Annotated in this window: 58 protein-coding genes, 1 tRNA gene and 1 pseudogene (2 of these 60 running past the window's edge); 39 read left to right on the forward strand and 21 right to left on the reverse strand. The window is 71.3% G+C overall.

Annotation, left to right across the window (positions count from 1 at the left end; translation table 11 throughout):
- Both JNK12_16390 and JNK12_16395 read right to left on the reverse strand, forming a co-directional pair.
- Positions 1-73, reverse strand: the beginning of a protein-coding gene (locus JNK12_16390; protein MBL8777523.1) for a PD40 domain-containing protein. The gene continues 1,139 nt to the left of window position 1, outside the view; the window shows 73 of its 1,212 coding nt (coding positions 1-73); the start codon lies at positions 71-73; its stop codon lies beyond the left edge, outside the window.
- Positions 74-155: 82 nt separating this feature from the next.
- A complete protein-coding gene (locus tag JNK12_16395; protein MBL8777524.1) occupies positions 156-569 on the reverse strand; it encodes an ester cyclase in 414 nt (137 codons plus the stop codon).
- Between the two features lie 131 nt (positions 570-700).
- Here JNK12_16395 and JNK12_16400 point away from each other — a divergent pair, with 131 nt between their 5' ends.
- From JNK12_16400 to JNK12_16450, 11 genes are all read left to right on the forward strand, one after another.
- Positions 701-1,336: a fasciclin domain-containing protein gene (locus JNK12_16400; protein ID MBL8777525.1), complete on the forward strand. Its 636-nt coding sequence runs from the start codon at positions 701-703 to the stop codon at positions 1,334-1,336.
- A gap of 168 nt (positions 1,337-1,504) precedes the next feature.
- Positions 1,505-2,098 (forward strand): RNA polymerase sigma factor, encoded by a 594-nt coding sequence (locus JNK12_16405; GenBank protein ID MBL8777526.1) that lies wholly within the window; start codon positions 1,505-1,507, stop codon positions 2,096-2,098.
- Positions 2,088-2,960: an anti-sigma factor gene (locus tag JNK12_16410; protein MBL8777527.1), complete on the forward strand. Its 873-nt coding sequence runs from the start codon at positions 2,088-2,090 to the stop codon at positions 2,958-2,960. The genes JNK12_16405 and JNK12_16410 overlap by 11 nt, the downstream gene beginning before the upstream one ends.
- 176 nt (positions 2,961-3,136) lie before the next feature.
- Positions 3,137-3,430, forward strand: a complete 294-nt coding sequence (locus JNK12_16415) for a 2TM domain-containing protein (GenBank protein ID MBL8777528.1) — start codon at positions 3,137-3,139, stop codon at positions 3,428-3,430.
- 100 nt (positions 3,431-3,530) lie between these two features.
- A complete protein-coding gene (locus JNK12_16420) occupies positions 3,531-3,869 on the forward strand; it encodes a DUF2510 domain-containing protein (protein ID MBL8777529.1) in 339 nt (112 codons plus the stop codon).
- Between the two features lie 52 nt (positions 3,870-3,921).
- Complete coding sequence (locus tag JNK12_16425) at positions 3,922-4,296, forward strand: hypothetical protein (GenBank protein ID MBL8777530.1); 375 nt, start codon at positions 3,922-3,924, stop codon at positions 4,294-4,296.
- Positions 4,297-4,328: 32 nt separating this feature from the next.
- Entirely contained in the window at positions 4,329-4,754 is a 426-nt protein-coding gene (locus JNK12_16430; GenBank protein MBL8777531.1) for a type II toxin-antitoxin system PemK/MazF family toxin, read from the forward strand.
- A gap of 104 nt (positions 4,755-4,858) precedes the next feature.
- Positions 4,859-5,830 carry an AEC family transporter gene (locus JNK12_16435; protein MBL8777532.1) on the forward strand — a complete coding sequence of 324 codons (972 nt, stop codon included), beginning with the start codon at positions 4,859-4,861 and terminating at the stop codon, positions 5,828-5,830.
- Between the two features lie 51 nt (positions 5,831-5,881).
- Positions 5,882-5,955 (forward strand) — tRNA-Arg (locus tag JNK12_16440).
- Positions 5,956-6,062: 107 nt separating this feature from the next.
- A complete protein-coding gene (locus tag JNK12_16445) occupies positions 6,063-7,217 on the forward strand; it encodes a tyrosine-type recombinase/integrase (protein MBL8777533.1) in 1,155 nt (384 codons plus the stop codon).
- A 162-nt stretch (positions 7,218-7,379) separates the two neighbouring features.
- Complete coding sequence (locus JNK12_16450) at positions 7,380-7,685, forward strand: helix-turn-helix domain-containing protein (protein MBL8777534.1); 306 nt, start codon at positions 7,380-7,382, stop codon at positions 7,683-7,685.
- 122 nt (positions 7,686-7,807) lie between these two features.
- On the opposite strand, the gene JNK12_16455 is transcribed toward JNK12_16450, so the two are convergent.
- Positions 7,808-8,191, reverse strand: coding sequence for a hypothetical protein (locus tag JNK12_16455; GenBank protein MBL8777535.1), 384 nt, complete (start codon positions 8,189-8,191; stop codon positions 7,808-7,810).
- 292 nt (positions 8,192-8,483) lie between these two features.
- Here JNK12_16455 and JNK12_16460 point away from each other — a divergent pair, with 292 nt between their 5' ends.
- The 4 genes from JNK12_16460 (at position 8,484) to JNK12_16475 (ending at position 10,931) form a co-directional block, all read left to right on the forward strand.
- Positions 8,484-8,780 (forward strand): hypothetical protein, encoded by a 297-nt coding sequence (locus tag JNK12_16460; GenBank protein ID MBL8777536.1) that lies wholly within the window; start codon positions 8,484-8,486, stop codon positions 8,778-8,780.
- A 10-nt stretch (positions 8,781-8,790) separates the two neighbouring features.
- Positions 8,791-9,042 carry a hypothetical protein gene (locus tag JNK12_16465; GenBank protein MBL8777537.1) on the forward strand — a complete coding sequence of 84 codons (252 nt, stop codon included), beginning with the start codon at positions 8,791-8,793 and terminating at the stop codon, positions 9,040-9,042.
- A gap of 12 nt (positions 9,043-9,054) precedes the next feature.
- Entirely contained in the window at positions 9,055-9,462 is a 408-nt protein-coding gene (locus tag JNK12_16470) for a PIN domain-containing protein (GenBank protein ID MBL8777538.1), read from the forward strand.
- A gap of 299 nt (positions 9,463-9,761) precedes the next feature.
- The gene (locus tag JNK12_16475) at positions 9,762-10,931 is read left to right on the forward strand and encodes a site-specific integrase (GenBank protein MBL8777539.1); all 1,170 of its coding nucleotides are present in this window, start codon (positions 9,762-9,764) and stop codon (positions 10,929-10,931) included.
- Positions 10,932-10,955: 24 nt separating this feature from the next.
- On the opposite strand, the gene JNK12_16480 is transcribed toward JNK12_16475, so the two are convergent.
- A complete protein-coding gene (locus JNK12_16480) occupies positions 10,956-11,204 on the reverse strand; it encodes a helix-turn-helix domain-containing protein (protein ID MBL8777540.1) in 249 nt (82 codons plus the stop codon).
- 380 nt (positions 11,205-11,584) lie between these two features.
- On the opposite strand from JNK12_16480, the gene JNK12_16485 reads away from it, so the two are divergent.
- On the forward strand, positions 11,585-11,974 hold the full coding sequence (locus tag JNK12_16485) for a type II toxin-antitoxin system PemK/MazF family toxin (GenBank protein ID MBL8777541.1): 390 nt from the start codon (positions 11,585-11,587) through the stop codon (positions 11,972-11,974).
- Positions 11,975-12,090: 116 nt separating this feature from the next.
- Here JNK12_16485 and JNK12_16490 read toward each other — a convergent pair whose 3' ends face one another.
- Positions 12,091-13,236: a hypothetical protein gene (locus JNK12_16490; protein ID MBL8777542.1), complete on the reverse strand. Its 1,146-nt coding sequence runs from the start codon at positions 13,234-13,236 to the stop codon at positions 12,091-12,093.
- Positions 13,237-13,390: 154 nt separating this feature from the next.
- Positions 13,391-16,057 carry a relaxase domain-containing protein gene (locus JNK12_16495; GenBank protein ID MBL8777543.1) on the reverse strand — a complete coding sequence of 889 codons (2,667 nt, stop codon included), beginning with the start codon at positions 16,055-16,057 and terminating at the stop codon, positions 13,391-13,393.
- A 196-nt stretch (positions 16,058-16,253) separates the two neighbouring features.
- Between JNK12_16495 and JNK12_16500 the strand changes: the two genes are divergently transcribed.
- From JNK12_16500 to JNK12_16515, 4 genes are all read left to right on the forward strand, one after another.
- Positions 16,254-18,188 carry a site-specific DNA-methyltransferase gene (locus JNK12_16500; protein ID MBL8777544.1) on the forward strand — a complete coding sequence of 645 codons (1,935 nt, stop codon included), beginning with the start codon at positions 16,254-16,256 and terminating at the stop codon, positions 18,186-18,188.
- Positions 18,185-20,647, forward strand: a complete 2,463-nt coding sequence (locus tag JNK12_16505; GenBank protein MBL8777545.1) for a DEAD/DEAH box helicase family protein — start codon at positions 18,185-18,187, stop codon at positions 20,645-20,647. Before JNK12_16500 ends, JNK12_16505 begins: the two co-directional genes overlap by 4 nt.
- Before the next feature lie 3 nt (positions 20,648-20,650).
- Positions 20,651-22,051, forward strand: a complete 1,401-nt coding sequence (locus tag JNK12_16510; protein MBL8777546.1) for an ATP-binding protein — start codon at positions 20,651-20,653, stop codon at positions 22,049-22,051.
- A 113-nt stretch (positions 22,052-22,164) separates the two neighbouring features.
- Positions 22,165-22,878, forward strand: coding sequence for a TIGR02391 family protein (locus JNK12_16515; protein ID MBL8777547.1), 714 nt, complete (start codon positions 22,165-22,167; stop codon positions 22,876-22,878).
- A 67-nt stretch (positions 22,879-22,945) separates the two neighbouring features.
- On the opposite strand, the gene JNK12_16520 is transcribed toward JNK12_16515, so the two are convergent.
- Both JNK12_16520 and JNK12_16525 read right to left on the reverse strand, forming a co-directional pair.
- A complete protein-coding gene (locus tag JNK12_16520; GenBank protein ID MBL8777548.1) occupies positions 22,946-24,178 on the reverse strand; it encodes a hypothetical protein in 1,233 nt (410 codons plus the stop codon).
- A gap of 91 nt (positions 24,179-24,269) precedes the next feature.
- On the reverse strand, positions 24,270-25,463 hold the full coding sequence (locus tag JNK12_16525; protein ID MBL8777549.1) for a hypothetical protein: 1,194 nt from the start codon (positions 25,461-25,463) through the stop codon (positions 24,270-24,272).
- Between the two features lie 80 nt (positions 25,464-25,543).
- On the opposite strand from JNK12_16525, the gene JNK12_16530 reads away from it, so the two are divergent.
- Positions 25,544-25,879, forward strand: coding sequence for a DUF2384 domain-containing protein (locus tag JNK12_16530; GenBank protein ID MBL8777550.1), 336 nt, complete (start codon positions 25,544-25,546; stop codon positions 25,877-25,879).
- A 1-nt stretch (position 25,880) separates the two neighbouring features.
- Positions 25,881-26,417: an RES family NAD+ phosphorylase gene (locus JNK12_16535; protein ID MBL8777551.1), complete on the forward strand. Its 537-nt coding sequence runs from the start codon at positions 25,881-25,883 to the stop codon at positions 26,415-26,417.
- Positions 26,418-26,703: 286 nt separating this feature from the next.
- Here JNK12_16535 and JNK12_16540 read toward each other — a convergent pair whose 3' ends face one another.
- The 3 genes and pseudogenes from JNK12_16540 to JNK12_16550 all read right to left on the reverse strand — a co-directional run bounded on the left by JNK12_16540 (position 26,704) and on the right by JNK12_16550 (position 29,526).
- Positions 26,704-27,135: a hypothetical protein gene (locus JNK12_16540; GenBank protein MBL8777552.1), complete on the reverse strand. Its 432-nt coding sequence runs from the start codon at positions 27,133-27,135 to the stop codon at positions 26,704-26,706.
- 99 nt (positions 27,136-27,234) lie between these two features.
- A pseudogene (locus JNK12_16545) lies at positions 27,235-28,505 on the reverse strand (cytochrome P450).
- 61 nt (positions 28,506-28,566) lie between these two features.
- A complete protein-coding gene (locus JNK12_16550; protein ID MBL8777553.1) occupies positions 28,567-29,526 on the reverse strand; it encodes a hypothetical protein in 960 nt (319 codons plus the stop codon).
- Positions 29,527-29,900: 374 nt separating this feature from the next.
- Between JNK12_16550 and JNK12_16555 the strand changes: the two genes are divergently transcribed.
- Positions 29,901-30,470 (forward strand): TIGR03086 family protein, encoded by a 570-nt coding sequence (locus tag JNK12_16555; GenBank protein MBL8777554.1) that lies wholly within the window; start codon positions 29,901-29,903, stop codon positions 30,468-30,470.
- A 60-nt stretch (positions 30,471-30,530) separates the two neighbouring features.
- On the opposite strand, the gene JNK12_16560 is transcribed toward JNK12_16555, so the two are convergent.
- The 6 genes from JNK12_16560 to JNK12_16585 form a co-directional block, all read right to left on the reverse strand.
- Complete coding sequence (locus tag JNK12_16560; GenBank protein ID MBL8777555.1) at positions 30,531-32,399, reverse strand: hypothetical protein; 1,869 nt, start codon at positions 32,397-32,399, stop codon at positions 30,531-30,533.
- Between the two features lie 55 nt (positions 32,400-32,454).
- The gene (locus JNK12_16565) at positions 32,455-33,012 is read right to left on the reverse strand and encodes a dihydrofolate reductase family protein (protein ID MBL8777556.1); all 558 of its coding nucleotides are present in this window, start codon (positions 33,010-33,012) and stop codon (positions 32,455-32,457) included.
- 144 nt (positions 33,013-33,156) lie between these two features.
- On the reverse strand, positions 33,157-33,579 hold the full coding sequence (locus JNK12_16570) for a DUF1801 domain-containing protein (GenBank protein MBL8777557.1): 423 nt from the start codon (positions 33,577-33,579) through the stop codon (positions 33,157-33,159).
- The gene (locus JNK12_16575; GenBank protein ID MBL8777558.1) at positions 33,576-34,085 is read right to left on the reverse strand and encodes an SRPBCC domain-containing protein; all 510 of its coding nucleotides are present in this window, start codon (positions 34,083-34,085) and stop codon (positions 33,576-33,578) included. Before JNK12_16575 ends, JNK12_16570 begins: the two co-directional genes overlap by 4 nt.
- Positions 34,082-34,408 (reverse strand): winged helix-turn-helix transcriptional regulator, encoded by a 327-nt coding sequence (locus tag JNK12_16580; GenBank protein ID MBL8777559.1) that lies wholly within the window; start codon positions 34,406-34,408, stop codon positions 34,082-34,084. The genes JNK12_16575 and JNK12_16580 overlap by 4 nt, the downstream gene beginning before the upstream one ends.
- A 22-nt stretch (positions 34,409-34,430) precedes the next feature.
- Positions 34,431-34,640, reverse strand: a complete 210-nt coding sequence (locus JNK12_16585) for a hypothetical protein (protein MBL8777560.1) — start codon at positions 34,638-34,640, stop codon at positions 34,431-34,433.
- A 65-nt stretch (positions 34,641-34,705) separates the two neighbouring features.
- Here JNK12_16585 and JNK12_16590 point away from each other — a divergent pair, with 65 nt between their 5' ends.
- From JNK12_16590 to JNK12_16600, 3 genes are all read left to right on the forward strand, one after another.
- On the forward strand, positions 34,706-35,668 hold the full coding sequence (locus tag JNK12_16590; GenBank protein ID MBL8777561.1) for a GNAT family N-acetyltransferase: 963 nt from the start codon (positions 34,706-34,708) through the stop codon (positions 35,666-35,668).
- Between the two features lie 67 nt (positions 35,669-35,735).
- Positions 35,736-36,194, forward strand: a complete 459-nt coding sequence (locus tag JNK12_16595) for a helix-turn-helix transcriptional regulator (GenBank protein MBL8777562.1) — start codon at positions 35,736-35,738, stop codon at positions 36,192-36,194.
- A gap of 33 nt (positions 36,195-36,227) precedes the next feature.
- On the forward strand, positions 36,228-36,659 hold the full coding sequence (locus JNK12_16600) for a VOC family protein (protein MBL8777563.1): 432 nt from the start codon (positions 36,228-36,230) through the stop codon (positions 36,657-36,659).
- A gap of 112 nt (positions 36,660-36,771) precedes the next feature.
- Here JNK12_16600 and JNK12_16605 read toward each other — a convergent pair whose 3' ends face one another.
- Complete coding sequence (locus tag JNK12_16605) at positions 36,772-37,374, reverse strand: helix-turn-helix transcriptional regulator (protein MBL8777564.1); 603 nt, start codon at positions 37,372-37,374, stop codon at positions 36,772-36,774.
- Between the two features lie 75 nt (positions 37,375-37,449).
- Between JNK12_16605 and JNK12_16610 the strand changes: the two genes are divergently transcribed.
- From JNK12_16610 to JNK12_16630, 5 genes are all read left to right on the forward strand, one after another.
- Positions 37,450-38,145 carry a class I SAM-dependent methyltransferase gene (locus tag JNK12_16610; protein ID MBL8777565.1) on the forward strand — a complete coding sequence of 232 codons (696 nt, stop codon included), beginning with the start codon at positions 37,450-37,452 and terminating at the stop codon, positions 38,143-38,145.
- A gap of 146 nt (positions 38,146-38,291) precedes the next feature.
- Positions 38,292-39,239 carry a patatin-like phospholipase family protein gene (locus JNK12_16615; GenBank protein MBL8777566.1) on the forward strand — a complete coding sequence of 316 codons (948 nt, stop codon included), beginning with the start codon at positions 38,292-38,294 and terminating at the stop codon, positions 39,237-39,239.
- A 40-nt stretch (positions 39,240-39,279) separates the two neighbouring features.
- Positions 39,280-40,374, forward strand: a complete 1,095-nt coding sequence (locus tag JNK12_16620) for a DUF2332 domain-containing protein (protein ID MBL8777567.1) — start codon at positions 39,280-39,282, stop codon at positions 40,372-40,374.
- 141 nt (positions 40,375-40,515) lie between these two features.
- Positions 40,516-42,258, forward strand: a complete 1,743-nt coding sequence (locus JNK12_16625; GenBank protein ID MBL8777568.1) for a molybdopterin-dependent oxidoreductase — start codon at positions 40,516-40,518, stop codon at positions 42,256-42,258.
- 146 nt (positions 42,259-42,404) lie between these two features.
- The gene (locus tag JNK12_16630) at positions 42,405-43,103 is read left to right on the forward strand and encodes a fasciclin domain-containing protein (protein MBL8777569.1); all 699 of its coding nucleotides are present in this window, start codon (positions 42,405-42,407) and stop codon (positions 43,101-43,103) included.
- A gap of 70 nt (positions 43,104-43,173) precedes the next feature.
- Here JNK12_16630 and JNK12_16635 read toward each other — a convergent pair whose 3' ends face one another.
- On the reverse strand, positions 43,174-44,694 hold the full coding sequence (locus JNK12_16635; GenBank protein MBL8777570.1) for a PspC domain-containing protein: 1,521 nt from the start codon (positions 44,692-44,694) through the stop codon (positions 43,174-43,176).
- A 277-nt stretch (positions 44,695-44,971) separates the two neighbouring features.
- Between JNK12_16635 and JNK12_16640 the strand changes: the two genes are divergently transcribed.
- Both JNK12_16640 and JNK12_16645 read left to right on the forward strand, forming a co-directional pair.
- Positions 44,972-46,126 (forward strand): PspC domain-containing protein, encoded by a 1,155-nt coding sequence (locus JNK12_16640; GenBank protein ID MBL8777571.1) that lies wholly within the window; start codon positions 44,972-44,974, stop codon positions 46,124-46,126.
- Positions 46,123-46,791: a response regulator transcription factor gene (locus JNK12_16645; protein MBL8777572.1), complete on the forward strand. Its 669-nt coding sequence runs from the start codon at positions 46,123-46,125 to the stop codon at positions 46,789-46,791. Before JNK12_16640 ends, JNK12_16645 begins: the two co-directional genes overlap by 4 nt.
- A gap of 25 nt (positions 46,792-46,816) precedes the next feature.
- Here JNK12_16645 and JNK12_16650 read toward each other — a convergent pair whose 3' ends face one another.
- Together JNK12_16650 and JNK12_16655 are read right to left on the reverse strand one after the other, a co-directional pair.
- Positions 46,817-47,716: a VOC family protein gene (locus tag JNK12_16650; protein MBL8777573.1), complete on the reverse strand. Its 900-nt coding sequence runs from the start codon at positions 47,714-47,716 to the stop codon at positions 46,817-46,819.
- A complete protein-coding gene (locus JNK12_16655; GenBank protein MBL8777574.1) occupies positions 47,713-48,558 on the reverse strand; it encodes a fumarylacetoacetate hydrolase family protein in 846 nt (281 codons plus the stop codon). Before JNK12_16655 ends, JNK12_16650 begins: the two co-directional genes overlap by 4 nt.
- 126 nt (positions 48,559-48,684) lie before the next feature.
- Here JNK12_16655 and JNK12_16660 point away from each other — a divergent pair, with 126 nt between their 5' ends.
- The 6 genes in view from JNK12_16660 to JNK12_16685 are tightly spaced (at most 13 nt apart) and all read left to right on the forward strand, a layout consistent with a single transcriptional unit that may run on beyond the window.
- Positions 48,685-49,998, forward strand: a complete 1,314-nt coding sequence (locus JNK12_16660) for an ABC transporter substrate-binding protein (GenBank protein ID MBL8777575.1) — start codon at positions 48,685-48,687, stop codon at positions 49,996-49,998.
- Positions 49,999-50,011: 13 nt separating this feature from the next.
- Positions 50,012-52,021: an ABC transporter permease gene (locus JNK12_16665; GenBank protein MBL8777576.1), complete on the forward strand. Its 2,010-nt coding sequence runs from the start codon at positions 50,012-50,014 to the stop codon at positions 52,019-52,021.
- Positions 52,018-52,815 (forward strand): ABC transporter ATP-binding protein, encoded by a 798-nt coding sequence (locus tag JNK12_16670; GenBank protein ID MBL8777577.1) that lies wholly within the window; start codon positions 52,018-52,020, stop codon positions 52,813-52,815. Before JNK12_16665 ends, JNK12_16670 begins: the two co-directional genes overlap by 4 nt.
- Complete coding sequence (locus tag JNK12_16675; protein ID MBL8777578.1) at positions 52,812-53,594, forward strand: ABC transporter ATP-binding protein; 783 nt, start codon at positions 52,812-52,814, stop codon at positions 53,592-53,594. Before JNK12_16670 ends, JNK12_16675 begins: the two co-directional genes overlap by 4 nt.
- Positions 53,594-55,228 (forward strand): long-chain fatty acid--CoA ligase, encoded by a 1,635-nt coding sequence (locus tag JNK12_16680; protein MBL8777579.1) that lies wholly within the window; start codon positions 53,594-53,596, stop codon positions 55,226-55,228. The genes JNK12_16675 and JNK12_16680 overlap by 1 nt, the downstream gene beginning before the upstream one ends.
- Positions 55,225-55,801 carry the 5' end (the start) of a bifunctional 3-(3-hydroxy-phenyl)propionate/3-hydroxycinnamic acid hydroxylase gene (locus tag JNK12_16685; protein ID MBL8777580.1) on the forward strand. Its footprint extends 1,037 nt past the window's final position, so only the first 577 of its 1,614 coding nucleotides appear in the window; the start codon lies at positions 55,225-55,227; its stop codon lies off the right edge, out of view. The genes JNK12_16680 and JNK12_16685 overlap by 4 nt, the downstream gene beginning before the upstream one ends.

Below are 55,801 nucleotides of genomic sequence, written 5' to 3' on the forward strand. Positions count from 1 at the left end.
CGGTGGCGACGAGGAAGGTGCCGGCGGCGACCGTCGCGGCGGCCATGAGTCGTCGTGCTCGCATCTCCGGCATGGCCGCTCCCTCCACCTGACGTCCCGATCCCCGCTCGACCGCCTCGTGGGTCGCTGACGGTACGTGAAGGTAGCGGGGCGGATCAGACGATGTAGCCGAGGCCCTTCTGGCAGTGGGGGCCGCCCCAGTGCTCGACCACCTTGCCGTCGCGGATGCGCAGGACGGCGGTGCCGTTGATCTCGACGCGATCGCCCGACGGGGGGACGTCGTAGAAGGGGGCGCCGGTGTGGGTGCCCTTCACCGTCCAGTTCGACACGACGAGGTCGTCCTTCTCGATCAGCAGGTTCACGTCGAAGGTGAAGTCGGGCATGGCCTGGCGCACCTGGTCCCACCAGACCACCTCGTGGCTGCGGACGTCGTCGTTGGCGATGTCGGGGTTGACCCGGTCGGTGACGTGGCTGCGGAACTCGGGCGCCCAGAACTCGTAGACCGCCTCCGCGTCACCGCGGAACATCGCGTCGCTGTACTCGCCCAGCATCTTCAGGTTCTCCGACATGGCTGCATTCTTGCGCTGTCACCGCCGGTGGGGAGGAGCCGCCAAGAATTCTTCGTCCGTCTGCATCCAGGAGAGGAGGTCGAACCGATTTACCACTAACCAACCACCCCCCCGTCCAGGAGGACTTCCCCATGAACTTCAAGCGCATCAGCGCCGGCGTCGCCGCCGCAGTGGCGACCGTCTCCCTCGCCGCGACGAGCTTCGCCGGCCCCGCCGTCGCCGCCTCGGCCCAGTCCGAGGGCCTCCCCGGCACGATCACCGACATCGTCGCCGCGAGCGGCGAGGGCTTCGACACCAACGGCCGCGACTACGACGTCCTGTTGGCTGCGGTGACCGCCGCCGGCCTGGGCGAGACCCTCGCCACCCCCGGCCTCGACGTGACCGTCTGGGCCCCCAAGGACCGGGCCTTCGTCCGCACGGCCCAGGACCTCGGCTTCACCGGGGCCGACTCCGACGAGGCCGGCGCGTGGGCCTTCCTGGTCGATGCGCTCACGACGATCGGCGGCGGCGACCCGATCCCGACCCTCACCACGATCCTGCAGTACCACGTGACCCCGGACGCCCGTGGCCCGGGCCGGGTGCTGGCCGCGACCCGCTTCCCGACCCTCGCCGGGATCGGCATCCGCCACGTCCCCGGCACCCTCGCCCTGATCGACAAGGACCCGCAGATCGCCAACCCCCGCCTGGTGCCCAGCGCCCTGAACATCAAGGCCAGCAACGGCAAGATCCACACCATCAGCCGGGTGCTCCTGCCCGTCAACCTGTAGATCCGATCCCCCGGACCGGAGCGGGGCACGGCCTTCGGGCCGTGCCCCGCTTCGCGTTCTCCGGGCCCAACGGTGTGTTGGCCGCCGGCACGGCAGGAACGCACGGGGAGATCAGTTGCCGGTGCATCCGCGGTCGCCCATCGGACCGAACTCATTAGCGTGCTGGTGATGACCGAAGCTCGAGAGTCGGCGCTCGCCGACGAGGAGGCCGAGGCCCTGTCGACCCTTCCTTTGCGCTTCGCCGCCGGCGACGCGGGCGCCCTCGAGGAGGTGTACGCCGAGCACGGCACCCTGGTCCACTCGTTCTGCCGACGCTCGCTCGATCCCGCCCGCGCCGCCGACGCCACCCAGGACGTGTTCCTCGCCGCGTGGCGTTCACGCGAGCGCTACCGCCCAGAGGCGGGAACGCTCGCCGGCTGGCTGCTCGGCATCGCCCGCTTCAAGGTGATCGACATCCTCCGAGTGGACGGGCGCCAGCCCGCGCTGGTCGCCGACCCGCAGAACGGCGGCGACCAGGTCTTCGACCGCACCGTCGACGAGGCGGCGGTCACCAACGTCGCCGAGCGCATGCTCGTGGCGGAAGCGCTCGACGGGCTCTCCGACCGGGCCCGCGAGATCGTGCGCCTCTCGTTCTTCGAGGACCTCACCCACGCGCAGATCGCCGAGCGCACCGACGTGCCCCTCGGCACCGTGAAGAGCGACATCCGCCGGGGGCTGGAGCAGATGCGCCGCCACCTCGGAGGTCTCGACGATGTCGGGTGACCGCGACGGGCTCGGCGTGAGCCTGACCGACGTCGAACGGCTGCACGCCATCGCCGCCCGGCTCGACGACGAGGACTTCGCCCGGGTGGACCCGCCCGCCGACCTCTGGCGGCGCATCTCCGCCCGCCTCGACGACGAGGTGTCGGCCGGCGGGAGCGCAGGCCCCGGGAACGGGGCGCCCGCGGCCGACCCGACAGCGACCGCCTCGGCCTCGGACGACACCGCCCGCCTGCGGACGCTCGTGGTCCAGGTCGACGACGAGGACCACGCCAGGGTCGATCCTCCCGCCGACCTGTGGGGCCGCATCGCCGCATCCGTCGAGGCCGACCCGGTCCCGGCCGCCGTCACCGTCGCCGTGGCGCCGACATCCTCCCCGCCGCCCGTCTCCGCGCCGGTCGTCCCCCTCGACGCCCACCGCCGCCGGCGCCACCGCCGGGTCCTCGCCGCCGTGGCCGCCGTTGTCGTGGTGGTGGCTGTGACCGGGGCGGTCCTCCTCCAGGGCGGCTCGTCCACCGACGACGAGCCGCAGCTGGTGGCCAGCACCGAGCTCGAGCCCCTCGAGCCCGTCGGCGGCGCCACCGCCGAGGTGCGCCTGGTCCGCCAGGACGACCACCTCCAGCTCGAGCTCGACGCCCGTGACATGGCGGCCGCCCCCGACGGCCAGCACTACGAGCTGTGGCTGCTCGATCCCGACTCCGAGTCGGCCGAGCCCGTGTCGCTCGGCGCCATGACCGGCAGCACCAGCGTGCCCGTGCCCGCCGGCGTCGACCCCGACCACTACGCCGTGGTCGACGTCTCCCTCCAGGAGCAGGGTCAGACCGAGCACTCCGGCCACAGCCTCCTCCGCGGCACCCTCGCCTGACGCCTGGCGATCCGCCAGGCCACCGAGGGCAGACATCCCGGCGGGCCACAGCCTCCTCCGCGGCACCCTCGCCTGAGGATCCGGGCCTCGCCGTCCCGGGACCTCCGCCCCTACCGAGGGGGTGCGGGCCGGCGCACGCTCGGGGTGCAGGACCGGACGAGCAGAGGAGGTCGGTGATGTCCGACGAGATCAGGGTGGAGAGCGATGACCCCCGCGAGGAGGCCATCAAGCGCTTGAAGGCCCGCCGGGAGTTCCTGACCCACGTCGTCACCTACGTCGTGGTCAACGCGTTCCTGATCGGGGTCTGGTTCGTCACCGGTGCCGGCTACTTCTGGCCGGTCTGGGTGCTGGGCGGCTGGGGGATCGGCCTCGTGCTGCACGCCTGGACCACCTTCGCCCAGAAGCCCATCACCGAGGCCGAGATCGAGCGCGAGATGCACCGCCACGGTCCGCCGGCGGCGCCGGCCTGAGTCGAAGCCGCGACGTCATCATCGAAGGCCCTGACGACCGGCGCCGCCGTAGGCTGGGCGGGTTCCGGGCGGGTGTCCCGGTGAGGAGGACGCACGCCCCATGGACATGGTGATCGGCCTGGTGATCGCCGGCGCGGTGGGCTGGTTCGTGCGGGTCGACGCCAAGCGCTTCGAGGCCGATGGGCGCAAGGTCGGCCCCTTCGGGCCCGACGGATGGTTCTTCGGCGTCTTCCTGCTGATGATCGTGTTCCTGCCCTGGTACCTGATCCAGCGATCCCGGGCCTCCACCCAGCCCCTCGGCCAGCCCGGCCCGATGTGGATGCCCGACCCCAACGACGAGAGCCGCTACCGCTGGTGGGACGGTGAACGCTGGACGTCGGACACCGCCCCCCGCCACGCCCCGTCGTCCGACGAGCCGAGCGCCGACACCGGCGCCTGAGCGCCGGCACGCCCCCAGCGGGGGCGCGCTCGCCGGCCCTAGCCTCGGCGGGATGGTGACGCTCGACCAGGTGGACGACTGGGCCCGGGCCCTCCCGGAGGTCACCGAGGGCCGCCGCTATGGCAACCGCACGTGGGAGGTGGCGGGAAAGGTGTTCGCCTGGGAGCGGGCCTTCTCGAAGGCCGACCTCCGCCGCTTCGGCGACGAGCCCGTGCCCGAGGGACCGATCCTCGCGCTGGCCACCGCCGATCTCGAGGAGAAGGAGATCCTCCTCGGCGCCGATCTTCGGGGCTTCTTCACCATCCCTCACTTCGACGGGTACGCAGCGGTGCTCGTGCAGCTGCGGGTGGCGGGTGCCCGCGCCGTGCGAGAGGTGCTGGCCGACGCCTGGTCGGCCAAGGCCCCCGCCCGCCTCCTGGACACCTGAGCCCTCCGGGCTCGTCGCCTACGGTTCGGTCCATGAGCTTCGACGATGGCAGGCCCTCCGACGCGGTGCCCGTCGCCGCCGCCGACGTCGTGATCACCTTCGCCCCCGAGCGCGACGGCGACCCGGACCCCGGCGAGGTGGTCTGGACCTGGATCCCCTACGAGGACGACCCCAACCAGGGCAAGGACCGCCCGGCCGTGGTCGTCGGCGTCACCGGGCCCGACCTCGTGGTGGTGCCCCTCTCGAGCCAGGACCACGACGGCCGGTGGGACGAGGAGGAGTGGGTCGAGCTCGGTCGCGGCGAATGGGACCGCGACGGCCGGGTCAGCTTCGCCAACGTCGACCGCCTCCTCCGGGTGGCGCCCGCCGTGGTCCGCCGCGAGGGGGCGCTGCTCGACCGCGGTGCCTTCGACCGGGTGGTCGCCGGCGTGCGGGGCCGCCACCCCGACGTCCGCTGAACGGCGTGCCCGATCGGCCAATGGCCGTCCACTAGCGTGCCCCGGCGGTACGCGGCCTGTCGGAAGCGGTGGGCCCGACGGCGGGAGTGGTCCGGAGTCGTGACGTGAGCCTGTACGAGATCTTCACTCTGGTGCTGCCGCTGGTGCTTCCCGTCGTGGTCGGGTGGGCCCTCGTACAGGGCCGCCTCGCCAAGCCGGCCGACGCCAAGGTCCTCACCACGGTCTTCCTGTGGGTGTGTGCCCCAGCCGAGCTCATCCACACCCTGGCCGCGGAGGACCTCTCCGAGCTGTTCGACCCGCGGCTCGTTCTCGCCACGGTCATCGGATTCGCCGTCGTCTACCTGGCCGTGTTCGTCGTCTACGCCACGGTGCTGCACCGCGACCGACCCGTCGCCGCCTACGCAGCGTTCTCGGCCAGCGGCATCAACGCCCTGGCCATCGGCCTGCCCGTGATGCTGGGCCTGTTCGGCTCGGTGGGCGCGGTGCCGTCGGTGGTGGCCACCGTGGTGTTCCTGTGCGCAGTGGTCCCGGTCACGCTGGCGCTCGCCGCCACGCCGAGCGGTGACGACGGGGTCCCGGCGAGCCGGGGGGCGGCGTTCGGCGCAGCCATCGTCGCCACCATCAAGAACCCCATCGTGGCCGCCACCGTGGTCGGCTTGGTGCTGGCCGCCCTCGACGTGAACCTGCCGACCGTGGTCAACCGCTCGCTCGCCGGCCTCGGCGCCGCCACCGTCGTGACCGCCCTGGTGGCGCTCGGCATGACCGTGGACCTCGACGACCTGCGCCACGCCAGCGCCGACGTCGTGTGGCTCTCGGTCGTGCGCATGCTCGTGGCGCCGGCGTTCGCCCTGGGCCTGGCTCTCGTCCTCGGCATGGACGACGTGTTCTCGGCCGCCTTCGTGATCATCTTCGCCCAACCCACGGCCAAGACCGTGTTCGTCCTCTCCGAGGACTCCGGCATCTTCACCAAGCCCGTCTCGGCCATCGTCACCCTCACGACGGTCTCGACCCTGGTGCTGCTGCCCGTGTGGATCCTGATCTGCGACCGGGTCTGGCCGTCGGCCTTCACCGGCTGACCGTTCCACTGGTGGCTCGGCGGCGACGGTCGCCTAGACTGGCCGCTCCCTGCGCTCGTAGCTCAATTGGATAGAGCATCTGACTACGGATCAGAAGGTTGGGGGTTCGAGTCCCTCCGAGCGCGCTGGAGTCCCAGGTCACGGTCCTGTGGACTGATCTCTCCGGGGCTTCTTCCTCGACTTGGCAATCCCTTGGCAATCCGACGGGCCTACGTGTCCGAGGAGGATTGCCATGCGAGGCCACATCCAGCAGCGAGGGAAGACGAGTTGGCGGGTCAAGGTCTTCATCGGCCGTGATGCCTCGGGTGTCCGGCGCTACGTCGAGCGCACGGTTCGGGGGACACGCCGGGAGGCGGAGCGGGAGCTGAGCCGCTTGCTCGTGGAGGTCGACGAGGGCCGCCACGCCGCAGCGGCACCGATCACTTTCGGCGAGCTGCTCGACCGCTGGCTCGACGTGAAGCGCCGGCTGGTCGAGCCCAAGACGATCGAGTCCTACGAGTGGGTGGCGCGGAAGTATGTCCGTCCGGCGCTGGGTGAGCGCAAGGTGGCGTCGCTGCGCCCGATCGACCTCGACGAGCTCTACAGCGAGCTGCACGGCCGAGGCCTGTCGGCTCGGACGGTGAGGATCTGCCACACGGTGATCCGCCAGGCGCTCGAGCAGGCACGACGCTGGGGGTTGATCGCCCGGAACCCAGCCGTCGATGCGACGCCTCCGACGCAGCGCCGGAGAGAGATCGTGCCGCCTACGGTCGAGCAGGTCCAGACGCTCCTGGAGGCGGCGGAAGCCGAGGATCAGGACTTCGCGGCGTACCTGTGGGTGCTGGCCGCGACGGGGTGCCGACGAGGCGAGGCATGCGCCCTGCGGTGGACCGATGTCGATCTCGAGCGTGCGGAGGTGGCGATCCGCCGGTCGATCTCCCAGGTGAAGGGCGAGCTGCGGGAGAAGGACACCAAGACCCACCAGTCCCGCCGGGTAGCGATCGACGAGCAGACCGTCGCCGTCCTCCGAGCGGTTCGCCTGCGAGCGAGGGGGCGGTTCCTGGCGCTCGGTGAGCGCTTGGCGGACGACGCGGTGCTGTTCAGCGACGCCGAGGGTCGCCCGTGGCGCCCGGACGTCTGCACCAATCGCTTCGCCCGCCTGCGGGCGGGGGTGGGGCTGGAGAAGGTGCGCCTACACGACCTGCGCCACTTCGTGGCGACGGTCCTGGGTGGTGCCGGGGTCCCGATCGCGACGATAAGCGGGCGCCTGGGCCACAGCGAGAACGCCACGACCCTGAACCTGTACACCCACGTGATGCCAGCCACTGATCAGGCAGCAGCGGTGTACCTCGGCAGCATCCTCAGCGAAATCCGTCGCACCACTGGCACCAGCGGTCCGCCACGCTGAGCGAACGCCTAAGCAAGAGGTCCGGCGCGCACACATTGACAGGTTCCCCTACGGGAAACCTGCCGCCTCCCGCGCGACCTCCCGGACGCCGCCGAGCGTGGTGGACGAGACGGACTGACGATCGCCCGCGCATTCCTGGCCGTCCACGAGGCCTACGAGGGCATGAGCACCAACCAACCCCTGACCCTCACTGTCGAACAAGCCGCCGAGGTCCTCGGCGTCGGCCGCTCAACCGCCTACGAGCTCGTCCGCAGCGGCGACCTCAAGTGCATCCGTCTCCGCCGCCGCATCGTCGTCCCGGTCGCCCACCTCGCCGATTCCCTCGGTGTCGACCGATCTGCAGTGTGGACGGCGCTGAGCGAGGGGACGGACGTGCTGGCGAGTCCGGCATGTGACACGCCGTCCGAGACGGCCCCGCCCCGCCGGAAGCCGAGGTTCGCGGTCGAGACTCCGACGCTGTTCGGATGACACTCGATCCGGCGACTCGGTCCTCGCACCTTCAGCGAGAGGTCGGTCAGGCCCCCACGCAGATACAAGCGTGCCACAAGGACAATCCACTGCGCGCGATCGGCACCGCTATCCGGGTCTCGTCAGGTGTCTGCCGACCCGGAGAGGTGCTGCCGGGCAGCGGTCCAGGCTCGCTCGAACTCATCGGAGCTGACCTGTTGACCGGGGTAGTCAGGACCCCACTCGTGGAGACTTCCCTCGGCGAGTCCACCAAACCTCTGCTCGTACGCGATCGTCGCTGGAGTCGCTGCCTGTCGGACCCAGCCCTGAGCCTCCCACCACTCGGCCGCGCTCGCCGCTGCTATTGGCGTCTGGTCCGGTCCGGCCAACTCGACCTGACGGAGCACGTTCCCCTCAACGTTCATCTCGAATAGGAAGACCATTGGTGCGCCCTCGACGTCGCCCTCCTCCCAGACCGCGCGGTCCCATCGAACAGGACGAAGGTCGAGTTCCACTCGGTCAGCCATCGCCCGAGATTGCCGGATCGCGAGCAAGTCTGCATGCCGCCTGTCGCTCCGGTCGGGGAAGACCGCACCCCAGTTTCACCGGTGGCGACGGTCGTCGGGTGGCACCCGGACCCCGCCACACCCGACATCTCGCCGCGGCTGCCGATGCGATAAGCGCTCTCGGGACGGTCGCCGCATGTGCGATCGCCATCTCGGAGCGGGTCGGCCCTTCGGATCGGGCACGCTGTAGGGGTGGGTCGCTACGAACTATGGGTCAGCCAGGAGGGTGACGGGTGGCGGGCCATGTGGCAGCGTGACTGACGACGAGGCCTTGGCTGGCATCGAGGAGGTCGTCCGCAGGTCCGCCGCGCTCTACGAGCGACTTGGGCCGCTCGTGTGGAGTGAGGATGCTGACCCGGAAAAGGTCGCACAGCTGCGGAGCGAGATCGAAGGTGCGGCGGCCGACTGGTACGTCGTGCACGAGGGTGCTCCAAGGGTGTGGGACTTGACGAGGCGAGGCGAGTGGCCGGCGATGTTGGCGACGCTCAGCTCGGAAGACCGAGCCAGGCTCGAGGCCTTCCTCGGTGGCCTACGAGAAGGGTCCTCGTAGACTGGCCGCCATGCCGATGACCGTCGATCTGCCGCCCGATGTGGTGCGCCGGCTCGAAGCCGAGGCCGCGCGGCGTGGCGTCGTGGTGGACCAGGTCATCGCTGAGCTGGCCGCAGGGCTGCCGGAGGATGGAGCGGACGCACCGACGCGGTCTCAGCGATTGAGCTTCATCGGGATCGGTGCCTCCGGTGACACCCGGCCGTTCGACAGTCGTCGCGAGCGGGACGAGCTCGCCAGCCGCAAGCTCGCCGACGGCATCTGATCGACGCGGCCCATGCTGCTGGTCGACACGAACATCCTCGTCGCCGCAGCAGACATCTCGACTCCCGAGCACGCTGCGTGCGCCGCGGTGCTCGACGAGCACGCTGACCTCCTCGTGCCGACGCCGGTGGCCGTCGAGACCGCGTGGATGATCGAGTCCCGCCTTGGTGCCGAGGCGGAAGCAACGTTCGTCGATGCGATCGCGACCGGTGAGATCGAGGTCGTCGACCTCACCGCGGACGACTGGGCCCGCTGCCGGGACCTGATCGTCCAGTACGCCGACCTACGCCTGGGGCTGGTCGACGCGTCGGTCGTGGCCGTGGCCGAGCGTCTGAAGGTCACGACGGTCGCCACGCTCAATCGCCGGGACTTTGCCGTCGTGCGCCCAGCGCACTGCGACGCCCTCACACTGGTCCCGTGACCTGACGCCTCCAAGAGTCGGCAATCCCTGTGGCAATCCACGCGGCGTCACGGACCCGGATTCCGTAGCACCCGCCGGACCCGAACCCCCGCCAGACCGGGTAGAACGGGACTCACAACAGCAGACGGACCCGTCGGGACCGCCTACGGATCAGAAGGTTGGGGGTTCGAGTCCCTCCGAGCGCGCTGCATACTTCCAGGTCAGAGCTACATTTGCCCGGGCAGCACCACGGATCGCCCTCGCCGTGAGAACCAAATGAGAACCGGGGGCCGCACAAACCGGTTCTCACGGAGGTTCTCATGCCCAAGCTCCAGGGCGTCTACCGGGCCGACAACGGCTCGTGGTACTTCAAGGCCACCCTCGGTCGCGACCCGCTGAGCGGCAAGCGGCTCCAGGTCACCAAGCGGGGATTCCCCACCGCCACCGACGCATCCCGCGCCCGCCGCGATCTGCTCGAGCAAGCCGACGACCGTGGCCTGCCGACGGTGGAGGGGTCGATGACCGTGGACGAGTTGCTCGACCTGTACCTCGATGGGATCGATGCCGACGGCCGCCTCTCGCCCAAGACCCGCTACGACTACCGCCGCAACGCGGACGCGTACGTGCGGCCGTGGCTCGGCCGGCACCGGGTCCGCGCGCTGACTCCGGAGGTGGTTCTCGCGTGGCAGCGCCAGTTGAGCGCAGGGACTGGCACCAAGCGCGGCAAGCCGCTTGCCCCGAACACGGTCCGTCTGGCGAGGGCCTCACTGGCCGGCGCGGTCGGTCTGGCGGTGAAGCTCGGGCTGCTGCGTACGAACCCGCTGACCTCGGTGCCTCGCCCCAAGGCTCGGCGGTCGACCCCGTGGCACTGGTCCCCCGAGCAGGCCCGAGCATTCTTGGCGTCCCAGGCCGGCGACCGGCTGTATCCGCTGTGGGCGTTCCTGCTCTGCTCCGGGCTCCGTATCGGTGAGCTGGTCTGGCTGCGTTGGCCCAACGTCGACCTCGATCGCCGCCGGGTCCGCATCGTCGAGTTCGCCACCTCACTGGGCTGGGACCTCGTCGCCTCCGACGGCAAGAGCGTCACCTCGAGACGCATCATCGACCTCGACGACAGCCTGGTCCAGGTCCTGCGCGCGCAGGCGCACCAGCAGCGCTTCGAGGCCCGAGCGCCGGGCTACGAGGCCACCGAGTACGTGTTCACCAAGCCCGCCGGTGGCTCGTACCACCCCCAGCACCTGTCCAAGACCCTCGCCGACCTGTCAGTGGCCGCTGGGCTCCCTCGCCTCACCGCCCACGGGCTGCGCCACACCAGCGCCACCCTCATGCTCGACCAGGGCGTCGCCCCCAAGGTGGCCGCCGAGCGCCTCGGTCACGCTGATCCGACCTTGTTCGTGAACCTCTACAGCCACGTCACCCCGACGATGCAGCGAGACGCCGCCGACGCCATCGGCGCCGCCCTCTTCGGCGACGAGGACGCCGCGGCGGGATAGGCGCCGCTCGGCACCTCGTGGAGCTCAGTCGGTCGCTCTGCGCCGCAGGTCGTTGCGTGCTCCGCTGGCCGGAACATGGGAACGCTGCAGCCACGTCTCGATCTCGTCAGGGTCGAAGCGCAGCAGGTGGCCCCATTTGAAGAACGGGATGCGCCGTTCCTGAACGAGGCGGCGGACGTGGCGCACCGAGACGCCGAGAAGGTCGGCGACCTCAGCGATCGACATCAGCGGGCGCTGGCCCCCTGATGCGGTGGGGTTGTCTGCGTCGTTCACGGTGCACCTCCATGACCGGCTGTTGTCCATGTAGGCCGTTGAGGACACGAAAACTGCGCGGCCTGGCACCGGGTCGGCAGGTGCATTCCAATACCGGAGCGAGCGGGATGGTCGGGGGCGGTCCACCGCGTGGAGGATCAGGTCAGGCTTCGTCGGGCCTGCCGCTCAGGAAGTCGTTCCTGGCGCCAGTCCGGAGATTGATGATCGGTTCACAAGCGAAAGCCCGGAGCGCTGGTGGTGCCCAGCCGATGGAGAACCCGCTACGCGGTTACACCGACCACTGCCAGCCGTATGAGGCGGCCCGAGCCGGTCGTCGCGTGCCGGCCCACGATGATCTGCCTGATCCGGGTCCGCCGGTGGCGAGTCGGTACGGTCTTGGCGTGGCTGTTGTGCCGGTGGAGCGGGGAGACGTCGTGTGGGTTTGCCTGGTCGGTGCGCTCGGCGTGGAGAAGAAGGGCCATGACCCCAACGACCCGCTCAGCGAGCGGCCATGCCTGGTGGTCCAGAACAACGGGGGCAACGCGGGCAGCCCGCTGACGATCGTCGCACCGATCACCGACGCCGGCGCCTACAAGGGCTACCCGGCCCAGGTCCAGGTTCCCGCCAGTGAGCTCGGCCCGGGCGGCAAGGACTCCGTCGTCGAGTGCGGACACATCCGCTCGATCGATCGGGATCACCGCATCAACGCCGCGCGCGGTGTGGTGGCGCACCTTCCGGCCTCCAGGATGGAATCGGTGGACAAGGCCCTGGAGGCGAGCCTCGGGCTCTAGTGGGAGGTTGCCGACGAGGCGACGCAGCTTCGCGCCGCGAATCCGGGCCGGCGCGTCGCAGGGGTAGGCGCCCAGCCCGACCGGTCGCTGCGGTCTCCCCGGTCGCGGCTCGCCGGCTAGCTGAGCAACTCGGACAGCTTTGAGCCGACCGTAACCGCCGCCCCGACCGTCGGGACGATCTCTTGGATCCTGCTCCAGAGCGGGCGGAGCACAGAGCGCCGCTTGGGGCCCACCGCCTCGGCGACTAACGCCTCGGTCAGCTCTGCTGCCTCGGCATCGCCGGCACTTTCGACCACGGCGATCAGGCGCTCAAGATCCTCGCGGAGGCCGGAATCGGAGACCGAGTTGAAGGAACTCGTGATAGCCGAACGGTTGACAACCGTCGACCCCTCGCCCGCCTGGATCCGGTCTCCCGACATGTCCACGGCCATCCCCTCGGTCGAGGCTAGCTGGATCTGCGATGCGACCACGGAGTGGAAGTGCACGTTGACCGCCGACTGCTGCGCAGGCCCGATCTGGCTCCGGCCCGCGACGTCCCCGAGCAAGCCGAAGGCGACCGCCTCCGCGCCGCGACGGAGCATGAACGCGATGGCGTACTGCAAGTCCGTCTGCGCGTAGACGAGCCACGAGCTCAGCCCACCGAGCGATTCGAGAGCCTTCGCCCGGGCTCCGGCGAGTACCCCCGGATCCACTCCATCGTTCGGGTAGGCAGTCGGGATTGTGAGTGTGACGCAGCCCACGTACGACATCCACATCATGAGTGCGAACAGGTTCGACTGCGCTGCTTCGTTGCCTGACTCGGCCCTCGGCGCGACGAGGCCGTACCTCTCGATGTACCTGTCGATGTCGAACGGAAAGATGCGGCGAGAGACGTGCGAGACCACTTCCCCCCGGTCCGGGTACTCGAAGAGGATCCGGCGCACTAGATGGTCGTAGTACGAGAATAGGTGGTAGTAGACGAAGTCGAACGCGTGACTGCCCGGGAGCTCATCGAAGGCCGGGTCGACCAGGTGGAAGTCGATCGGCCTGCTCAACTTCTCGGCTGCTAGCTCGTCCGTCTGCAGCGTGGAGCCACTCCAGTCGAGCAGCTCGACCCTTGGTGCCGCCATCATCTCGTCGAAGCTCATCGCGAGGATCTCTGGTGCCGGCGTGCCAGGTGCGGGCGGGACCGCTCTGTCGTGCTCGGACACCGCCTCGCGGTGCCACTCGTAGGCCGCGTCCACCGCCGCTTCGGCGGCTTCATCCGGCCCGAGATCGTCCATCGCGCGACCCTAGAGCCGCCCACGGCCATAGGCCGCGGCCACGGGGCAGCTTGCGCGCACAGGCGTGGCGAAGCGCCAGTGCGGAGGACCGGCCTGCCAGTGTGCACCTTTCCTGCTCGGCGCCCAGGCGACGCGGAGGCACAAGGCCCGGCACCTACCGGCCGAGCGAGTGATCGGGCGGAGGCGTCGGACGTCTCTGGATCTGGTCGAGTCGCTTGTGGATGCGTTCGACCTGCTCCTCAATGGTCGGCTCGTGACGCTCGCCTGCCCCTCCGGGTACCTCGCAGCCGGCGGCTCGGTGCAAGCGGTCTTGGACGGCGAGCGCCGACTCGCCGTTGGCCGCCCGGGCGGTGATTCGGGCAAATAGGTCGGCGGGGTCCTCGATGCCAGTGGGATCGACGAGGAGGGCGTCGTTGGCGTGGCGGCCGCGGGTCATGGCGACGTAGGCGTGGTTGCGGCTGGTTGTGACGTCGAGGACGGCGATGCCAACGTCGACCGTGTCGCCCTGGCTGCCGTATCCGGTGACGGCCCACCCCAGCTCGACGTGGGCGGCGACGTACGAAGGTGGGAGATCGACGGTGCCCCGACGGGGATCCGTGACAGTCAATCGGCCGTCCGGACCCACCGCCGTGACCGTCCAGATCTGCCGGTTGCGGACCTTGGCCCCGCTTCCGCAGCGCAGGTTGGCGTCATTGCGGCGGGTGGCGACCTGGTCACCCACGTGCGCTCGGGTGCCGTCATGCAGGTCCGCCCCGGGGCCTCTGCTCTTGCGAAGCCACTGGATCTCGCGGTTGATGGCCCGCGCCGTCTCGGCGTTGCCGACAGTGATCGCCACCGATCGCCCGTCGCCTTCGGCGCGCTGATGGACTCGGGCGACTTGGCTGGCGACGAGGGCCGGGTGGGTCGTGTGAACACGATCGTGAGCGGCGTAGGCGTCGACGGCGTCGGGATCACCGGAGCGGAGACCGAGGCTGGCGGCTGCTTCCCATGGCTCGGTGAATCGTCGGGGCTCGTCGAGGGTGTGGGTCGGAAGGGTGTCGCACCAGCGGGCGAACACTCCGCCCCGCGCGACCGATGGGAGCTGGGCGGGGTCGCCGATGGCGACGAGCCGCCAGCGATGCTCACGCACGAGGCTGACGAGCTGTGCGAGATCGGCGGTGCCGGTCATGCCGGCCTCGTCGAGGACCACCGTCGTCCCGGCGCGCCACGGTGATGGCTTGTCGCGGTGGCGGGTGAGGAACCCGGCGACGGTGTTGGTCACGCAGTCGGCCTCGCGGGCGAGAACATCGGCTGCCTTGCCCGACGGAGCCAAGCCGACCACCGGGCGACCACGGGCGCTCATTGAGGCGACCGCCTGGGCGGTGGCGGTGGTCTTGCCCGCTCCCGCCGGGCCGACGACCAGCACCAGACAATCGTCTCCAGCCATTGCCGCAGCCGCCGGGATCTGTCGGTCGCCCGACGTGGCTGTCTGCCCGATGCTCGCAGTAGCCCACGACTGAAGGTCCTTCTCTTCGTGGAGCACCGACGGGGTGGTCAAGCGTCGGTCGGTGATGTGCTCGGTGACCGGTCGGCCGTCCGTTCGCCGTGGGGCGGCGGTGTCAGGTTCAGGTCCGAGGGCGACACAACGAGCCTCGGCCAGGCTGGCGAGCCGGTCGATGTCGACCACGACCTCCTCGGCGGTCGGGCCGGCGTCGACGACGGTGGCGAGGTGACGGGCAAGGTCGGCTCGGAGCCATGAGGAGGACTCCTCCGCAATGCGCAACAGCGCCTCGTCGACCAGTTCCTCGTCGGTGATCGAGCCCATCGGAGGCCGTCGGCCTGCGATCCGCTCCGGCACCAGGGCGCTTGGGTCGAAGCCGGCGGCCCGGGCTTCGGCCGCCCATTCTGCGTGGAGCTCGCGGGCATCGGCGGGGTGGGTCTTGTCGGGCCGGGACTGCTCTGCGGCGTCACGCTCGAGCCGCGCGATCGTGCGTGGCGATGGTGGGAGTCCGTCGTGGTCGTCGCTCCACCGACGGACCAACTGTGCGAGCCGGGCCTCCACCTGGCCGGTGCGCTTCGAGAAGCCCTCGCGCACCGCCTCGGGGACACATGCCAGGTCGAACACCCCCGCTCCAGGGTCGACCCAGGTGGCGCCGAGGCGACTGGTGAGCTCGGTCCGGAGCGCCGCGTCGTAGACGGCGCCGATGCTGCGCTGCTGGTACTTGAGGAAGCGGGCGTCGAGGGACAGCCACCGAACCGAAGGGTCTTGGACCTTGGCCGCGAGGATGGCGTGCGTGTGCAACTGAGGGTCCATCGCCCGGGACGTGTGCTGGCGGAACAGCGCCGCCGTGACCCCGAGCGTGTCGACCTGGAACACGCCGTCGCGGCCTCGACGGGTGACGGCGCCGTGCCGTTCGAACCACGCCAGCGCTGCGTCGACCGCTGCGTCGTGCGCGGCGAGCACCTCGGCCCGTACCCACGGATCCGGTGTCAGCGCCCAGAGAACCGAGACTGACTTCGGGGCCGAGAACGTGGCATCGAACCCCCGCGCTGACGAGTCGCCGAACCGCCGACCCAGCTGCCGCCCGGTTGAGGGATGAGATCCGTCGAGCACCGCCCGCAGCTGCTCACCCGTGACGGCGCCGTCCAGGTCGAGGCCGGCCTGCCCTCGACCCCACCAGCGCCCCGGCGGCTCATCCGGGTCGAGGTAGTAGTCGACGGGCCCTCGGCCGAGACCGGGACGCTCCCGGTCCTCAGCCAGCCCGGCGTAGTAGGCGAGCAGCCCGGGCAACTTGTCCGAGGTGGCCTTCAGTGTCGTGACACGCATCACGACGACCACCATTCAACCAGACTTCCCGGCCGACCTCCCGCCGGGTCTCCCGCGAGCGCCAATGCACTCGTCTGTCGCTCCATGCCTCTATAGGCCGTTGGGCGGGTCGAAACTCTGCACGGGCGGCCGCGCACACGAGACGGCCACCCGGACCGGGTCACGGAAGGGCCCTACAGTCGTGAGACTGCCGGACGAATGGGGTTGACGGTTGGAGCCGAGCGGCCGCCTGGAGCTGACGTGGACGAACAAGCACCTGCGGCTGATCTCAGACCCCGAGGGCGGCTACCGGTGGGTCGACCCCGCTGACCCCAGGGTCAACGAGGTGCGCTTGCTCCACGACGTCGACACCGTCGGTGCCATCTCGCCCGGGGACAGCAACTTGCTGATCGAAGGCGACGCTCTTCACGCCCTCACTGCGATGAACCGCATCCCGGAGCTCGCACGGCGCTACGCCGGGCAGGTCCGCCTCGTCTACATCGACCCACCCTTCAACACGGGGCAGGCCTTCGCCCACTACGACGACAATCTCGAGCACTCGGTCTGGCTTTCGATGTTGCGGGACCGCCTGGTGCAGCTCAAGCCGCTCCTTGCTCCGAACGGCAGCATCTGGGTCCACCTCGACGACGCCGAGGTCCACCGCTGCCGGGTGGTCATGGACGAGGTGCTCGGAGCAGCGAACTTCGTTGCCGAGGTGGTGTGGCAGAAGGCCGACTCACCACGCTCCGATGCCATGGGCCTGTCCATCTCGCATGACTCGCTGCTCGTGTATCGCAGGTCACCGGCATGGATGCCCGACCGACTGCCGCGGTTGAAGTCGACCGACGACACCTTCGGCAACCAAGATGGGGATCCGGTCCGCTGGCGCAAGAAAGACCCCACGGCTCCCAGCGCCGCGTCCCATCAAGGCATGGTGTACGCGGTCCAGCACCCGATCGGCGGCCATCTCGTTTACCCGGGAGTCGGTCGCTGCTGGGCGATGGAGCAGTCCTCGATGCTCACCGAGCTCTCGCGGTACGCGCGCTATGAGCCCCGCGACATCGGCGATGAGGAGGCTCGCGCCCGCATCTGCGGTGTCGAGCCAGAACTGGTGCGACCGGGTGTGAAGGCGTTGATGCTCGTCGACCCGCTCGACACGGCGTCCGCCCAGGCCCAAGCGGTGTACGACGCAGGCAACTGGCCGACGATCTACCTCACCGGGCCCGGCGGAAGCCGAGGGTTCCAGCGAAAGCAGCACATCTCGGACGCGGGCAGGGTCCCTGACACGTGGTGGTCGCACGAAGAGGTTGGGCACAACCGCGCGGCGAAGAACGAGATAAAGGCATTGTTCGCCGGGCAGCATCCTTTCGCCACCCCGAAACCTGAGCGGCTCCTTCAGCGGATTATCCATATCGCCAGCGAGCCAGGTGACATCGTGCTCGACTGCTTCGCTGGGTCCGGGACCACTGCGGCAGTGGCCCACAAGATGGGGCGGCGCTGGGTGACCGTCGAACGGGAGCAGTCCACGGTGGAGACCTTCACGAGGCCTCGTTTGACGAAGGTCGTGAATGGCGAGGATCCCGGCGGAGTCACCACTGTCACGAGACCTGCGGGCGACGACCCGCCGGCCGGGGTGAAGGCTGGCGAAGCCACGACGGCCGCGAAGGCGTTGAAGGCGATGTTCGACGACGGGCGGCTGGACGACACCGGGTTGGACGAGCCGACCATGAAGGCCGTGACGAAGGCCCTGCGGAGTGCTGACAAGACTGTGACCGAGACCCTGTGGTCCGGCGGCGGTGGGTTCCGGCATGTCCGGGTCGGGCCGTCGATGTTCGATCTCGATGCCGAGACCGGTGACGTGTTTCTGGCGGAGTGGGCGACGAACGGCGCGTTCTCGGAGGCGATAGCGGCACAGCTTGGGTTCGTGAAGGTCGACGAGCCTCCGTTCTGCGGGCGGAAGGGGAGAACGCGTCTCGCGGTGCTGGACGGTGTGGTCGGCGCCGCCGAGGTCGAGTTCTTGGTTGCCGCGCTCGAGGAGCGGGAGCGGGTGGTCGTGGTGGGCCAGGCGTTCACCGAGGACGCTGAGCCGACACTGCGCCGGCTGTCGCCCGGCTCGAGGATCAGGCACGCGCCACACGACCTTCTGCGCGGGGGAGGACGACGGTGATCGTCCCGTTCGATCCTGTTGCGGTCGAGGACGTTGCGGCGCGCCTCGATCTCCGCGACCCGAACCGGCGCGCGGTGATGGCGGTGGCCGACACCCTGGATTCTGCCGAGCCGGGCGCAGAGATCGTCTGTGATCTGGCCACCGCGACGGGCAAGACGTACATCGCCGCCGGGGTGATCGACTACCTCGCGGCGGCGGGAACCCGCAACGTGCTGATCGTGTGCCCGGGGACGACGATCCTCACGAAGACGGTCACCAACTTCACGCCGGGGAGCGCCAAGTTCGTGGCCGGCCTCGAAGTACGGCCGACGGTGATCACGGCGGAGGACTTCGCTCGGGGCTCGGTGAGCGAGTCCCTCCGCTCGAGCGAGGACTTCAAGCTGTTCGTGTTCAACGTGCAGCAGCTCCTGCGCCCGACGGCGAACACGTCACGGCGGGTCCGGGACTACGACGAGAACCTCGGCGCCAGCCTCTACGAGCACCTCCGCTCGGTGCCCGACCTGGTGGTGATCGCCGATGAGCACCACAGCTACTTCGGCCCGCAGTTCTCCCGTGCTGTCCGCGACCTGTCGCCCCAGGCGCTGATCGGTCTCACTGCCACGCCGGATCCGCGGACGGATCCGGATCACATCGTGTTCCACTACCCGCTGGCCGAGGCCATCGCCGATGGCTACGTGAAGGTGCCGGTCCTGGTGGCTCGGCGTGACGGGTCGGCCGACATCCGACGCCAGCTCGCCGATGGCGTGATCCTGCTGAAGCACAAGGCCGCTGCCCTCGCCGCCTACGCGGACCAGACGGGCGAGCCATCGGTGAACCCGGTGATGTTCCTGGTGTGCTCGACCATCGAGGAGGCAAACGAGGTCGCCGAGATCCTCGCCGGGCCGGACCTGCTGGGTGATCCCGCTCAGGTGCTCACCGTGACCAGCGACTCGCCCGATGCTGCGCTGGACGCCCTTGGCCGAGTCGAGGAGCCCGATTCGCCCGTGAGGGCGATCGTGTCGGTGCAGATGCTCAAGGAGGGCTGGGACGTCAAGAACATCTACGTCGTCTGCGCCCTTCGGGCCCTGGAGTCTGAGTCGTTGTCCGAGCAGGTCCTGGGTCGCGGGCTGCGCCTGCCGTTCGGACAGCGCACCGGGCGGCAGATGCTGGACACCGTCGAGGTGCTCTCGCACCGCAGGTTCCGTGACCTGCTGACCGATGCCGGCACGCTGTTGGAGGCGTTCTTCACCGAGCGCCATCCCACCCAGCTCGTTGCCCCCGACGACGGTTCGCTCGCGGGCGCTGGGGAGACAGCCGTACTCGAGGCAGCCGACGGCTCGGGCCGCCTCGACGTGCTCGTCGGGTCGACCGGCGTGTTCGGTGAGACAGGCGAAGTCGTGGACGGCGGACTGTTCGGTGCCGCGGTCGAGGACATCGAGCGCCGACTCGCCGAAACCGAGCAGCAGGCGCTCGCGCTGACAACGACGATGGACATCGTCGCAGGGGCGTCGCGGGTGAAGTTCCCCCGGCTGGTCCCTCGCCTGGTGCCCCAGCCGTTCTCGCTGTCGACCGTGCCGAACCAGGCCGCCGCCGACCTGGGTGCGCAGTTCGCCAGTGACACAGCGCCGACGCTCGACCGGCAGGCCCTCGGCGCCGACCGCATCGCCGATGAGACCGGTGAGGGGGTGCAGATCGCCGCCACTGTGGCCGAGGACCCCGTCGAAGCCTCTCAGCTCTCGCTGCCCGTTGACGCCCTGCGCGATCGCATCCGCAGTCAAGTGCTGCGCTCGCGCTACGTCACCAGCACCCGCCAGGAGTCCAACGCCATCACCCGACTCGTCGCCGCCTTCCTCACTGGTGCCGGCGTCACCGACGAGGAGTCGACCACCTGGACCGACGCCAAAGTGGCCAACGCCGTCTCGTCTTTCCTGTCGCTCGTCCGCCAGTTCCACTCCCAACGGGGAACCTCGCTGCAGACCGGTGTCGAACTGGTCGACCACCCGCCCACAGGGATCGTTGCGCCCGACGAGGTCTTCCCTCGCACCGCAGCTTGGGCACCGCGGCGCTGGTACAGCGGCTGGACCCGCTCGATCCTCCCATACGCCCGCTTCGACGCTCGCAGCACGGAGCTCGCCCTCGCCGAGCTGTTCGAGGCCTCCAACCCGGACGTCGCCTGGTGGCTGCGGGTCGAAACCCATCAGGACGTGTGGATCCCCTACGGCCACCGCCAACGCCACTACCCCGACTTCATCGTCGTGGCCGGCGACCGCGATCACTGGATGGTCGAGGGCAAGGCCGACGATCGCGCCAACGACCCCGACGTCCTTGAGAAGAAGAACGCCGGCTTCGAATGGGCCCGTTTCGCCAACGACAGCGGCGACGCCACCGCCACTTGGCACTACCTGTTCGCCACCGAGACCGCGATCAAGCAGGCCGGCGGCACCTGGTCGGGCCTGAAGAACTTCGCCGAGTGGGAGTGACAGATGCCGATCTGGAGGCAGCCGGAGCTTGAGGCTCTCCTCGGCGGGGCACTCGATGCCGAGGGTCTCAACCAAGCAGCAATTGAGCGCCTCGTGCACGAAGCCGTACACGAGTCCGAGGTCCTGGACTTCAAGGCGGCACTGGAACCTCCGACGAAGGGACCTCGCTCCGGGTGGTTACCCGAGCAGGAGTTCGCCAAGGACGTCGCAGCCTTCGCGAATCACCGTGGCGGGCTGCTGCTCGTCGGCGTGGAAGATGTCGACGGAGTGGCGACGAACGCGCCGGGGTGGAGCCTGTCCTCGACGGCGGAGCAAGAGGAGCGCCGGCTGCGACAGGCCGCGGTGAACTACCTCTCGCCGGTGGCGAGCTTTGAGTGCGTCTGGGTCGAGCGCACGCCCAGTGACCACTTTCTGGGGGTCGTCGTTCCGCCAAGCCCTCGATCGCCTCACGCGGTCAACAGCCCCAGTGGGGAGGGACGCACCGCGCTCCGTTACCCAGTCCGCCACGGCTCGGACACCGTCTGGCTGAGCGAGCCTGAAGTGGCTGAGCGCTATCGCCAGCGGCTCGACGCACAGGCAGCTGAGGTCGCTCGCCTCGATGGTGCGATCGCAAACGGCGTGAGCGCCCTCATCCGAGCATCGGGCGTTTGGCTGTTCGTGGCAGTCGCTCCGGAGGCGCCGGTTCAGGGCCGGCTCGACAAGGCGACCGTCGAGAGAATCGATCAGTGGCAACGCACGAATAGAACCTCATCACCGCTGGGAAGAACGATCGCCGCCTATGGGCAGGGAATCGCGGCCCCCGGGCGAGTCGTGTTCACTGGGTCGCGGTTTTCTTCGACGGAGGATGAAACCGACGTTCGCGAGGCGCTCGTGGAGCTTTACGTCGATGGCGGGGCTTTCGCCGCAGTCCCGATCGGGTTGAGATCCACGGGCGAGGATGATGGGCGCCAAGTCGGAGAGATCACCCTCGTGGACGACGGCGTGCTTCTCATGGACCTTGTTCTTCGCTGGTGTGCCGCCGAGGCGGGCGCGTGGGGCACGGCTCGCGTCGTCATGGGGTTCATCGACGCCGACGACGAGGAAGGCGTTCTCGGCGAGCCGATCGAGCTAATCGAGAGCGACACCGGCACGGTTCGAAGGGTTCGGCCCAGCCGGACCCTCACCGGGCGTGTGCGCTCCGAAACCATCGCGGACCTGAGCGCAACGCTCACCATGCAGCAGCGGTTGACCGTTCTTCATCAGTCGCTTGCAGGGCTTCTCCATTGGTTCGGACTGCCCGAACCGGCGCAGGTCCTGTCGGATGGCACCCTGGTCCCTCGCCAGTTCACCATGTCCCGCTATCACGAGGTCGAGGCATGGGCCACGGCCAACGACGTGAACGCGGAGCGGCTACGGCGGGCTTGACCCCCCTGAGGACTGCGTGCGACAGCAGTCCACCCACCGCCGGCAGTTGAAGTCAGAGGTGTCGGTGAGGCCGTCGTCCAACAGCAGGTGACTTCGCAGCGAAGCAGGCCACGGTGCTGGTCGGCGATCATGCATTGGTGATCGATCTCGACGCCGCCACGGTGACAGCACTCCCCATTGACGAGCTGGGCCTCGCGGTCGTCGCAGACCTGGTCGCCGCGAACGAGTGGAACGAATACAACTACTTGAATAAGGCGTCCCAAGATCCTCGGTATGCGCATGACGACAGCGCTCTTCGTGCATTTGCTGAGGCACTCGGCTGGCTGCGTGCGCAAGGACTGATCGCTCGGACCCCGAAGCAGACCGCGGACGCCGCGATCTTCGTCACTCGTGCCGGCCACCGAGCAATAGCGGACGGTCTCGCCGCCGTCCGAGCGCGCCATCGCATGCAGACTGGGCTTCACCCGCTCGTGGAGCGGACCGCTCGACGCCAGTTCCTCCTTGGTGAGTACGAGCAGGCTGTCTTCGTTGCCATGAAGGCTGTCGAGATCAGGGTCCGTGACCTCGGCAACTTTGCCGACGACTTGGTCGGGGTCGACCTCATGAATCAGGCGTTCGGGCCGTCTGGCCGTCTGACCGACCCTGACGCCGTGAAGGGTGAGCGGGAGGGGACCCGCGCCATGTTCGCCGGGGCTTACGCCGTGCTCCGCAACCCGTCCGGACATCGGGAAGTTGACTACGACGATGTCGCCGAGGCGGCTGAAGCGGTCGTGGTCGCCAGCCTCCTCATGCGCGTGCTCGATCGGGTGGCAGCTCGCCTGGAATAGTCAGTAGCGCAACCAGCGGAGATCGAGGCGGCGAGGTTGTGCGCTTACGCCAGGGCCCACCCAGGCATCACTCGAGCATGGCGAGGTGGACTCCGAGCTGGTCGGCCTGCCAGGCAAGCCAGCCCGGCAGATGGCGCACATACAGGTCGTGCCACCAGCGAACTTCGTCGGCCGAAGTATCCGGCGCACCAACGATGAGCGCGGCGTGCGTCACCCGATCGTCGGAGGCGACGATCGCGACGGATCGATCATCGGCCCATTCAACGCGATCGGGGTGGGGGTACAGCGTTCTCGTCGTGAATACGAGTCCTGCAATCGCCGGGTGGGAGAGCTGGGCAGCGAACTCCCTCCTGAGCGACGCCAGCTGTTGGACCGGAGAAGCTTCGGCGAAGTCCCCGAGGTAGAAGGCAAATCCGCTGTGCAGTAGGTAGACCCAGGTCGCGTCGCCATCTGCAGCTTGATCGGCCTTCTTGTCGAGACGCCGCCGAAGGTCTCTCGCCTCGTCGTGCTCGACGATCGGTCCGCTGAGCTTCATCGGCGCATTCGACGTCGTCTGACCGATCGTGGCCGTCCAACCGTGTGGTCCGTCCAGGACGACCATTCGTCCGCCGAGCCCGGCACCCACGAGATCGGCTGCATCGGCGATGCGGGCCGAGAATGTCCACAGCTCGCCGTCAGTTGGATCCTCGTCTCCGTGCTCGAGCCAGATCTGGACACCGTGGGTGCGACGGAGCCTGGCGAGGACTGCCGCCGATGCCCGATCCTGTCGACTGCTCGTCTCTCGCGTCAGGCGGTCAAGGCCACGAGTGGTGACCTCGACCAGCATGGACCGTCCATCGCTGAAGTCGACCTTCAGGTCAGCACTGCGCCTTGCGCCGTTGGCAGGTCCGAACGACACGGATGCGCCGCGCTTCCGCCAGAGCGCAGCGAGCTCCAGTTGAACCAACGCATGGGACCACGAGGCCGGGTCTCTGATCTCCTTGGCAAGTACCTGATCCAGTCCCTCGACATCTTCGGCACCGACAGCAGACAACGCGAAGGCGAGGAAACTGCGCAGCGGGGTCGAGATGCGGCGTTCAGTCTGGAGACTGTCGACCAAGCTCACGGCAGCCCCTCGCCGCCACACATCGTCCAGCCAGCTCTCGCCGGTCAGCCGTCGGACACGGTCCAGCAGAGCCCGGTAGGCCTCCGCGTCCGCGCCGCACAGATCGGCGTCATCGACGCCCTCATGGAAGACGCCCCAGGTGAGACACGCCGAACCGTCACCGCTGCGGACACGGCTCGCGGCCTCCAGGGCCACCCCCAATCGGTGACTAGCTCCCACGGTTCACGGACTCCCTGCTCGCTGCCCCAGCGACAAGCGGGTGGGGCTCCGGCTCCGATCGGGCGGGCTACGCCGCGGCGCGAGCGGCGAGAGCGCGCGAGATCCAGGCGATGTGATTGTCGAGCGGCTTCACATCCAGGGGCAGCTCACCGGCCGCTTCGAGGGCGCCGTTGATCGTGGCGAGAGTCGACCGTTGCTTCTTGAGACGCTCGTAGACAGAGGTGGCTCGCATGCTCGGGGGCAGAGCGTTCACGGGCTGGGCCTCCTCCACTCGCGCCCGGAGGGAGTGCTCTCGGGCCTGGTCGAGGAGATGGTGGCCGCTGAACCGGTGGCAGGGCAGTCGACAGGCGCGGAGCTCTGCTGCGGCTCCGGGCACTGCGAGAAGTCGCTCGACCTCGCTGGCTTCGAGGGATCGTCCGATCTGTCCGAAGTACATGCGGGACCGCCGGCCCCCGCCGGTCTTACGGTCCTCATCCGGATCCGGCTTGGTGCGTCGCTTCGCCGAGGATTGGTCGAAGTTCTCGCCGATCGCCAGACCCGCATCAGCGGCGTCGACGCCGAGCGCTCGGAGCGCCGGCGTCACTGCACCAGCGTGACCGGCGATCACCTGGAACCCGAGCGAGGCGGCGTGCTGGTAGACGCTGGTCAGCGCTTCCAGCTTCGACGGGCCGACCTTCATCGGGCAGATCGGCGTCATCTGCAGGTAGATGCCGGAGATGAAGTGCGGGAGATCGTCCAGCAGCGCCGCGACCTGGTCGAGGCCTTGGGTGTGGCCACCGACGAAGAGCACGAACGGCTTCGGCGCGACAGAGAGTTCGCTCGCTGTCGCGAGGATGTGCTCGTACGCGGGCCGCAGGTCTTCGTCGGGCGACGCGGGCAACCAACCGGGAACGAAGTACGCGCCGGCGCCCAGCTCGGCCTGGGCTCGCATGCTTGCTTCGACGAAAGGTGCGGCCGCCGACTTGTTGACGGGTGACAGCGGCGAGGTCGGAGCCCAGCTGGCGTCGCGCAGCTTCCCGACGTCGAGGGCTGACTCGTAGCGATAGCGCCAGCCGTGTGTGTCGACGAGCAGATGCGTGCCGTGCTCGCGAAGCGTGCCGAGCAGCTCAGGCTTCTGCTCAGCCCAGGCACCGTCCACGATCGCCCACGGCAGGTCGAGGGAGGACGAGAACAAGTCGGTCGGCCCGACACAGCGGTCGACCGCCTTGTAGTTCTCCTCGCCGATGCGGGGGATGAAGCCATGACCGAAATCGGGATCCACTGGATTCTCCTTACTGGCGCCCGACGTATACTATGACGTAAGCGCGACATTCCGCTACATGTTCGGGCGACGAGGAGATCATGACGACACTCACCTCTCTGCTGGACCACCTCTACGAGGGCGACGTCGTCGACACTGCCGACCTAGCACGGGTGAGCGACAGCAATCCTCGAAGCGTGGCCAGGTGGAAGGCCGAGGCCGCAGCCCCTCGCCGAGAGGCGGAGGAGCGTCTGCTTGAGCTCCGGGCGGTCGTTGATCTCGCCCGGCGCGTCATGCGCGACGACGCAGCCCGCTTCTGGATGCGCTCGCCAAACCCAGACCTCGGCTACGAGAAGCCTCTCGACCTGGTCGCCGCCGGCCAGTACCAGCGAGTGGTCGACCTCCTGCTTGCCTTGGCGGAGGGCGTCACCATCTGAGATGCCGTCGCTCGACCCCCGGGCGCTCGGCCTGATCCCCGGAACTTCCCTCTCCGTCGTCGCCTACCGGAACCAGGCGAAGGGCTTCGACCCTCGCAGCGGCGACGGTGCGAGGCGGCTTGGTGGTCGCTTCAACCCGCCACACAGCTTCCCTGTCCTCTACCTCTGCCTGACCCGACCCTGCGTCGCGGCAGAACTGACCCGACAGGCCGAGCGCCAAGGACTTGGCGTCGAATCGCTCCTACCACGCGAGCTCTACGAAGTCAGCACCGACCTCGACAAGGTCTTGGACCTCACGGACGCCGCGACCTTGGGCTCGCTCGGCGTCGAGGAAGCCGACCTCGTGCGGGAGGACCACGGGTTCACTCAGGAGATCGGCGAGGCCGCCCACGAGCACGCCTTCCAAGCCATCCGATCACCGTCTGCCACTGGAGTCGACAACGTCTTGGCGATCTTCCCGGAGACGCTCGCCGGTGCTGTCCTCCACGTGAAACTCCTCGGCGAATGGAACAGGGCGGAGGACTTGGACGGTCTGTAGGACCGTGACCCAACGGACCCGCGCGGCCTCGATCCGCACCGCCTCAAACGCGAATCTCCGTGAGAACCGGGTTGAGAACCAAACCCGGGGAACAGCGGTCTATGGTGGATCTTGTCGGGCAACCGCTCGACGGCAAATCCCCAGGTCACCGGCAACATTCGGTACTCACGGTCACTCCCGGCCATCCCTGCTGATCGAACTACGGATCAGAAGGTTGGGGGTTCGAGTCCCTCCGAGCGCGCTGCATCAGTCCAGGTCGCCGATCTGGGACCGGTGCCGAAGGCCGTCAACCGTCGTCGAGTTCGACGTCGATCGTGTAGCGGGTGAGGAACCCCGTGACGGTCCTGCCGGAGGGTCCCGCCCGGATCGAGTACGTGTCGGTGCGGCCGTCGTCGCGGTAGCGGTAGGTGACGTCGTCGTCGAGCGTCCCGGGGGCCTGGGCGCCGCGTGGGTTCGACCACCCGCGGCGGGTCAATTCCGCCTCGTACCACTCGTAGACGTCGCTGCTCGACGTCGGCAGGTCGAGGTCGAAGGATCGGTCGAGTACGGCCGGCGAGGAGAGGTCGTCGCCATGGATGGACCTCCCTGACTCATCCTCCAGGAAACTCCGGTCCGTCTCGATGGCGCCGGGGAAGGTCAGATCGGCCTCGGGCCGGAGATCGTCCTCGCCGTAGCGGGGCCCCGGCGCACACGCCCCGATCACCAGGGTGGAGACCAAGGCGGCAGTCGTACGGCCCAGCCGGCCGCGCCAGCGGCCTGGGCTGCGGTCGTGACGCCGAGCCTGCCGCATAGCGCTGGCGGTCAGGAGCCGGGCCGCTCAGGCGCCGACCCGAGCGGTGGGCGTGAAGCGGACCGGGAGGTGCTTGATGCCGGCGACCAGGGGCGGGCCCAGGGGGACCAGGGGGACGGGGTCGCCGACGACCTCGAGGTCGGGCAGGCGGGTCAGCAGCTGGCGGAAGACCACCGAGACCTCGCGGCGGGCGAGGTGGGCGCCGAGGCAGAAGTGGGGGCCCGGGCCGCCGAAGCCGACGTGGGGGTTGGGGTCGCGGAGCACGTCGAAGCGCTCGGGGTCGTCGAACGCCCGGGGGTCGCGGTTGGCGGCGCCGTAGAGAAGAGGACGACCCGGTCGCCCTCGTGGAAATCGTGGCCGGACAGCTCGATGTCGGTGGTCGCGGTGCGTCGCATGTAGGTCACCGGCGAGGCCATGCGGACGATCTCCTCGACCGCCGTGGGGGTGACCGCGTCGAGGTCCTGCTGCCAGATCGCCCGCTGCTCGGGGTTCCGGCACAAAAGGTCGACGCCGTGGCTGATGGCGTTGCGGGTCGTGTCGTTGCCGGCCACGGCCAGCAGGATGAAGAACGGCGCCACCTCGTTCGGGGCCAGGAGCTCCTCGCCGAGGTCGTTGTGGACGAGGGCGGAGGTGAGGTCGTCCTGCGGGTTCGCCCGACGCTCCTCGGCGAGCTCGTTCATCAGCATGTTCAGGCGCATGCCGGCGTTCATGAGTGCCGCCATCGGGTCCTCGTCACCGATGAAGTCGGGGTCACCGCCGCCGAGGATCACGTTGGTGGCCTCGAGGACGGTGTCGAACTCGCTGCGGGGGATGCCCATCATGTCGCAGATCACCAGCAGCGGGAACGGCTGGGACAGGGCCTGGACCAGGTCGACCTCGCCCTGCTCGCACATGTCGTCGATGACCTCGGTGCAGATCGTCTCCACCGAGTCGAGCACGCCCTGGAGCTGCTTGGGGGTGAAGGACCGGGAGACGATGCCCCGCTGGCGGGCGTGGCGGGGGTCGTCCATGTTGATGAACGAGCCGAAGAAGTCGAGCGCCTCCACCGGGAGGTCGGGGATGGCGGTGGCGCCCTTGCCGGAGCAGAAGTCGAGCGGCCGGCGGCTCATCTCGACGACGTCGGCGTACCGGGTCGACGCGTAGAACGACTCGGTCTGCATGGTCATCGGGTTGTCGTAGCTGACGTGCAGGAACGGCCCCTCCTCCCGCAGGTCGGCGAACCGGGCCATCCGGTCGTCCAGCGGGAGCTGCCAGAAGTCGGGGTCGAGCAGCGGGTGGAGGGGGGCGACGTCGGTCATCGACCCAAGCATGCCTCTCCGCCGAGGGCCACGCCCCTGCGGCGCCGGCCGTCCGTGGATGTCAGCCGTCGAGCTCGGTGAGGCCGTGGCGGATGGCGACCAGCTCGTCGACGACCGATTCGAGGGTCGACTCGACGGCGGCGACGTCGTTCAGCTGGTGGGGTCGGACGGAGAGCTCGATCACGCGTGCGGCGGCCTCGCCGAGCCGCGCCCGCAACACCAGGAGCCCGTCATAGGTCGACGCGACCTGGCCCTCGAGGCGCGACGCCGTGTCGAGCTGGGCCTGGAGCGCCTGGGTGGTCTGGACCCGCGACGGACTGGGGGCGAGGGCCTCGACCTGGCGCAGCTCATGGTCGATGTCGGCGGTGTCGATGCGCAGGCGCGCGTGGGTGAGGCGCTGCCCGTCCTGGGCGAGCTGCCAGCACTCGCGGATGCCGGTCTCGACGTGGCCGGCGAGCAGCTGGAGCCGGTCGCGCATGGGCCCCGGCGGGGCGACCGCGACCGACGCCACGATCTCGCGTTGCGACTCGAGGGCGTCCGCCACGAAGGTTCGCCACGGCTCCTCGAGCGGCGGCGGGGTGTTGGTGACGTACGCAGGAGGCGGTGGGGCAGGTGCGGTCATCGGCCCGTCGGGCCGAGGCGGTGGAAAGCGGGGCGCCATCGGCTCGGGTTGCGAGGCGAGGAAGTCGAGCCAGTGGCGGTTGGCGAGCAGCGCGTGGACGCAGCCGCCCACCCACACCCCGAGGATGTAGATCATCCCCGCCACTCCGCGCCACCCCGAGGTGTCCGCGGTTCCGTCGGCGGCCTCCGGGGTGGAGTTCACGATCGCCAGGTAGATGATCGTCGCCACGCCGTAGCCCGCGGCCGCGGCCAGCCAGGACCGCCGCCTCGACCGGATGCCGATGTAGAGGAACGACGCCCAGGTCAGCAGGCCGCAGCACGCGATCGTCGGGAGGAGCCACATCGAGTTGCGCTCTCGCCATGGCTTCTCCCGGAGGAGCCGCTCGCCGCCTTGCACCATCTCAGCCCCTCCGGCCGCTCCGCCGTCCTGGTCGAACCCTACTGACCCGCCGTGGCGCGACCACCGGGGGTCCAGGTGCCGGCTGGACGGTCCGCCTCGCGGCGGAACCGTCGTGGCCGTCGCGCGTGCGGCGTCCGTTGGTACGTCGACGGTGTGACCGCGGACCACCCGAGCCGCACAGCGCCGGCCGGGCACTGCTGCTCGAGCGCCGAACGCCTGGCGAGGTGGTGGAGGCCAGACTGCGCCACCATGGCGTGCGCCTACCTGCTGGCGCCCCTCCCCGCGGGAAAGATGTTGCGTCGAGCGCAGGCCAGCCAGGATCTCTACGGTTTGGGCCGCCGGCGATCCCGAGCCGCACTGGAAGGAGCCGAGTCATGAGCCTCGACCTGCCCGCCGCCCACGCCCGCGCCGTCGAGAACACGCAGCGCATCGTCGACGCCATCGGGCCCGACCAGCTCCATCAGCCGACACCGTGCGGGGACTGGGACGTGGCCGAGCTGCTCCAGCACGTGATCGCCGGGAACTGGTGGGTGGTGCCGCTGGTCGGTGGCCAGACCATCGAGGAGGTGGGCGACCGCTACGACGGCGACGTGGTCGGCGCCGACCCCGCGGCCTCCTACCAGTCGTCCGGTGAGGCGGCCGTCGCCGCGTTCAACGCCCCGGGGGCCATGGACGCGCCGTGTGCGGTCTCCTACGGGCCGGTGCCGGGCAGCGTCTACTGCGGCCACCGCTTCATCGACGTGCTGGTGCACGGATGGGACCTCGCCGTCGGCACCGGCGGTGACACCGCGCTGCCCGACGACCTGGTCGAGGCGTGCATCGAGGTGGTGCTCCCGCAGCTCGACATGCTGGCCGGCAGCGCCATGTTCGGCGGGGCCCACGACCCCGGCGCCGACGTGGCGCCCCAGACCCGGTTGCTCACCCTCCTCGGCCGCGAAGGGTGAACCAGGGGCGGTGACGATGGCCGCCCCGGCCACATTGGTGGAGGCGAGCGGACCGCTCGGTCAGGGGCTGACCGCGGACCAGGAGGCGCCGGCGTCGTCCGAGCGCACGGTGTGGGTCGTGCCCTGGACCGCCACCACCTCGGCGCCGTCGGCCGAGACCGCGAAGAGCTCCTGGTCGGTCGTCGTGTCGCGGGTGGTCCACGTCGTGGCGTCGGTCGAGGTGACGACGGCGCCGCCACCGCCGACCGCGACGTAGCCGGTGTCGGTCACCGCGATCGACCGCAGGGTGTCGAGGAAGCCGAGGGCACCGGCGTCCTCCTCGGTCCAGGTCACGCCGTCGGGCGAGGTGGCAACCCGCCCGCCGATGCCCACGGCGACGTAGCCGTTCTCGCCGGCGGTCACGCCCCGCAGGGTGCCCCGGCTGGGCAGGGGGCCGACCTCGTCCCAGGTCTCGCCGTCGGGCGAGTGGAGGATGACGCCGTCCACGCCGACGGCCACGTAGCCCGCCTCGCCCAGGGTCACCGAGAACAGCGTGGTCGTGTTCTGCGACGTGACCTTCGACCAGGTGGCGCCCTGGTCCGTGGACGTCAGGATCGTGCCCCCGGCACCCACCACGACGATGCGCTCGTCGTCGCCGGCCGCCGACCACAGCTCGGCGCCGACGCCGGTCGAGGCCCGCTCGTAGGTGGCGCCGTCGGCGGAGGTGAGGATGCTCCCGTCACCGCCGGTGACGACCCACGTCCCGGCGACCTCGTTGACGCCGCGCAGCTCATGGCGACCGACCTCCTGGTGCAGCACCTCCCAGCTCCCGTCGACCAGCTCGGCCACCACGCCGCCGCTGCCGGCCGCGACCGTCGTCCCGTCGGCCAGGTGGACTCCGTAGAAGAGGGGGCTGGTGGACGCCTGGCCGGTCCACTCCTCGGTGTCCGCGGAGCGAAGGAGCGTGCCGCCGGCGCCGCCGACGACCCACACGCCGTCGCCGTAGGCGGGGCGCCAGAGCTCGACGCCGACCTCGTCGATGTCGCGCGCCTGCCAGCTCGCGCCCCCGTCGGTCGACCGGAGCACGGTGCCGTCGGCCCCGCTGGCGAGCAGCCCGTCCGGATCAGCGGTGACGCCCCGCAGGGTCTGGGTCGTGCCCGTCGTGCGAGTCGTCCAGGAGGTGCCATCGGACGAGGTCACGAGCCCGCCCCCGCCGCCGGACACGATCCACGTACCGTCGTCGGCCGTGGTGACGTCCCACCACCAGGTGCCCGGGACCGGCGCGGCGGTCGTCCAGGTGTCCCCTCGGTCCGACGAGGTGGCGATCGTGCCGTCGTCGGCGACAGCGGCCAGCTCGTATCCCGAGCCCCCTGAGCCGCCCGAGCCCTGGCCCGGGCGGGCATCGACGGCGAAGAGGTCCGCGGTCAGGCCGGCGTCGACCGTGGCCCACGTCTCCCCGCCGTCGGTCGAGCGTCGGACCGTCCCGCCCGCCCCGGTCGCGATCCACTCGCCGTCGACCGGGGTGGCCGTGACCCCGAGCAGCGGCGCGTCTGAAGTCGACTCCTGGGCCTGCCACGCGGCGCCGTCGTCGCTGGTGAGCACGGTCCCGCCCATGCCCACCACCACGCCGTGTCCCGCGGTGTCGAAGTCGATCGCCCGGAGGGTCTCTCCTGTGCCGGTGTCGATGAGCTCCCAGTCCTCGCCGTCGCTCGAGCCGGCGACCACCCCGGAGTTGCCCACGGCGACGAAGCCTTCACCGCTGTAGCCGACGTCCCAGATCAGGTTCGCGCCGGCGACCCCACCGCCCCCGCTGGGGAGCGTCTCCGGGGAAGTCGAGGCGTCGGTCGTGGACGACGTGGAGTCGGCGTCGCCGCCGTCGCTGCCGCACCCGACGGCGGCGACGACCAGGACGAGGGTGAGCGCGGCGACGATGGCACGGAAGGGCTTCACGACCCCATTGTTGACGCGCACGGCACTCGGACGGGTCGTGGGGACCGTCCGCCGTTCAGGCGGGCCGGTACCGGAGGGCGACGGCGCCCGACGAGAGCTCCCGGCGGTCCACCAACCTCAGCTCGAGGTGCTCGTGGAGGCCGTCGAGCAGGCGCGGCCCGTGACCCGCCAGGAAGGGCTGGACGAGGAACTCGTACTCGTCGATCAGGCCGAGGTCGGCCAGGGCGCGGGGGAGCGTGACCCCGCCGACGTGCAGGCCGTTGCCGGGCTGCTCCTTCAGCGCACGGACCGCGTCGCCCAGGTCGCCCTGCACGAGCTCGGCGTTCCAGTCGACCTGGTCCAGGGTGCTCGAGACGACGTACTTCTCGGCGCCGTCGATGGCCTCGGCGAAGGGCAGCAGCCCGTCATCGATCCAGTCGGGCCACGTGCCGCTCGCCGGCCGCCGCCACGCCTCCTCCATCATCTGGTAGGTCACCCGACCGAGGATCAGGGCGTCGGCTTGTGCCATCTGGTCGGCCCAGTACGCGTGTGACTCGGCGTCGGGGACGGGACCCGCCTCGTGCGAGCAGCAGCCGTCGAGGGTGACGTTGATGGCGTACTTGAGCGGTCGCATGAAGGCTCTCCTGATCGGACGGGGGGCGGGTCGTTGCCGCGCGCGGACGTTACCGAGACGTGCGTTAACGGGACGTGCGTTGTTCGAGACTCGCCCCGGCGCCCGTTCTCATCGGTGCCGGTCGAGGCCCGGCCCCTCCGAAGGTCAGACGACCTCGCCGGGAAGCGCTGCGGCCTGCTCGAACCACGAGCGCAGAAGCGCCTCGTCGAGCGGGTCGTCCTCGTGGATGTCGAGGTAGCGGACCTCGGGGTGCTTGGCCGCCTTGGGGGGCTCGGGGTCGAGCGACGTGCCCCGGAAGAACTGCACCTGCACGTACTTCGTGTAGCAGCGGAACGCGGTGAACCAGCCCTCGCCCTCGAAGCCGAAGAAGGGCTGGTTCCACTTCACTGCCTTGTGCACGTCCGGGACGGCCTCCGCGATCAGCGCGTCGAGGCGCTCGCCGACGCCGCGCTTCCAGTCGGGCATGGCGGCGATGTAGGCCTGGACCGGGCCGTCTCCCTCGCCCTTGGGGATCTGGGGGTTTCCCCCGGACAACAGGACGGGCTCGTCGCCGTCGCCGGTGCTCATCGGGCGTCGTCGGCGGCGAGCAGCGCCTCGAGGGCGTCGAGCTGGGCCTTGTAGCCCCACTTCATGCCGAACGCGGCCATCTTGGCCTTCGGGCCGATCTCGGTGATGGCGACGTCGAGGGTGACCACCGTCGTGGCGCCGCCGTCGTCGGAGCGCAGGGCGAGGTCGTTGGTGTGGACGATGGTGCTCCCGGCCTCCTCGCCCTGGGTCCACGAGCGGGCGTCGTAGCGCAGCGCCTGCCCGTCCTCGATGTGGGTGAAGATGCCGTCCATGGGCCAGCGGGTGCCGGCGTACTTGCCCATCGCCTCGCCGGCCACGGTGACCACGAAGATCCGCCCGCCCACCCGCAGGTCGACCTCGCACTCCGCCACCTCGGTCTTCTCCGGGCCCCACCATTGGCGCAGCCGATCGGGCTCGGTCCAGGCCCGCCACACCGCGTCGGGTGGGGCGGCGTAGGTCCGCTCGAAGTGCAGGTCCTTCTTCTTGCGCAGCAGTGAGCTGATCACGATGGGCCCTCCTCGGGCGCGATGGTCTCCAGGTAGTCGCCCAGGGAGTCGAGCCGCACCTCCCAGAGGCGCTCGAACGAGTCGACCCATCGGGTGATCCGCTCGAAGGGCTCGGCGTGCAGGTGGTAGATGCGCTGGCGGGCGCGCGGCTCGACCTCGACGAACCCGGCCTCGGACAGCACCTTCAGGTGCTTCGAGACCTGGGGCTGGCGGAGGTCGAGTGCCTCGGCGATCTCGCCCACCGGGTAGGGGCGAGTCCGCAACAACTCGACGATGTCGAGCCGGCTCGGCTCGCTCAGGGCTCGGAACAGTGTCGCCTGCACGATCGTGGACGGTAGAGGCCGCTCATATTCTTGTCAAGGAATATGTGACGTCGGATCGGGCACCAAGGGGCTGCACGCCGGGCCGGGAGATCCAACGGCCGGGGTCGTCGTAGAAGATGGCCAGGTACCCGGCGTAGACGAGCAGGCCGAGGGCGACCGACGGTTGGAAGCGCACCCCCTCCCACGGCGTGGGGGTGGTGTGGTCGTCCACCGTGCTGTCCGCGCTGGTCATCAGTGACTCCCGGTTTCGTACGGTCCGGTCCGACTCCGCCGCGGGCCGGTAGGTTCGGCGCCGCCATGCCCCGCCTGCGTCCCTACGTCCCCGACGACGCCGCCGGCGCCCTGGCTCTGAACCAGGCGAACGTACCGGAGGTGGGGTCGGCGGACGCCGAGCGGTGGGCGTGGCTGCTCGAGCTGGCCGACCACGCCGAGGTGGTGGAGGACGACGGTGAGGTGGTGGCGTTCCTCGTCGCCTTCGCCGAAGGCTCGATCTACGACAGCCCCAACTACCGCTGGTACGGCGCCCGCCACGAGCGCTTCGCCTACGTCGACCGGGTGGCGGTGGCCGAGGCCCACCGTGGCACCGGGATCGCCCACCAGCTCTACGAGTCGTTCGAGGCGTGGGGCCGGGGCCGGGGCGCAGGCGTGCTGTGCGCGGAGGTCAACACCGTGCCGCCGAACCCTCGCTCACTGCGGTTCCACGAGCGCCTCGGCTTCCGTCCGGTCGCGGAGCTCGAGCCCTGGGCCGACGAGCCCGGCCACCTCGTGGCCATGGTGGAAAGACCGGTGGCGCAGCGGAACGGCCGCACCGATCGCGGCTCGAGGGTCGTGCTCGCCCCGTCCGAGCAGGTGTACGCCGCGCTGACCGACCCCGAGGCGCTCGTGGCGTGGCTGCCTCCGTCCGGGATGCACGGTCGGTTCGAGCACGTCGACCTGCGCGCCGGGGGCTCGTACCGGCTCGTGCTCAGCTACGACGACCCGGACGACGCGAGCGGGGCCAAGGCGGCCGACGGCACCGACGTCGTCGAGGCCCGGATCCTCGAGGTCGACGCCGGTCGGCGGATCGTCCAGGCCGTCGACTTCGAGTCGGACGACCCTGCCTTCGCCGGCACCATGACCATGGCCTGGATGCTCGCCCCGGTGGCCGACGGCACACGCGTCGAGATCGTGGCCGACGACGTCCCCGTCGGTATCTCCGCCGAGGACCACGCCGCAGGCATCCACTCGTCCCTCGTGAACCTGGCGACCCACGTCGAGTAGCAGACCCCCGCCGCCGAGCTGATCGGGGGCGGGTCGGACCTGTCCGGCGCCTACGATCGAGGCGACCATGAACGACGCCGGCGGCCATACTGCGGCGGTGGTGCCGTCAGCGAGACACCTGGTGCGGGCCAAGGACCTCGCCGATGCCCGCTACTCCGAGCCGCTGACTGTTGCCGACCTGGCCCGGGCGGCGCGCCTCTCGCCGGCGCACTTCAGCCGCGAGTTCCGCCGTACGTTCGGCGAAAGTCCTCACCAGTACCTGCTGACCCGGCGCCTGGAGCGGGCCGCGGCGCTGCTGCGCAACACCGATCGCCCGGTCATCGAGATCTGCTTCGCGGTGGGCCTGCGCAGCCTCGGCTCGTTCACCACCAGCTTCCAGCGGGTGTATGGCCGACCCCCGGGCGCGTACCGGAGCAGCTTTCCGCCGGCAGCACGCCTGATACGCATCCCGGGCTGCGTGGCTCGTGGCTACGGCCGCCCGCAGAACCGCACGTTTCGAGAAGTCGGGCCGGCCGCGCACTCGTAGCGTCGCCTCCGAACCGACAACGGAGGAGACGCCATGATCAGGATCGCCAACGCCGAATTCCGGGTGCACGACCAGGACGAGGCCCTCGACTTCTACACCCGAACCCTCGGTTGGGAGGTGCGTTCCGACGTCACCATGGACGAGTGGAGCTTCCGGTGGCTCGTCGTCGGCCCGCCGGGGCAGGACGAGGTCGGCCTCGTGTTGATGGCCATCCCGGGTCCGCCGATGCTCGACGAGGAGACCGGCCGAGCGGTAGCCGAACTGGTCGCCGCCGGAGCGGTGGGCACGCTGTTCCTCGAGACCGACGACTGCCAGGCGGCGTACGACGACCTGAAGGCTCGAGGGGTCGAGTTCACCAACCCGCCGACCGTGCAGCCCTACGGGATCGACACGGGTTTCCGCGACCCGTCCGGCAACAACATCCGCCTGACCCAGGTGATGGACTTCGATCCGGCCCGGCGCTGAGCCGGCATCGGAGGGCAGCTCGAGCCGGTGGCGTCGCCGACCACACCCTTGCTCCACACCGGATCGAGCTTTCGTCCCGACGGGGCGGCGCGAACTCGCCGTGGTTGCCGGGTCAACCGACGCCGTCGAGGTGGGCGCCGCGGCCGTCGCGGTCGAACACCATCAGCAGCTCGGCGGGGCCGTCCACCGCGGTGATGGCGTGGGGGACCATCGTGGAGAACTCGGCGGCCTCGCCGGCGTCGACCTCGATGCGGCGGTCGCCGAGCAGCAGGAGCGCCCGACCTTCGAGGACGAAGAGCCAATCCTGGCCGGGGTGCACCCGCTGCTCCGGCGGCACGGCGGTGGGCTCGAGTCGGACCTTGACCGCGGCCAGGGGGCTGGCGGGCCGGGACAGGTTCCACACCGTGCCGCCGTGCCCGTCGGCCGGCTGGGGCCGGATGACCACGTCGTCGACCGTCGAGGTGTCGAGCAGATCGTCGAGGTCGGCCCCGAGGGCGCGGGCCAGGGGGACGAGCACGTCGAGGCCGATGGTGCGGTTGCCGGTCTCGATGCGGGAGACGGTGGAGGCGCTGAGGTGGCTGCGGCGGGCCACCTCGTCGAGCGACCACCCCGCGCTCGTCCGGAGCGCCCGCAACCGGGTGCGCACCAGCGCCTCCACGTCGGCGGGTTCGTCGGCGGCGGTGGCACGGTCGGCAGGGCGGTCGGCGGGTGGCACGGGGCCAGTGTGCCGTTGTCTTGCGAATACTGCAAGGAGTGATGCTGAATCAGGGCAGCGCCATACCGTGAAGGCATGACCGACGACGACCACGACAACGACAACGACCACCACCACGACGAGGACAGGCCGCAGGACCCTGATCGCTTCAGCGCGGCCCAGCAGGCCGTCGAGTGGGACCGGCGGTACGGCGAGCACGGCGACATCCGGTGGAGCGGCCGGCCCAACGGGCGCCTCGTCGCCGAGGTGGCCGGGCTGGCGCCCGGCCGCGCCCTCGACGTCGGCTGCGGCGAGGGGGCCGACGCGATCTGGTTGGCGGCCCGCGGATGGACGGTGACCGCCGTCGACGTGTCCGAGGTCGCGCTCGAGCGGGCCCGGGCCGCGGCCGACGAAGCGGGCGTCGTCGTCGAGTGGATCGGCGGCGACGCGCTCACCACGCCGCTCCCGACCGGCACCTTCGACCTGGTGTCGATCCAGTACCCCGCCCTGCCCAAGGCCACCGGCGAGGCCGCGGTGCGGGCCCTGCTCGACACGGTGCGGCCAGGGGGCGTGCTGCTCGCCGTCTACCACGACATCGACGCCGAGCATCTGGCCCTCATGCCCGCCAAGGGCTTCGACCCCGCCGATTACGTGGGTGCGGCGGATCTCCGGGCGTTGCTCGGCGACGCCACCGACTTCACCATCGAACTCGACGAGATCGCCCCCCGCCCCGATCCGCCGTCCGGCAACCCCCACGTGGCCGACGAGGTCCTCCGCGCCCGCCGGCGCTGATCCGGCGCGGCCCGCCCCGGCCACCGTCTGTCCGGCCCGGCGGGCGCCCCGGGAAGGTCTGGCCCTTGACCGCCCTGCCGGTCGGCGCCGCGACCTGCCCGAGATCCTCCGCCCCTGGGGGGCACGGCTGTCGTAGGGTCGGTGCCATGGTGGACGAGGCGGACGACTCGTCGGGGGACGCCTCCGCGGCGCTGGCCCGACCCATCTCCTTCGAGGCCCGCTACGGCGCCGGCCACGAGCGGGCCCTGGTGCTGGGCGGCGGCGGGCTGTGGTTCGTGGCGTGGCAGGTGGCCTACCTGCACGCCCTCACCGAGCGGGGCATCCCCGTGGCGAAGGCCAGCCGGGTGATCGGGACGTCGGCAGGGTCGCTCGTGGCCTCGATCGTCAGCGCCGGCCACCTGCGCCGCATCGCCGCCGAGGTGGAGTTCCTGGCCAAGGTGCCCCGTCTGGTGGGCGCGCTCGCGGGGGAGGGCGAGCTCCACCCCAGCCAGGAGCGTGCCCTCGAGCTGTTCGGCAACGCCACCGACGCGGCACCGGCCACCATCACCGCCATCGGCCACGCCGCGCTGGCGGCGCAGGCTCCACCCCCCGACCGGTCCCGCCGCTCGATGCGCGCCGTGCTCGGGATGCGACGGTGGCCCGCGGCGCTGCACACCACCGCGGTCGACGCCTACACCGGTGAGCGCCTCGTGGTCACCCAGGCCTCGGGGCTCTCGGTGGCCCGGGCGGCCACGGCCAGCAGTTCGGTGCCGGGGATCTTCTCGCCCCAACCGCTGCACGATCGCCGGGCCATGGACGGCGGGGTGAGCGGCACCGGCATCCACGCCGACCTGGCCGCCGGGGCCGGCCGGGCGTTGGTGATCTCGTTGGCCGCCCACGCGCCCGACGACCAAGCGGGCATGACCAACCCGGCCGGCGGTCAGCGTCGCGAGATCGCCGCGCTCGAAGCCACCGGCACGCAGGTGCTGCTGCGGGGCCCGGCCAGCGTGGACTCCGACGTGCTCATGGACCCTGCGCAGGTGGCGGCCGCTCGGGCCGACGGCGCCGCGCAGGCCGCCGAGGACGCCGAGGCCATCGCCGCCGCCTGGGCCTGAACAGGCGGCGCCGGGCGGCGGCCCGTGCCACGATGCCTCGATGAGCGATCTCGCCGCGCTCTGGCGGTACGTCGCCGACACTTCCTGTCGTGGGTACTCCCCGCTGTACGACCGGATCTGTCGGACGGTGGCTGAGCGCGAGGAGGTCCTGGACCTGGTGTCCGAGGCGCCGCCGCGGGGCCACAATCCGCTGCTGCTGCTCGCCGCGGTCCACTACCTGTTGTTGGATGGCCTCGACCACCCGCTGGCGGCGGTCTACGCCGCCGGCGACGAGCCCGAGGCCGGGGCCGGCACCGGGACCGACGCGGATCCCGGCGCCCTCTTCGTCGACGTGTGCCTCCAGCACCGCGACCAGATCCTCGGACTGCTCGCCACCGAGCGGGTGAACACGAACGAGGTGGGACGGTCGGCGGTCATCGGCCCGGCGCTCACCCTGGTGTCGCAGCGGCTCGGCGTGCCCCTCGGCCACGTCGACGTCGGCTGCAGCGCCGGCCTCAACCTCCTGGGCGACCGCTACCGCATGGACTACGGGTCGAGGGGAGTGACGGGCCCCGCCGACGCCGCGGTCGAGCTGCACTGCGAGGTGCTGGCCGGGCGGCCACCGATCGCCGAGGCTCGACCGGCCATCGCCGCACGGTTCGGCCTCGACCTCGCTCCCACCGACGTCCACGACCCCCACCAATTCCGGTGGCAGCTGGCATGCGTGTGGCCCGACACGGGCCGCCTCGCCCGCACCCGGCGGGCGTTGGAGGAGGCCCGACGTCACCCGCTCACCCTGGTGCCGGGTGACGCGGTCGAACAGGTGGGTCAGGTGATCGCCGAGCTCCCGGACGACGCCGTCGCCGTGGTCACGACCACCTGGGTCGTGGGCTACTTCTCGCTGGAGCAGCGGGCGGGATTCCAGGAAGCGCTGGCAATCGCCTCGATCGCCGGCTCGCGGCCGGTGGCCTGGATCAGTGCGGAGTCCCAGGGTGTGGTCGCGGCCATCCCGAGCGATGGCCCGCCGAGCGACGACCTCGGCGTCGAGTGCAGCGTGCTGGGGCTGGTCACCTACGACGACGGCCTCGTCGTCCCCGAGTTGCTGGGCTACACCCACCCGCACGGCCAGACGCTCGACTGGCGGGCGACCGGGTAGGAGGACCGCACCACCGGCGCGGGGCAGCGCGGCGCCGGCGGTCGACGACCGCGGGTCGTCGGTGATCGGTCGGACCGTGGCCACCGACACCGAGGGCAGGACGCGGTCATCCGGGAACGGGGGTGGCTCCGGAGACCCACCGTGCCCCACGACGACCACGACGCCGCACCGGCTGGTCACCGCCGCCTCCGGTGCGCGGCCAGCGGCCTGCTGGCCGCCGCGGTCGGGCTGGGCGCGGCGGAGCTGACCACCGGGCTCGTCCGCTCGTGGCGCTCGCCGGTCGAGGTCGTGGCCGAAGTGGTCATCGACAAGGCGCCTTCGTCGGTGACCAGGTTCGGCATCGAGGTCTTCGGGAAGAACGACAAGCTCGCCCTGATCATCGGCATCCTCGCCGCTCTGACCGTGATCAGCCTGGTGGTCGGCCTGCTCAGCTGCCGGCGCCCCTTCGCCGGGGTGGTCGCGTTCGCCGGCTTCGCCCTCGTGGGCGCCACCGCCGCCCTCCAGGTGGCCGGCGCTCCGCTCGTCGCGGTGGTGCCCTCGCTCGTGGCCGGCGCCGTCGGCCTCGTGACCCTGCGCTTCCTCCAGGGTCGTGCCGTACTGCCGGGCCGGGCCGCCACGACGTCGACGGTCCCGGCCGCCGCCGGCGGCGCGGCCACCGCGGCGGCGCAGGCCGACCCGGACCCCGCCGACCCAGGCGCCGCCCCTTCGAGCGCTCCCGTGGCAGGGGAGAAGCCGGTGCACCCCGACGGTCCCGAGCCCGACCCGTCCCTCGGCGTCGGCGGTGCGCGCATCGCCGCCGGCGCCGGGGTCGGCCTGGACCGCCGCCGCTTCCTGCTCGTGTCCGCCGGCCTGGTGGCCTTCGCCGGGTTCGCGGCCGCCGGGGGCCGGGCGCTGCGCGAGCGCTTCAGTGCCGTCCAGTCCCGGCGGGAGCTGGTGCTGCCGGCCGCCGCCGAGCCGCTCGCCCCCCTCGCCGCCCGTCACGGGGTCGACGTCGAGGGCATGACCCCCTTTCGCACCTCGAACGCCGACTTCTACCGCATCGACACCGCCCTGACCGTGCCGCAGGTGCCGGTCGAGGGCTGGACCCTCGCCGTGAAGGGAATGGTCGACGACGAGCTCACCCTCACCTTCGACGAGCTCTGCGCCCTCGGCCTCGTCGAGGCCGACGTGACCATGACCTGCGTCTCCAACCGGGTCGGCGGCGATCTCGTGGGCAACGCCCGGTGGCTGGGCGTCCCCGTGCAGCGGCTGCTCGACGAGGTCGGCGGCGACCCCGCCGCCGACCAGCTCGTGGGCCGCTCGGTCGACGGGTACACCTGCGGGTTCCCCGTGAGCGCCGTCGGCGACGGGCGCACCTGCCTGGTGGCCGTGGGCATGAACGGGGAGCCCCTGCCCCTCGAGCACGGGTTCCCCGCCCGACTCATCACCGCCGGCCTCTACGGCTACGTCTCCGCCACCAAGTGGCTCAGCGAGATCGAGCTGACCACCTTCGACGACTTCGAGGCCTACTGGGTGCCCCGGGGCTACGCCCAGGAGGCCCCCATCAAGACCCAGTGCCGCATCGACGTGCCCCGCACCGGGACCGCCGTGCCCACCGGCGAGCAGTACATCGCCGGCGTGGCCTGGGCCCAGACCCGCGGCATCGCCAAGGTCGAGGTCCGGGTGGACGACGGGCCCTGGCGGGAGGCCGAGCTGGCGCCCGAGCTGACCGCCGAGACGTGGCGGCAGTGGCGCCTGCGCTGGAACCCCCGACCGGGCTCGGCCCGCATCACCTGCCGAGCCACCGACGCCGACGGCGCCCTGATGCCGGAGGAGCGCAGCGAGCCCCTCCCCGATGGCGCCACCGGCTGGCAATCGAAGCTCGTGATCGTCCAGGCCGCATGACCCCCCGCCGCCGGACGACCCCCCTCTCGCCCCACGGGCGAGTTCCCACAGCAGCACCCCCAACACCAAGCAGCACCCCCAAGGCACCACCCGCAGCACCAACCAACCCCCAACACCCATCAACCCTCAACACGAAGGTGAAACCAATGTTCCGCACCAACCTGCTCCGCTTCCTGGGGCTCTTCCTGGCGCTCGGTCTCGTGACCGCCGCTTGCAGCAGCGACGACAACGGCGACTCGGCGTCGTCGGGCGACACCACGGAGACGACCGCCGCCGCCGGCTCGGACGAGAGCTCCGACGACACCATGGCGACCGACGACTCGGCCACCGAGGCCGCCGACTCCGCTGCCATCTGTGACACCGACGGCCTCGTCGAGGCCGTCGAGTCCGGCCCGGACGAGGGCACCCTCGCCGGCATGACCGACGATCCGGTCGGCACCGCCGCCTCGAGCAACCCCGTCCTGACCACGTTGGTCTCCGCGGTCACCGCCGCCGAGCTGGTCGACACCCTGAACAGCGCCGAGGCCCTCACGGTCTTCGCCCCGACCGACTGCGCCTTCGCCGAGTTCGACGAGGCCACCCTCCAGGCGGCGATGGACGACCCGACCGGGCTGCTCACCACGGTGCTCGGCTTCCACGTCATCCCCGAGCGCCTCACCTCCGAGGACCTCGAGGGCATGACCGAGCTGACCACCTTCACCGGTGAGACGCTGCCCATCGAGGTGGATGGCGACACCATCTCCCTCAACGACGGCGCCGCCACCGTGCAGGTGCCCGACATCGAGACCGCCAACGCCAGCGTGTTCCTCATCGACTCGGTGATGGTCCCGCCCAGCGTCGGCTGATCGACCCTCCCCCTTGGGGTGCTGCGGCGCCGGGCCCTCGGCCCGGCGCCGCAGCGCGTCCCCGGCCGGGTCAGCGGGTGCCGTCGCCGGACGGGACCGTCGGAACGGGAGGCGTGGTGGGTTCGGGCGCCCCCGCCGGGTCGGGCGGGGTGGGCCGTTCCCGGGCCCGCTCCTCGCCGGGCGACACGTGGTCGATCTCGATGTTGCCGACGGCGAGGTGGGCGTCGACGGTGAAGACGTCGAGACCCGTCGGCCCCTCGTCGAACTGGCGGCCCCCGTCCTCGTCGCCGCCGACCTGGGCCACCTCGTCCACCGTCACCGCACCGAGGTGGACGCCGGCGTGGATGGCCACCCGCATGCCTTGGGGGACGCGCAGCACGATGGCGCCGGCGGCCTGGTGGATCTCCATGGTGTGGCCGCGGCCGGCGCCGGCGGGCAGCTCGGTGAGGTCCACCGTGGTGCGGCCGAAGGCGAGGCGGACCTCGTCGGGCAGAGCGTCCTCCGAGCGGGGGACCAGCAACTGGTCGCCGGTGCCGTCGGACAGGCTGGCCGCGCTCGTGCCGAAGGTGGCGATGATCGACAGGCCGACGAGCACCCACAGGACGTTGAGCCAGGGGGTCCGCCGGAACAGGCCGCCGACCACGAGGGACACGAGGCCCACGGCGACCAGCGCCCAGCCGTAGGTGGAGATCGGGATGCCGCGGGTGGCGTCGAGCGCGATGAGCACCCCGAGGGTCACCACCAGGGCGCCGAACGAACCCCAGCGGGCGGGCGCCATCCGGGCGCGGCGTTCCTGGCGGGCGGCGCGCTGGGACTCGCGGGCGGCGGTGCGAGCGGTCATGACCCGGGCCTGGGCCTCCCAGCGGCGGACGTCGGGAGGCTCGGGCGGCGGGCCGAAGGCCTGGGTGGGGTCGGCGACCGAGTACCCGGTGGGGTACCCCGGCCCGCCTACCGCCGCGGGTGCGGGCGCGGTCTGCGACGCCGGCTGGGGCGCAGTCGGGTCCTGGTGGGGTGCGATCGGGGCGAAGGGCTGGGTCGGGTCGGTCGGGCCGAGTGGGCGGGTTGGCGCCGTCGGGCCCGCAGGCGCGTTCGGGTCGGTGGGGCCGGTCGAGGCCGGGGCCCGCTTCGACAGGGCGATGGCGATGATCACCACGGCGATGGCGATGGGCCCGAGCCCGAACGGGGACCAGTCCGGCAGCACGAAGATCCAGAACAGGACGCTGAGGGTGCCGAGGAGGATCCAGAGGGCCACGCCGCGGTGGCGCAGGTCCTCGACGAGGCGGTCCACCGGCGGGTCGACGGCGCCCTCCTCCGGGAGCAGCGCCCAGCCGAGCGCGTAGGCGAGCACGCCGATGCCTCCGAAGAAGGCGGTGACCGCGAAGAGGATGCGCAACAGGACGGGGTCCACGCCGAAGTGGTGGCCGAGCCCGCCGGCCACGCCGACGAGCACCCGGTCGTCGGCACTGCGGCGCAGCGGGCGCGTGCCCGACGGGTCGACGGGCGCCCCGTCCCCGGGTCCGCCGTCGGCGCGGTCACCGTCGCCGTCGTCGGGGGGCTGCGGGAGGGTGGGGTCGTCGGTGATGGTGCTCACGGTTCGAGCATGGACGACCCCGGCGGCGTTGCCCATCGGGCAGGACCCTGATTCGACCCTGAGATGCCCCGGGGTGATTTCCGGGGCCGCCCCGGAGGCGCTGCGGGGGCCGAGGGGCGATCATGGGGGGATGCCGGCCCCCGTCGAGCCCCCTGGCGTGGGCCCGCCCGTCGTGGACCCGCCTCCGGGGGGCGACCCCCTTCACGTCGGTGGGCCGGCGGACTCGGCCGCGTCCGGGCCGCCCCCACGACTGGAGCGGCGGGGTCGGGGTCGGTTGGTGGGCGGGGTCGCCGGCGGCATCGCCGACCACCTCGGCATCTCGGCGGTCGCGGTGCGTCTCGCCTTCATCGCCGCAGCCTTCGGCGGGGGGCTGGGCGTCGTGCTCTACGCCGTGTTCTGGATCGTGCTTCCCGCCGCGCCCCGCTCGGACGGTCGCCGGGGCATGTCCGCGTTCGAGTACGTCGTCGCCGTCACCGCCGGCCTCGTCGTCCTCGCCACCTCCACGTGGGTGTCGCCCCTCGGCGACCTGTTCATCCCGGCCGCCATCGGCTGCGTCGGCGCTGCCCTGCTGTGGCGCCAGGCCGGTGCGGGACAGCGCGAGCGGTGGCGTGAGCTGTCGCGCACGTCGCTGACCGCGTCGGCCGACGATCGCTGGGGGCTGGCCCGGGTCGTGGTGGGCGTCGCCCTCGTGGTGGTCGGCTGTGCCGCGGCCCTGGCCGGCGCCGACGTCGCCGCGCTCCGCGACGGGCTGCTGGCCGTGGTCATCACCCTCGTCGGGGTGGGGCTGATCACCGGCCCGTGGTGGGTCCGGATGGTGACCGAGCTCGGCGACGAGCGGCGCGAGCGGATCCGGTCGCAGGAGCGGGCCAACCTCGCCGCGCAGCTCCACGACTCGGTGCTCCAGACCCTCGCCCTCATCCAGCGCAACGCCGACTCGCCCCGGGAGGTCACCCGACTCGCCCGCAGCCAGGAGCGCGAGCTGCGGGCCCTGCTCTATCCCGCCGAGGGCGGCCCCGCCGGGAGCGGCTCGACCGCGGCGCCGGGTGCGGCCGGGCGCCTGGGCGACGCCCTCCGCGCCGCCGCCGCGGAGGTGGAGGACGCGTACGCCGTCACCGTCGACGTGGTGGTCGTCGGCGACCTCGACCTCGACGAGCGGTTCCAGGCCCTGATGGCCGCGGCGCGCGAGGCCATGGCCAACGCCGCCCGCCACGCCGGCGTCGACACGCTGTCGGTCTACGCCGAGGTCGAGCCCACCTCGGTGGTCGCCTACGTGCGCGACCGGGGCTGCGGGTTCGACCTCGACGCCGTCGCGCCGGACCGCCAAGGCGTACGGGGTTCGATCGTCGACCGCATGGAGCGACACGGTGGTGAGGCGACCGTCGAGTCCTCGACGGGCGCGGGCACCGAGGTGACCGTCAGGATGCCCCGATGACCATCCGCGTGTTCCTCGTCGACGACCACGCCATGTTCCGAGCCGGCGTGCGGGCGGGCCTCGGCGACGGGGTCGAGGTGGTGGGGGAGGCCGGCACCGTGCCCGAGGCCGTGACCGGTATCGGGGCCACCGAGCCCGACGTGGTGCTGCTCGACGTGCACCTCCCCGCCGGGGGTGGACCAGCGGTGATCGCCGGCGTCCGCGCCGCCGCCGCGTCGTCGGCATCGGGGTCGGCGAACGAGGAGCACCCCCGGTTCCTCGCGCTGTCGGTGTCCGACGCGCCCGAGGACGTCGTCACCGTCATCCGCGCCGGCGCCCGCGGCTACGTCACCAAGGCCATCTCGGCGGCGGAGCTCACGGCCGCCATCGAGCGGGTGGCCGAGGGCGACGTGGTCTTCAGCCCGCTGCTCGCCGGCTTCGTGATCGACGCGTTCCGGGCCACGCCGACGGTGGCGCCCACCGACCCCGAGCTCGACCTGCTCACCCCGCGTGAGCTCGAGGTCATGCGCCTGCTGGCCCGCGGCTACGCCTACAAGGAGATCGCCGCCGAGCTCTACATCGGCACCAAGACCGTCGAGACCCACGCCTCGAACGTCCTGCGCAAGCTCCAGCTCTCCAACCGCCACCAGCTCACCCGGTGGGCCGCCGAGCGCCGCATGCTCTGACCGCGGCCGGGAGCGCCGACGCCGCTCAGGTGTGCAGCGGGGACTGGAGGGGCTGATGGCCCCACTCGCTGATGCGGTCGTAGCGGCGGTCGTCGGTCCAGGGCTCGTCGACGGTGCGCCCGCCGTAGCCGAACTCGAGCTGGAAGCCCGCCGGCGTCACCACGTAGAAGCTGAACATCTGGTCGTTGTCGTGCTTGCCGAGGGCGTTGGCGATGGGCAGGCCGGCGGCCCAGGCCCGGTCGAAGGCCCTGCCCACGTTGTCCTGCGACACGGTCTCGACCATGACGTGGTGCATCTTCTGGGGCAGCGCCATCCCGAGGGTGCCGAGGGCCAGGGTGTGGTGCCGCGGGTTGCAGTGGTAGAAGCGCACGGTCAGCGGGAGGCCACCCAGGTCGGTCTCGAGCCAGTCCGACTGGGTGAGCCCGAGGGCCTCGCGGGCGAAGGCGTCCGCCTCGTCGAGGTCCTCCACCACGAAGACCACGTGGCCGAACCCGACGCCGTCGGTGACGAAGCCCCCCGGCACGAGGTCGGAGGTGAACGGCTCGGCGGCGGTGGCGAGGCCGTGTACGAGCTCGAAGGGGATGCCCCACGGTGACTCGACCCGGGTGAGGGCGGTCACCCCGCGGGCGGCCAGGGTGGCGGCGTCGCCCTCGGTGACCGTGGCGCCGGCGGCACGGGCCCGGTCGACCGCGGCGGCGTAGGCGGCGGCGTCGGGTGCCTCGATGCCGACGAAGGCGGCGTCGTTGGCCTCACCCTCGCCCACGAGGATGCGGTGGACCCGGTCGTCGTTGCGCCAGGCCGAGCGCCCGTCGGCGGTGCGCTCGCCGCGCACGAGGCCGACGACGTCGGCCAGGAAGTCGTCCATCGCAGCCGGGTCGGCCAGGTCGAGGCCGAGGTAGGCCAGTTCATTGCGGTCCGTGGTCATGACGCCTCCTTGGCGGTGAAGGTGGTGTGCAGCGTGCCGACGCCCTCGACGGTCGAGACCAGTTCATCACCGGGGGCGAGGAAGCGCGGCGGCGTCCGGGACCCGCCGACGCCCGAGGGCGTGCCGGTGAAGATCAGGTCCCCGGGGAGCAGCGGGGTGATCGACGACAGGTGGTGCACCAGCGCGTCGACGGGGAAGATGAGGTCGGAGGTGCGGCTCTTCTGCACCTCCTCGCCGTTGACGGTGCAACCGAGGGCGAGGTCGTCGGGGTCGACCAGCTCGTCGGTGGTGACGACCCACGGGCCGGTCGGGCCGAAGCCGGGGAAGGACTTGCCCAGGCTGAACTGGGGGGCGGGCGGCCGGAGCTGCACCATGCGCTCGGACAGGTCCTGGCCGACGGTGACGCCGGCGACGTGACGCCAGCCCTCGCCGACGGGGACGTCGTGGGCGGGGGTGCCGATCACCACGACGAGCTCGACCTCCCAGTCCACGAACTCGGTCGGCAGGGCGACCGTCGCGACCGGGCCGGTGAGGCAGGTGACGAACTTGGTGAACGTCGGCGGGAAGCCCGGGGGCTCGACGCCGGCCTCGGCGGCGTGGGCGGCGTAGTTCATCCCGATGCCGAACACCTGGCGGGGGCGGGGGACCGGTGGGCCGAGATCGGCGGGCTCGTAGGCCACCGCGATGCCGGTGGCGGTGGCGGCCCAGGCGCGGAACGCCTCCCACTCCTCGTACACGGCCTGGGGGTCGGCGCCGAAGCGGCCCTCGGAGGCCTGCTCGACGTCGATCACCCCGTCGTCGGCGACGAGGACGAGGCGTCCTCGGTGGTTGGCGAGCTTCATGGGTCTCCTCCTGTGGCGACGGACAGACCTTAACCACCGATCTTGGATCTGTAAATCGATTTCTTCTTGACAAATCGGTCTGTGGTGTTCAGAGTCACGTCACCCGAGGGGGAGGAGACCACCCACATGGCCGCTCGCCAGCCCAGTCGCCGAAGCACCAGTCGTCGCACCACCCGCCGCCCTGCCGCGCGTCGGGGCCTGACCGCCGCGGTCGCCGGCTGCGCCGCCGTCCTGGCCCTGGGTGCCTGCGCCTCCGACGGCGCGTCCACCTCGTCGCTCACGGACGACACCGTCGCCACCGACGTCACGGTCACGACGCTGCCGGCGCCCACCGGCGACCCGATCGTCCTGGCCATGGTCAGCCAGGAGTCCGGCCCCGCCGCCATCCCCGACGCCCGCCTCGCCGCCGAGGCCGCCGTCGACTACGTGAACACCGAGCTCGGCGGCGCCGCCGGCCGGCCTCTCCAGCTCGAGACCTGCGTGACCGACGGCTCGCCCGAGCAGTCGTCGGCCTGTGCCAACCAGCTCCTCGAGTCCGACCCGGTCGCGTTCGTGGGCCAGTCCGAGCTCGGCACCTCGGGCAGCGTCCCCATCATCGAGCAGGCGGGCGTGCCCCTCATCGGGCCCGCCGCCGTCACCCCCGAGCTGGTCCTCTCCGAGCAGGCCTACACCGTCGGCCTCGATGCCGTTTCCGGCCCCGCCGGCTGGACCAAGTACCTGGCCACCGAGGGCGGCGCCACCGACCTCGGCGTCATCTACGTCGACATCCCCGCCGCGCCGGTCATCAACTCGACGGTCAGCTCGGTGGCGGAGGCCAACGGCGCCACGGTCGTCGACACGGTGCCGCTCGCGGTGAGCGCCTCCGACGCCTCGTCCCAGATGGCCGCCGCCACCCAGGGCGACCCCGACGCCGTGGTCGCGGTCGTCCCCCAGCAGTTGTGCGTGCCGGTGCTCCAGGCCCACGCCTCGGTGGCGCCCGACGTGCCGCTCCTGGTGCCCGGCATCTGCGCCAGCCCCCAGGTGCTCGACACCGCCGGCGCCGCGGCGACCGACGTGCTCGTCGGCTTCTCGTTCCTGAACCCCTACGAGCCCGAGGCGGACGAGCAGGTCGCCACCTACCGCCGCGTCGTCGACGGCCAGGACGAGGCCGTGCCGCTGTCCGAGTTCGCCAGCAACGCCTTCGCCGGCATCGTCGACCTCAAGACCGTCATCGACGACCTGGGTGCCGAGGGCGTCGACTCGGCGGCACTCGCCGGTGCCTTCGCCGAGGCCCGCGACGTGCCCAACTTCATGGGCCGACCCATCTCCTGCGATCAGCCCATCTCGCTGGCGCCGTCCGTGTGCGTCACCGGCCAGCGCATCCTCCAGGTGCAGGACGGTGAGGTCGTCGACGTCGGCGGCGACTGGTTCGACGGCACCGCCGACATCGACCTCGGGTGACGGCGGCCCTCCGGTGAGCGACCTGGTCCTCTACGCACTGCTGGGCCTCGGCGCCGGCGCGGTCTTCGCGCTGCTCGCCGTCGGTCTGATCGTGCAGTGGCAGGCGTCGAACGTCGTGAACTTCGCCTACGGGGCCATGGCCATGCTGTGCGCCTACTGCTTCTCGGAGCTGCGCACGACGGGCGACCTGGTGCTGCCGGTGATCGGCCTGCCCCACCGGCTCCCGCTGGCGGACGGGGGCCTCGCCCTCGGGCCGGCGCTCGCGATCACCCTGGTCTACGGCGCCCTGCTCGGCGTGGTGGTGCACGCGGCGATCTTCCGCTGGCTCCGCCACGCCCCCGCGCTGGCCAAGGTCGTGGCTTCCATCGGCCTCATGCTCGCCCTCCAGGCGGTAGCGGTCCTGCACTTCGGCACCTCGGCCCGACCGACGCCGCCGGTGTTCGCCGGGGGGAACGTCGAGGTGCTCGGTGCCTCGGTCGGCCAGGACCGCCTCCTCGTGGCCGGCATCGCCGTGCTCCTCGCCGTGGGCCTGACCCTGCTCTACCGCTTCACCCGCTTCGGGGTGGTGACCCGGGCCGCCGCGCAGAACGAGCGGGCGGCGGCGTTGCTCGGTCTCTGGCCCATCCGCAGCGAGGTCGCCAACTGGGCGCTCGCCTCGGCGTTGGCCGCACTCGCGGGCGTACTCGCCGCGCCCATCACCTCGCTGACGCCGAGCACCCTGACGCTGGCCATCGTGCCGGCGCTCGCCGCCGTGCTGGTGGCCGGGCTCTCGTCCTTCCTCGTCGCCGCGGTGGCGGGCCTGGCCATCGGCATCGGCCAGTCGCTGTGCGTGGACGCGGCGACGACGTGGGACTGGTTCCCCCAGCAGGGCGTGGCCGAGGTCCTGCCCTTCCTCGTGATCGTCGGCGCCATGCTGGTGCGGGGCGCGGGCCTGCCCACCCGGGGCGAGTCCTCCGAGGGCCGGCTGCCCCGGGCGCCGCTCCCGCAGCGGCCGTGGCTCGCCCTCGCGGTGTTCACGCCGGCTGCCGCCCTGTTGCTGGTCGTGACGCAGGCGGGGTGGCGGGCCGCGGTCATCCAGAGCCTGATCACGGCTTGCGTCTGCCTCTCACTCGTGGTGCTGACCGGCTTCGTCGGCCAGGTCTCGCTGGCCCAGGCCGCGCTGGCCGGGATCGGCGGCTTCACGCTGGCCAAGCTGCTCGACGCGATCGGCCTGCCCTTCCCGGTGGGCCTGCTCGTCGCGGGGCTCGTGACCGTCCCCATCGGGCTGCTCATCGGCTTGCCCGCCCTGCGCATCCGGGGGATCAACCTGGCCATCGTCACCCTGGGCGCCGGCGTGGCCCTCGACGCCTTCGTGTTCCGCAGCGAGACGGTGTCGGGCGGGCTGGCCGGCGTCTCGGTTCCCGCGCCGGACCTGTTCGGGCTCGACGTGGGCATCAACGGGTCGGCGCCGGCGGACTACCCCCGGATCGTGTTCGGCCTCGTGGCTCTCGCTGTGTTCGTGCTGCTCGCGGTCCTCGCCGTCAACCTGCGCCGCAGCGCCACCGGTGCTCATTGCCTCGCGGTCCGCTCGAACGAGCGGGCCGCGGGCGCCATCGGCATCAACGCCGCCGCCACCAAGCTGCTCGCCTTCGCCCTGTCGGCCTTCGTCGCCGGCGTGGCCGGCGGGCTCATCGGCTACCAGCAGGGACGGCTCTCCCCGGAGAGCTTCTCCATCTTCGTGAGCCTGATGTTGCTGTCGATCGCCTACATCGGCGGCATCGCCACCATCCCCGGCGTGCTCGTCGCCGGCTTCCTGCTGGCCCCGGGTGGTCTCGGCTTCACCGCCCTGGAGCGGTGGTTCGAGCTCGGCCGGTACCAGCCGTTGATCGCCGGCCTCGGCGTGGTGGTGAGCGCGGTGCTCAATCCCGACGGCCTCGCCGCTGCCCGCCGGCGGCGGACGGAGCGACCACCGGCGTCGGTGCGCGTGCCCGCCGTCCCGTCGTCGGGGCCGGCTGCCCCTGCCCTCGCCGGGAGCGAGGCGTGACCGGCTCGGCGCCGCTGCTGGCGGTGCGCGACCTGCACGTGGCCTTCGGCGGCGTCGCCGCGGTCGACGGCGTGAGCTTCGACGTCCCCGCCGCCACGTTGGTCGGCCTCATCGGGCCGAACGGCGCCGGGAAGACCACCTGTATCGACGCCGTCACGGGGGGATTGCCCCAGGCCGACGGCTCGGTCACCTTCGACGGTCGCGAGCTCCGGGGCCTCGCCCCGTACCGGCGGGCCCGCCTCGGGCTGATCCGCACGTTCCAGTCCATCGAGCTCTTCGACGACCTCACCGTCCGCGACAACCTCCGGGCCGCGGCCAACCGGCGCACGTGGTGGCAGTCGCTCGGCGACCTGGTCGCCCCGCGCTGGCACGACGACGAGTCGGCCATCGACGCCGCCCTCGACCTTCTGGGCCTCACCGACGCCGCCGACGCACTGCCCGCCGAGCTGTCGCAGGGCGAACGGACCCTCGTCGGCGTGGCCCGCGGCCTGGCCGCCCACCCCCGGCTCCTCCTGCTCGACGAGCCCGCCGCCGGCCTCGACAGCACCGAGACCCTCGCCCTCGGCGAGCACCTGCGGGCCATCGTCGACGCCGGGGTCACCGTGCTCCTCGTCGACCACGACATGGGCCTGGTACTGGGATCGTGCGACCACGTGATCGTCCTCGACTTCGGCCGGGTCCTCGTCGAGGGACCGCCGGACGCGGTGCGCTCCGACGAGCGGGTGATCGCCGCCTACCTGGGCGACGACGCCCTCACCGGCACGGACACCGCGGGTGGGACGGGGGAGCGATGAGCCTGCTCGAGGTCGACGGGCTGACCAGCGGGTACGGCGACTCGGTCGTCGTGCGGGACCTGCAGCTACGGGTGGAGGCCGGTGAGGTGGTGTCGCTGCTCGGCGCCAACGGCGCCGGCAAGACGACCACCCTGCTGACCCTCACGGGCACGCTGCGCCCGATCGCCGGGTCCGTCCGCCTCGACGGCGAGCGCCTCGACGGCCGGCCCGCCCCGGCGGTCGCCCGCCGCGGCGCCGTGCTCGTCCCCGACGACCGCGGCCTCTTCCCGAAGCTCACGGTGCGCGAGAACCTGGCCCTCGTCGGCCGCCGCCGGCGCTCGGACACCGACCCGTTCGAGGTGTTCCCCGAGCTCGCCGACCGTCGCCACGTGGCTGCCGGGCTCCTGTCCGGCGGCCAGCAGCAGATGCTGGCCATCGCCCGGGCGCTCCAGTGCCGGCCCCGCCTGCTCCTCATCGACGAGCTGAGCTTCGGGCTCGCGCCAGTCGTCGTCCAGCGGCTGCTGCCCATCGTGCGCCGGGTCGCCGACGAGCAGGGTGCGGGCGTCCTCCTCGTCGAACAGCACGTGCACCTCGGCCTGGCCGTGGCCGACCGGGCCTACGTCCTGCGCCACGGGCGGTGCGTGCTCGAGGGCACCGCGGCGTCGCTCCAGGACGACGTGTCCCTCCTGCACGCCAGCTACCTGGGCGAGGTGGACGAGGTGCCGGACGAACCGGACGCTGCCGCCGGCGCCCCGACCCACCGCTCGATCCCACCCGCCGCCGAGGAGGCGCACCGATGATCCCCGCGACCATGGGCGACCTGCCCCTGACCGTCAACGCCATCCTCCGCCACGGCCGCACGGTCCACGGCGGCGCCGAGTGCGTGACCTTCACCGGCGAGGGCTGCCGGCGCGCCACCTACGCCGAGGTGGCCGCCAACGCCGACCGCCTCGCCGCTGCCCTCACCCGCCTCGGCATCGGCGAGGACGACCGGGTCGGCACCTTCCTCTGGAACAACCAGGAGCACCTCGAGGCCTACTTCGCGGTGCCGTGCATGGGAGCGATCCTGCACACCCTCAACATCCGGCTCTCCGCCGAGCAGCTCGTCTACGTGGTCGGGCACGCGCAGGACCGCATCGTGTTGGTGGACGACTCGCTCGTACCCGTGATCGGCGCCGTCGCCGACCAGCTCACGACGGTCGAGGCGTGGATCGTCGTGGGCGCCGGCGACGCCGGCCCGCTCGAGGCCACCGGCAAGCCGGTCCACCGCTACCTGGAGCTGCTCGCCGCCGAGGCGCCGGGGTTCGCCTACCCGGAGCCGGACGAACGGGCCGCCGCGGCCATGTGCTACACGAGCGGCACCACCGGCGACCCCAAGGGCGTCGCCTACTCGCACCGCTCGACCTTCCTGCACTCGCTGGCGGTGTGCACGCCGGCGGTTCTCGGGCTCGCCCCGGGAGACGCCGTGCTCACGATCGTGCCGCAGTTCCACGCCAACGCCTGGGGCCTGCCCTACGCGGCGTTCCTCTCGGGTGCCGACCTCCACCTGCCCGACCGCTTCCTCCAGGCGGAGCCCCTGGTCCGCTTCATCGCCGCCGAGCGCCCGACGCTGTCTGCCGCGGTCCCGACGGTGTGGTCGGACATCTACCGCTACGGCGACGACCACGAGCTCGACCTCTCGTCGCTGCGGGCGGTCGTCTGCGGCGGCGCCGCCGTCCCCCGCTCGCTCATGGAGCGGTTCGCCGAGCGGGACGGGCTGCGCCTGCTGCAGGGCTGGGGCATGACCGAGATGTCGCCCATCGGCGCGGTCGCCCACCCGCCGCCGGCCGTGGTGGAGGGCAGCGAAGAGGACTTCGGCTGGCGGGCCAGGACCGGCCGGGTCCTGCCCGGCGTCGAGCTGCGCATCGTCGACGACCGAGGCGAGCCCCTCCCCTGGGACGGGGAGGCGGTCGGCGAGTTCGAGGTGCGCGGCCCCTGGGTGACCACCGCCTACTGGGACGACCCAGCGGCCGAGAAGTTCCACGACGGCTGGCTGCGCACGGGCGACGTCGGAACGGTCACGCCCAACGGCTTCATGGCCATCACCGACCGGGCCAAGGACGTGATCAAGAGCGGCGGCGAGTGGATCAGCTCGGTCGAGCTCGAGAACGCGATCATGGCCCACCCCCGCGTGGTCGAGGCCGCCGTCATCGGCATCCCCGACCCCCGGTGGGACGAGCGCCCGCTGGCCTGCGTGGTGGTCGACGGCGACGTCACCCCCGGCGACCTGAAGGCGTCGCTGGCGGACGGGTTCGCCCGCTGGCAGCTGCCGGAGTCCTGGGCCTTCGTGGAGGCGATCCCCCGGACCTCGGTGGGCAAGTTCGACAAGCGCGCGCTGCGGCGCGCGCACGAGGATGGCGATCTGGCGATCGTGCGCGAGGAGGGTGGACGATGAGCGACGAGCCCGAGATCTACGACGTGGCGGTGGTGGGCTACGGCCCGGTCGGCGCAGTGCTGGCCATCCTGCTCGGCCAGCAGGGCCGGCGGGTCGTGGTGCTCGAGCGCCACCACGAGCCGTACCCGCTGCCCCGGGCGGTCCACTTCGACCACGAGATCAACCGCATCCTCCAGTCGTGCGGGGTGGCCGAGGAGGTGTCGGCCATCGTCGAGCCGGCCGAGGTCTACGACTTCCTCACCGCCGACCGGCGCCCGCTGATGCGGGTCGGCCGGGTCGGCCGCGGGCTGTCGGGTTGGCCGCAGTCGTCGATGTTCTCCCAGCCCCAGCTCGAGCAGGTGCTGTTCGACCGGGTCGACGCGCTGCCGTCGGTCGAGGTGCGCCGGGGTGTGGCGGTGACCAACCTCGTCGAGGAGGACGGCGCCGTGCTCGTCGAGAGCGAGGGCGTGGGCCGGTCCGAGCCGGTGCGGGCCCGCTACGTCGTGGGTTGCGACGGGGCCAACAGCACGGTGCGGCACCTGCTCGGCCTGGCCATGGTCGACAAGGCCTTCTTCTACGACTGGCTCATCGTCG

Source organism: Acidimicrobiales bacterium (assembly GCA_016794585.1).
Lineage (GTDB): Bacteria > Actinomycetota > Acidimicrobiia > Acidimicrobiales > DATDAH01 > JAEUJM01.

What these genes read in the sequence shown, in the direction of transcription:
- JNK12_16395 (MBL8777524.1), bottom strand. Translation starts at nt 569, where the DNA reads ATGTCGGAGAACCTGAAGATGCTGGGCGAGTACAGCGACGCGATGTTC.
- JNK12_16400 (MBL8777525.1), top strand. Translation starts at nt 701, where the DNA reads ATGAACTTCAAGCGCATCAGCGCCGGCGTCGCCGCCGCAGTGGCGACC.
- JNK12_16405 (MBL8777526.1), top strand. Translation starts at nt 1,505, where the DNA reads ATGACCGAAGCTCGAGAGTCGGCGCTCGCCGACGAGGAGGCCGAGGCC.
- JNK12_16410 (MBL8777527.1), top strand. Translation starts at nt 2,088, where the DNA reads ATGTCGGGTGACCGCGACGGGCTCGGCGTGAGCCTGACCGACGTCGAA.
- JNK12_16415 (MBL8777528.1), top strand. Translation starts at nt 3,137, where the DNA reads ATGTCCGACGAGATCAGGGTGGAGAGCGATGACCCCCGCGAGGAGGCC.
- JNK12_16420 (MBL8777529.1), top strand. Translation starts at nt 3,531, where the DNA reads ATGGACATGGTGATCGGCCTGGTGATCGCCGGCGCGGTGGGCTGGTTC.
- JNK12_16425 (MBL8777530.1), top strand. Translation starts at nt 3,922, where the DNA reads ATGGTGACGCTCGACCAGGTGGACGACTGGGCCCGGGCCCTCCCGGAG.
- JNK12_16430 (MBL8777531.1), top strand. Translation starts at nt 4,329, where the DNA reads ATGAGCTTCGACGATGGCAGGCCCTCCGACGCGGTGCCCGTCGCCGCC.
- JNK12_16445 (MBL8777533.1), top strand. Translation starts at nt 6,063, where the DNA reads ATGCGAGGCCACATCCAGCAGCGAGGGAAGACGAGTTGGCGGGTCAAG.
- JNK12_16450 (MBL8777534.1), top strand. Translation starts at nt 7,380, where the DNA reads ATGAGCACCAACCAACCCCTGACCCTCACTGTCGAACAAGCCGCCGAG.
- JNK12_16455 (MBL8777535.1), bottom strand. Translation starts at nt 8,191, where the DNA reads ATGGCTGACCGAGTGGAACTCGACCTTCGTCCTGTTCGATGGGACCGC.
- JNK12_16465 (MBL8777537.1), top strand. Translation starts at nt 8,791, where the DNA reads ATGCCGATGACCGTCGATCTGCCGCCCGATGTGGTGCGCCGGCTCGAA.
- JNK12_16470 (MBL8777538.1), top strand. Translation starts at nt 9,055, where the DNA reads ATGCTGCTGGTCGACACGAACATCCTCGTCGCCGCAGCAGACATCTCG.
- JNK12_16475 (MBL8777539.1), top strand. Translation starts at nt 9,762, where the DNA reads ATGCCCAAGCTCCAGGGCGTCTACCGGGCCGACAACGGCTCGTGGTAC.
- JNK12_16490 (MBL8777542.1), bottom strand. Translation starts at nt 13,236, where the DNA reads ATGGACGATCTCGGGCCGGATGAAGCCGCCGAAGCGGCGGTGGACGCG.
- JNK12_16495 (MBL8777543.1), bottom strand. Translation starts at nt 16,057, where the DNA reads ATGGTGGTCGTCGTGATGCGTGTCACGACACTGAAGGCCACCTCGGAC.
- JNK12_16510 (MBL8777546.1), top strand. Translation starts at nt 20,651, where the DNA reads ATGCCGATCTGGAGGCAGCCGGAGCTTGAGGCTCTCCTCGGCGGGGCA.
- JNK12_16530 (MBL8777550.1), top strand. Translation starts at nt 25,544, where the DNA reads ATGACGACACTCACCTCTCTGCTGGACCACCTCTACGAGGGCGACGTC.
- JNK12_16535 (MBL8777551.1), top strand. Translation starts at nt 25,881, where the DNA reads ATGCCGTCGCTCGACCCCCGGGCGCTCGGCCTGATCCCCGGAACTTCC.
- JNK12_16550 (MBL8777553.1), bottom strand. Translation starts at nt 29,526, where the DNA reads ATGGTGCAAGGCGGCGAGCGGCTCCTCCGGGAGAAGCCATGGCGAGAG.
- JNK12_16555 (MBL8777554.1), top strand. Translation starts at nt 29,901, where the DNA reads ATGAGCCTCGACCTGCCCGCCGCCCACGCCCGCGCCGTCGAGAACACG.
- JNK12_16565 (MBL8777556.1), bottom strand. Translation starts at nt 33,012, where the DNA reads ATGCGACCGCTCAAGTACGCCATCAACGTCACCCTCGACGGCTGCTGC.
- JNK12_16570 (MBL8777557.1), bottom strand. Translation starts at nt 33,579, where the DNA reads ATGAGCACCGGCGACGGCGACGAGCCCGTCCTGTTGTCCGGGGGAAAC.
- JNK12_16585 (MBL8777560.1), bottom strand. Translation starts at nt 34,640, where the DNA reads ATGACCAGCGCGGACAGCACGGTGGACGACCACACCACCCCCACGCCG.
- JNK12_16590 (MBL8777561.1), top strand. Translation starts at nt 34,706, where the DNA reads ATGCCCCGCCTGCGTCCCTACGTCCCCGACGACGCCGCCGGCGCCCTG.
- JNK12_16595 (MBL8777562.1), top strand. Translation starts at nt 35,736, where the DNA reads ATGAACGACGCCGGCGGCCATACTGCGGCGGTGGTGCCGTCAGCGAGA.
- JNK12_16600 (MBL8777563.1), top strand. Translation starts at nt 36,228, where the DNA reads ATGATCAGGATCGCCAACGCCGAATTCCGGGTGCACGACCAGGACGAG.
- JNK12_16610 (MBL8777565.1), top strand. Translation starts at nt 37,450, where the DNA reads ATGACCGACGACGACCACGACAACGACAACGACCACCACCACGACGAG.
- JNK12_16615 (MBL8777566.1), top strand. Translation starts at nt 38,292, where the DNA reads ATGGTGGACGAGGCGGACGACTCGTCGGGGGACGCCTCCGCGGCGCTG.
- JNK12_16620 (MBL8777567.1), top strand. Translation starts at nt 39,280, where the DNA reads ATGAGCGATCTCGCCGCGCTCTGGCGGTACGTCGCCGACACTTCCTGT.
- JNK12_16630 (MBL8777569.1), top strand. Translation starts at nt 42,405, where the DNA reads ATGTTCCGCACCAACCTGCTCCGCTTCCTGGGGCTCTTCCTGGCGCTC.
- JNK12_16645 (MBL8777572.1), top strand. Translation starts at nt 46,123, where the DNA reads ATGACCATCCGCGTGTTCCTCGTCGACGACCACGCCATGTTCCGAGCC.
- JNK12_16650 (MBL8777573.1), bottom strand. Translation starts at nt 47,716, where the DNA reads ATGACCACGGACCGCAATGAACTGGCCTACCTCGGCCTCGACCTGGCC.
- JNK12_16655 (MBL8777574.1), bottom strand. Translation starts at nt 48,558, where the DNA reads ATGAAGCTCGCCAACCACCGAGGACGCCTCGTCCTCGTCGCCGACGAC.
- JNK12_16660 (MBL8777575.1), top strand. Translation starts at nt 48,685, where the DNA reads ATGGCCGCTCGCCAGCCCAGTCGCCGAAGCACCAGTCGTCGCACCACC.
- JNK12_16675 (MBL8777578.1), top strand. Translation starts at nt 52,812, where the DNA reads ATGAGCCTGCTCGAGGTCGACGGGCTGACCAGCGGGTACGGCGACTCG.